Origin of the sequence: Pseudomonas sp. NPDC087639 (assembly GCF_044743385.1) — a bacterium.
Taxonomy (GTDB): Bacteria; Pseudomonadota; Gammaproteobacteria; order Pseudomonadales; family Pseudomonadaceae; genus Aquipseudomonas.
In genome coordinates this window covers 316-57,986 of record NZ_JBIUWI010000034.1, presented here as the reverse complement: position 1 = coordinate 57,986, position 57,671 = coordinate 316, and the positions used below count along the sequence as shown (strand labels likewise).

Genomic DNA, 57,671 nt, shown 5'->3' with positions numbered 1-57,671 from the left:
TGTCGCGGAGTTACCGTTGCAGTGGCCCAGGGAGATCTACCGGTTCCGCACCCGCTCCAGCAAAGCCTTGCAGGCGCGGGCCTACATCGTCGGCTCTTGCCGCTACTTGCGCATGACCGCAGGCATTGCTTCGCTGCCGCAACTGGGCGACCGGATCTTCGCCTCCATCAATCAATTGATTGAAGGTGCGCAACCGCCGATCAGCGCAACGTTAATGACCGGCGATCAAATCTATGCCGATGACATGAACCTGATTGCACCGGATCGCGAATATAAAGACATACTTGAAAAATACCGCGCAGCTTTCTCCCAGCCCAACATTAAACGACTGATGTCCGGCACCTCTACTTACATGATTCTTGATGATCATGAAATCGAAGATAACTGGCCTGCCAATGCCAGCAAGTCCGACGACAACCTATACCGCAATGCCATGGCCGCCTATGAGTTGTATCAAGCCAGTCACAGCCCGGTACATCCACTCACAACTAACGGTCAGATTAATCGCTCGGTACTTGAGCATTACTGGTATCAGTTCAGCGACGGCGATATCGAATGGTTCGTAACCGACAGTCGCACCCGCCGTAACTTGTCGGCCGATGATCGACGCATCCTCGATGAGGCTCAGGAACAAGCGCTGCTCAAATGGCTGATCAACAGCCCCGCGCGGGTCAAGTTCGTGGTCACCAGCGTGATGTTCTACCCGGATCGCAAACTGCATGGCGATGACGCCTGGAAAGCCTTCCCGGAACAACGACTGCGCCTGCTGGAAACCCTCCGCGCTCGGCAGATCAAGAATGTCGTGTTCATCTCCGGCGACGTGCACGGCTCGCTGACCGCGCGCCTGAGCCACAGCGAAGACCCGGACTTCGAAGTCCACACCATCGTTTCTTCGCCGCTGTGCAACAGCAAACTGTTGCCGTATGCCAAGGCCTCCACGTTCATTCTCGATCAGCCACTGGTGCACACGGCTGCGGGCGATTACCGACATGAGCTGACCAGCCAAGTGGTGAGTGAGGACAATTTTGCCCACGTGGTGGTCGAGGCTGATCAGATTTTGGTCAATTACCATGATCGCAATGGCAAAAAACTGCAGTCGATCGTCATAAAACTACGTTAAACCTTAAAAGATCGCAGCCTGCGGCAGCGCTTACACGGAACGCATTCCACTCCAGGCGCTGCCGCAGGCTGCGATCTTTTACTCTTTTCCATCAGGCGCTGGAGAAATACCCGGTGCAGCCGACACATTCTTATAGCACTTGGCCTTCATCACTCTTGTCAGTCAGTGCCGCAATGATGCAACCTTGCCGCAGGCAACAGTAAAGAGGGCGAGAGCCCGGCGCGTTCAGCATATTTCCAAGCGAGTTCCCTTCATGAAGAGCCAGCCCGATGCCGCCAGCCGTATGGTGGCCGAGGTAGTGACGCAGTTGCCTGTGCCCTCGCGGCTCGGCATGCTGCGTTTCGAGCGCTTGAATGAAGCCAGTTGGGCAATGCTGTTTCTTGATCCCAACTGCGAACGCCAGTTCGGCCAACCCGCCGTTGAGCTGTGTGCGCTGGTCGGCTCGCCCTACGCCAGCCTGATGGAGCCGGAAGCACGCTATCAGCAGCATGATGCGATCCAGCAGCAACTCGCTAAAAGTCCGCATTACCTGGTGCGCTACACCCTGCACACCGCTGCGGGTGCGCTGAGCATCCTTGAACTGGGCGAAGCCTATAAACAGCACAATCGTCATCTGCTGCGTGGTTATCTGCTGGCGGTCGATGACGTATTCGACGAAGCGCCGCTGCTGCCCTCCGTCGACCTCGAAACCCAGAACTCCCGCCTGCAAATCGCCCTTGAACTGAACCAGCGCGCCCAGCAGGAACAATTGCAGCACCTCGAGCGCGTGCGCGCCCAGCAAGATCTGATTCTGCTGCTCGCCCGCCAGCGCTACAGCACCCAAAACTCGTTGCAAGAAGCCGCCGAACTGATCACCCGCTGCGCCTGCGATATCTACGAAATCGACTGCGCCAGCCTGTGGAACCTTGAAGGTCAGCAACTGCTGCCAATCTCGGCTTACCACCGCGCCACTCAGGAATACATCCTGCCGGACGTGATCGACATCAGCAGCTTCCCCGATTACATGGAAGCCCTGCACAGCAGCCGCGCCATCGACGCGCACAACGCGATGCGTGACCCGCGCACCCGGGAGATGGCCGAAGCCCTGCGCCCGCGCGACGTCAATGCCATGCTCGACGCTAGCATCCGCGTCGATGGCCAAGTGGTCGGCGTGTTGTGCCTGGAACAGACCGGTGTGACCCGCGCCTGGCAGTCCGATGAAATCGCTTTTGCCGGTGAGCTGGCCGACCAGTTCGCCCAGGTCATCAACAACCACAACCGCCGCACCGCCACCAGCGCCCTGCACCTGTTCCAGCGGGCGGTCGAGCAAAGCGCCAACGCCTTTTTGCTGGTCAACTGCGATGGCGTGGTCGAATACGTCAACCCAAGCTTCACCGCGATTACCCAGTACACCACCGAGGAAGTCCACGGCCAGCGCCTGTCGGAACTGCCGGCCCTGGAAAACCTCAGCGAACTGCTGTTCGACGCGCCCTCGGCGCTGGCCAAGAGCAACAGTTGGCAGGGCGAATTCAAGAGCCGCCGCAAGAACCTCGAACCGTACTGGGGCCAGTTATCGATCTCCAAGGTTTACGGCGACAACCGCGAGCTGACGCATTACATCGGCATCTACGAAGACATCACCCAGACCAAACTGGCGCAGCAGCGCATCGAGCGCCTGGCCTACACCGACAACCTGACCAACCTCGGCAACCGCCCGGCGTTTATCCGCAATCTGGACGAACGCTTCGCCCGGGATAGCGATACGCCGATCAGCCTGTTGCTGGTCGACATCGACAATTTCAAGCGGATCAACGACAGCCTCGGCCACCAGACTGGCGACAAACTGCTGATCAGCCTCGCCCGGCGCTTGCGCAACAGCCTGAGCCCGAGCGGCAGCCTCGCCCGCTTCGCCAGTAACGAATTCGCCGTGTTGCTCGACAACACCGACCTTGAAGCCGGTCAGCAGATCGCCAGCCAATTGCTGATGACCCTCGACAAGCCGATGTTCGTCGACAACCAGTTGATCAGCGTCACCGGCTCCGTAGGCCTGGCCTGTGCGCCGCTGCACGGTCGCGATCCGCAGACCCTGATGCGTAACGCCGGCTTGGCGCTGCACAAGGCCAAAGCCAACGGCAAACATCAGGTGCAAGTCTTCACCGAGGCGCTGAACGCCGAGGCCAGTTACAAACTGTTCGTCGAGAACAACCTGCGCCGTGCCCTGACCCAGAACGAACTGGACGTGTTCTACCAGCCCAAGCTGTGCCTACGCAGCGGTCGTCTGCTGGGCATGGAAGCGCTGCTGCGCTGGAACCACCCGGAACGCGGCATGATCCGCCCGGATCAGTTCATCAGCGTCGCCGAAGAGACCGGCCTGATCATCCCGATCGGCAAGTGGATCGCGCGACAGGCTTGCCGCATGAGCAAGGCGTTGACCGCCGCCGGCCTGGGCAACCTGCAAGTGGCGATCAACCTCTCGCCGAAACAGTTTTCCGACCCGGATCTGGTCGCCTCCATCGCCAACATCCTCAAGGAAGAAGCGCTGCCGGCCAATCTGCTGGAGCTTGAGCTGACCGAAGGCCTGCTGCTGGAAGCCACCGAAGACACGCACTTGCAACTCGACCAGCTCAAGCGTCTGGGCCTGACCCTGGCCATGGATGACTTCGGCACCGGTTACTCGTCGCTCAGCTACCTGAAGAAATTCCCGATCGACATCATCAAGATCGATCGCAGCTTCATCCACGAAATCCCCGACAACCAGGACGACATGGAAATCACCTCCGCCGTGATCGCCATGGCCCACAACCTGAAACTCAAAGTTGTGGCAGAAGGCATCGAGACCGCCGAGCAACTGGCGTTCCTGCGTCGCCACCGCTGCGACGTCGGCCAGGGCTACCTGTTCGACCGGCCGATCCCGGGTGCCGAACTGATCCAGGCACTCAAGCGCTATCCGCGCGGCCCGCTCTGCCTGTAACCCCTCCCCCGTGAGAAACCCGCACATTTTGACTAGTGATTAACTGGGCATCATTGGGCACACTGGCGGTCTGACTTTTTACATCCCATCCTGACTGAGAGGAACGATCATGGTTCTGCGCTCGGAAATTCTGGTGAACAAAAACGTGCTCCCGACTAAAGAACAAGCTCTGCCCGGCCGCGAAACCGCGATGACCCTGCCTGAAAAGCACTTCGTCTTCGAAGAAACACCGCTGCTTGGCCCGTTTTTCCAGGACGTCGATTTTGCGATTTTCGGTCTGGGTTGCTTCTGGGGCGCAGAACGTCGCTTCTGGCAACGTGAAGGCGTGGTCAGCACCGTGGTCGGTTACGCCGGCGGCTTCACACCGAACCCGACTTACGAAGAAGTCTGCTCGGGCCTGACCGGTCACGCCGAAGTGGTGCTGGTGGTGTATGACAAGGACAAGGTCAGCTACGAAGAGCTGCTGGCGATGTTCTGGGAACTGCACAACCCGACGCAGGGCATGCGGCAGGGCAACGATATCGGCACGCAGTACCGCTCGGTGATCTATGCGACCAGCCCGGAACACCTGGACGCAGCGCTGAAGAGCAAGGCGACCTATCAGGCTGAACTGTCGAAGGCGGGCCTGGGTGAAATCAGCACCGAGATCGAACAGGCGCCAACCGTGTACTTCGCCGAGGCGTATCACCAGCAATACCTGGCGAAAAACCCTGAAGGCTACTGCGGGATCGGCGGCACCGGCGTGTGCATGCCACCGAGCCTGGCGGGTAATTAAACCCCTTTGCGGATCGTTCCCACGCGGAGCGTGGGAACGATCACTCAGTGATCAACTCTCGGCAATCAACCAATCCATCTGCCACCCACCCTGAGTCTGCCCAAGCTTCTTGGACAACCACGGCAGCAGCTCACGCAATTCTTCCTCCAGCCCCCACGGCGGATTGGCAATCGCCATCCCCGAACCGTTCAAGCTGTTCGGCGTATCCAGCGGATGCACCAGCAACTCCACGCGCAACAACTTCGGCGCACCAGTGCCGGCCAGATCCTGATAGAAACGACGCAGCGCACGCTGATCCTTCACCGGATACCAGATCGCCGCCACGGTTTGACGCATCCGGCCAATGGCCTCTTTCATCGACGCCGCACACCGCTGCATCTCATCGAGCTGTTCGAACGGCGGGTCAATCAACATCACCGCACGCTTCTCCTGCACCGGCAACATCGCCCGCGCCACATGCCAGCCCTCGCCCAGATGAACCTTCACCCGACGATCACCGGCCATGTTGTCCTTGAGCAGCACGCCGTCTTCCGGGTGCTTCTCATTGAGCATCACCCGATCCTGCGGCCGGGTCAGACGCCGCGCCAGCTCCGGCGACCCCGGGTAGTAGCGCAACTGGCCATCCGGATTCATCTCGTGCAGCACTTTCATGTAGTCGGCGGTCAGCGCCGGCAGGTCCGGCTGATCCCACAAACGCGCGATGCCTTCCAGGTACTCGCCGGTACGGTTGGCCTGATCGCCCTGCAAGTCATACAGACCGATGCCGGCGTGGCTGTCGAGATAGGCAAACGGCTGCTCCTTGCGCGACATCAGGGCGATGAGGCGGGTCAAGGTCAGGTGTTTGAACACATCGGCGTGATTGCCGGCATGGAAGGCGTGACGATAATTCATGATTGCTCCTGCGAAGGCCGCGAAGTTTACCTTTTACCGGGCGGCAAGTCAGGGGGTGGCGGCCGAGCGGGCTCTTACTCGTTAAGAATCTGGCCCAATACCCGTGGCGAGGGGATTTATCCCCGATGGGCTGCGCAGCAGCCCCCGATGCTGCCCACGCGGTGTGTCTGGTGCATCGCGATGACAGGTCTTAGGGCCGCTTCGCTGCCCATCGGGGATAAATCCCCTCGCCACAGGTCATTTATCTCGCTTAACTGACAGGTAATAGCCGACAGGAAGTCAAACCCATGCGTCGCCCACTTATTTTTTCTCTGTCCCTGATCTGCTCAATGCACGCCGTTTCGGGCGAAAGTCACAGAGCGCAGGCTCGCCAAATGCTCAAGAACTACGGCTTGAGTCACTGCATCCTGAAGCCATTCAATGAAAATTCAGCGCTGGAAAAAGACATCGGTCTGTCCGCTGGCGCCTACTCGTTCATGGGCAAAGGCATGCATACCGTCCTGCAAAATGAAGACACGCTGCAAGTGCTGCACGATCCATATAAAGAAACCAGAAACTATGTGTATGCGGCCTATGAGCAGACACCGTCGATCAGTAAACACTCGAACAGCCATGTCGTTTTCTATGGGTGCCTGGAGGTCTACAACTCAGAGGCTTTCGACAGTTTTATCAAGACTCAGGATCGGTACATTGCAGACTGACTGCCGCACCCTCAATGTCAAAAGATCGCAGCCTCCGGCAGGCTGCGATCTTTGATCTTGCTCCTGGAAACTCAGGAAGGCATCGCGCGCAACCGCTTGCCGATGACATCGAGTACATCACAGCCGTCGCGCAACGGGATCACGCAGAGCTGGGCGAAATCGCTGAGGATGACGGAGTCGCATTCGACCGAGCCGCGCATGCACATGTTTTCCAGCACTTGGATCACGGCGCGCAGACGGTGGTTGGCGGCGTCCATGAGGATGTCGAGGGGCACGTGGGTATCGATGAACAGGGTGGGCATGTCGCTGCAATTACCGGTGAGGGCCATGAAGCGATTGTCGGGATGGGGGATGATCTTTTCGTAGGGTGGATCGGGTGTTAGCGTTTTCATTTTTGAACCTCTGGTAGTGAAATGGGCTTCCACCATCTCCCTCCTACGGGTTTGGGTGGCAGCCATGCGCGGGGTAGGAGAACCGAGACCAGAGAACTCGGCCACGCCGAAGCGTGCCCGCGCATAACCGCCGCAAATGATCTTACGGACGCAAGTAGACTGCCGCAAACCGGGCAACGACGTTTATGCACTCTTCTAGTCTCAAGGCTCCTACACCCTGTCGCCGCATCTGCGGTGACCTTTTAAGACTATCCCTGCAACCCATCGCCCACCAGTTCATGAAAACCGCCGCAACTCGAAGGAAACGTCCGAGGCCTTCGCCCGGAAATGTCACTCCAACTCTGCCAGCAAATACGCCAACAACGCCGATTGCGACGATTCTTCCGACGTTGAACGCTGAAAAAACTGCCCGACCTTGCAGTGCAAAACCGCCTCGGGAAACGCCTCGAACAATGCCGGATGCTCCTCGCTCAGCCACTGCACAACGTTACCGACCCGAACGTCATCACCCGCCGAAGCCAACACCGAATCAGGCACCGCCCACCAAGGAAACACCCGCCCCGAAACCTGCGACCGTCCGCCAATTTCCAAGGCCTGACCATTGATCAGTGCGCGTGAAATCACCGGCAACAACTGCGCCGCATCCACTGCATCGGACTGCAAAATCGGCAACAAAAACCGCCCATCCCAAAACCGGAAAAACACCGCTTTCCCGTCCGGCATCAGCACCTGCGTCAGGCTGCGAAAGTGCTCGACCACCACTTCCAGGCTCGCCGAAGACACCGCCAACCATCCCCAGTCACGGGACGCAGTAGTCGCTACCCAATCCAGAAACTCACTGTCCGCCGCGACAATTCCCACATAGGGCATCACCGCGTCCCACTCGGCGTAAATCGTGTCTGCCCAGATCGGATTCGACGTCATCAGGGGCGGTTTGGCGTCGCTGGCGTTACTGAAGATCGCGAACAACTGCTCCGAAGGCTTCAACGGCTGACGCGCCAGCCATGCGCGGGGCCCAACAAAGTCAGGTTGCACAGACACCGTCCTTGCAACGCTCGCACTCTTCGCAGAATGGCGCATCGCCTTTAAAACTCATGATTTGCGCGGCCGTTAGCATCGCTGCGGGGGCAGCCGCCAATGTATCCGGCAACCCCGGCACACTCGGCGCGGCATTCATCGCCGCCATCGGCGCGCCACCCACAACAATCGGCACGCTGCTGAAAATCCCGCCGGGGCCGATGTTGATCCATTGCCCGCCGGCCTGAATCGTCGCGCTGGCGCCGCCATCGATCACCACTTGCTGGCCGGCGCTGACGTGGAATTGCGCACTGGCGCTGGTCGCCTGGTTGCTCACGCGGATATGCCGATCGCCCGCCACCGTCAAATGATCGTCCTGCTTGACTTCGGTCTGGCGCTGGCCGTGGGTGATGCGTTGTTCATCAGCCTTCAATTCATGCTTGGCCATGCCCGTGACGACGATGCTGCGCTGGTTATCGACCTGCACCTGTTGATCGTGCAGCACATGCTGGGTCCAGTTGCGTTGGGCGCGCAGGTAGATTTCCTCGGCGCCCTTTTTGTCCTCGATGCGCAGTTCGTTGTAGCCCCCGCCACCGGGGCTGCTCTGACTGCGGAAGATACTGCGGGTCTTGTCGGCGGGGAGATCCAGCGGCACCGGGGTGGCGGCATTGGGCAAGCAGCCCATGACCAGCGGTTTGTCGGCATCGGCATCGATGAAACCGACCAGCACTTCCATGCCGACCCTCGGAATCAGCACGCTGCCGTAACGGTCATGCGCCCAACCGGTGGCGACGCGCAGCCAGCAACTGGAATGCTCGTTGAGTTCGCCGTCGCGATCCCAGGCCAGTTGCACCTTGACCCGGCCAAACTCGTCGCAGTGGATTTCGCTGTCCTGCGGCCCGGTGACAACCGCCGGTTGATAGCCGAGCATGCGCGGCTTTTCCGGCCCCAGGGCTGGCCGGAAGAACACGTCCCACGGCGTCGCGAGAAAGGTATTACGGTAACCCTGGAATGCTTCCCCATCGCTGGTCACCGACTCTTCCAGCACTTGCGGCTGTCGACCACGGTGTTCGATGGCCGTCAGTAACCAGAGATCGTTCCAGTCGTTACGCGGATGCTCGGTCAGTTGCAGGAAATGTCCGCAAACCAGCGCGGATTCGTCGCTGATGCCCTCGGCCTGACGGTAATCGGCGACATGCCTTTCAAGCGCTCGTTGGGCCAGGTGTTTGCCGGTGTCACGATCATTGAATTGGCCGGGAAAGTGGTAGTCCTCCAGCACCGGGCGCAGCTCGCCATCGATGCGGCTTTCCAGTTGCAGGCGCGGCTTCTCAAAGTTGTAGTCGCGCCGGGTGACCACGCTGGTGCGGGTTTCCACGCGCACATTGAAGCGCTTGATTGCCGGCGCCCCGGCCGACATGCCGCTACCAGGCAGATAAAGCGTTGGCTCGGCCAATCGCGGGAACACGGTTTGATCGTCGCCAAACACCAACAGATGTCCGTCGGGGCTGTGCTGAAAGTGGTAGTGAATGCCGACTTCGGCACACAGGCGCTGGATAAACGCCAGATCGCTCTCGGCGTACTGCACGCAATACTCACGCTCCGGGTAGTCGCTGCCGAGGCGGAATTCGAAGGCGTCGCGCAGGATCGCGTGATCCTTGAGGATCTGCGCCACGATCTGCGGCACGCTTTGGTGCTGGAATATCCGCTGATTGATCCGGTGTCCGAGGTACGTCAGACGCGGGACAAGGCTGACGTGATAGCGCGTCAGACGTTTCCCGGAGTCGCCCTGCCCGACCTGATAAATCTGACCGTGAACACCGGAACCGTCAGCATCAAAACTCAGAAACGCCTGACAGTGCAGCAGGCTTTCGAGATCCAGATCCGGCCGTTCGCTGACCAGTTCCAGCTCGAAACGAAAGGGTTGGCTGATGGCTTCCTTGCCCGTGAACTCAAGGACTTTGAGGTCATGCTGGGCGCCTTCGAGGGTCAACGTGAAACGCGGTTGATTGGCAGGCGCGAACATCCGATGTCTCTCTGCAGAATGAGGGCGGGCGATTCTGCATGAGGGGCGAGGGGTGTTGAGCGGGTGACGGGAAAATCAGATTTGCCCTACTTTTACTGTCGAATAGTCCTCCGAAAATCGGCGCATCCGACTACAGACACAAGCCCTAAAAAACAACATCGCCCAACTGTGGGAGCGAGCCTGCTCGCGAAGGCGGCGTGTCAGTCGCCGAATTTATTGAATGATCAATTGCATTCGCGAGCAGGCTCGCTCCCACAGGGTGATCTGCGGTGAGTCAGACAAATATCACAGGCACAAAAAAACGGCCCGCCTCCTTGTAGGAGACGGGCCGTTTGTTTGTGAGCCTAAGCTCAACGCATCACTTGTTCAGGTGGAAATCTTTTTCCGCCGCTTCGAAGCGCTGCACCATGCCTTTGGATGGCTCGCCCATCTTACTGACGATGAAGATGGCCAAACTGGCGAAGATGAAGCCCGGGATGATTTCGTACAGACCCATCACTTCCCAGTGTTTCCACGCCACCACGGTGATCGCGCCGACCAGGATACCGGCCAGTGCGCCGTCGCGGGTCATGCCTTTCCAGATTACCGAGATCAGCACAACCGGGCCGAACGCAGCACCGAAACCGGCCCAGGCGTAAGACACCAGACCCAGCACACGGTTATCCGGGTTGGCAGCCATTGCGATGGCGATCAGTGCAACCAGCAACACCATGGCGCGGCCGACCCAGACCAGTTCGGTCTGCGAAGCGGATTTACGCAGGAAGGTCTTGTAGAAGTCTTCGGTCAGGGCGCTCGAGCACACCAGCAACTGGCAGCTCAGGGTGCTCATGACGGCAGCCAGAATGGCCGACAGCAGCACGCCGGCAATCCATGGGTTGAACAGCAGTTTGGCCAGTTCGATAAACACGCGCTCGTGGTTCTCGGTCACGGGACCGGCAACTTCCGGGTGGGCCGAGAAGTAAGCGATACCGAAGAAGCCCACGGCTACAGTGCCGCCCAGGCACAGGATCATCCAGGTCATGGAGATGCGACGGGCGTTGGCAATCGACTTCACCGAGTCAGCGGCCATGAAACGCGCAAGGATGTGCGGCTGACCGAAGTAGCCCAGACCCCAGCCCAGCAGCGAGATGATGCCGATGAAGGTGGTGCCCTTGAGCATGTCGAAGTTGCTTGGGTCGTTGGCTTCGATCGCCAGGAACGTGGTGTCGACGCCGCCGGTAGCCAGCAGGACGATGATCGGCGTCAGGATCAGCGCGAAGATCATCAGCGTGGCTTGTACGGTGTCAGTCCAGCTCACCGCGAGGAAACCGCCCACGAAGGTGTAGGCAATGGTCGCTGCAGCACCGGCCCACAACGCCGTCTCGTAGGACATGCCGAAGGTGCTTTCGAACAAGCGAGCACCAGCGACGATGCCGGAAGCGCAGTAGATGGTGAAGAACACCAGAATCACGATCGCCGAGATGATCCGCAGCAAGCCGCTTTTATCTTCGAAACGGCTGGCGAAGTAGTCTGGCAGAGTCAGTGCATCACCGTTGTGCTCGGTCTGCACACGCAGACGGCCGGCGACAAACAGCCAGTTCAGGTAGGCACCGACGATCAGGCCGATGGCGATCCAGCTTTCGGACAGACCGGACATGTAGATGGCGCCCGGCAGGCCCATCAGCAACCAGCCGCTCATGTCGGAAGCACCGGCAGACAAAGCCGTCACGACGCTGCCCAAGCTACGGCCGCCAAGAATATAGTCAGAAAGGTTGTTGGTGGAGCGATAGGCCATGAGGCCGATCAGCACCATTGCTGCGATGTAGATCACGAACGTGATCAGTGTTGGATTGCTTACGCTCATTGAGTTACGCCCTGGCTTTGTTTTTATGTAGCAGCGGTGGTGAATCGCGCACAAACGAGGATGTTTGGCAGACGATTCCGGATCCCGCGCATTTAGGACTGATGTTTCCCCAGGAAAGCCACCAGCCGGTACACCGGATTTCCCGGTTGCACCTTGGGCGCGAATGCTATGCAACAAATCAAATAAGGTGCAACCAGTTTCGAGCGAATAAGTTGCACCTAGTCGGATTTCCTCCTGAAAGCGTCGTTCTTGCTCCCTTTTAGCGCAGTCATGCCGGTTTCTCAGAAGCAAATGCACCTAGTAAGAGCAGCACTTTCGTACCAGAAAATAATTCCTGACGAGCTGCTTATTATTCCGACAAAAAAAGGGTTGCACCCGGTTGCACCTCTTTCAGCGCACGGCTAATCTTGCGGCCAGCTGATGCCACGCAACTGTGGCAACCATGAGGATAAAAATATGGCTACCACCACCCTTGGGGTCAAACTCGATGACCCGACCCGCGAGCGCCTTAAAGCTGCCGCGACCTCGATTGATCGCACACCGCACTGGCTGATCAAGCAGGCAATTTTCAATTACCTGGAAAAACTCGAGGGTGGTGCAACCCTGACCGAGCTGAACGGCTTGTCCGCCAAGGACGCCGACGACGCGGGCGAAGTCCACTCCGATCACGCTCACCAATGCTTCCTCGAATTCGCCGAAAGCATCCTGCCGCAGTCAGTACTGCGCGCTTCGATCACCGCCGCTTACCGTCGCCCTGAGCCGGAAGTCGTGCCGATGCTGATCGAGCAGGCTCGCCTGCCGGCACCGATGGCCGAAGCCACCAACAAACTCGCTGCCTCTATCGCAGAAAAACTGCGTAACCAGAAAAGTGCCGGCGGTCGTGCAGGCATTGTTCAGGGTCTGCTGCAGGAATTCTCCCTGTCGTCCCAGGAAGGCGTGGCGCTGATGTGCCTGGCCGAAGCGCTGCTGCGTATCCCGGACAAAGGCACTCGCGATGCGCTGATCCGCGACAAGATCAGCACCGGCAACTGGCATCCGCACTTGGGCAACAGCCCTTCGCTGTTCGTCAACGCCGCCACCTGGGGTCTGCTGCTGACCGGCAAACTGGTGTCGACTCACAATGAAGCTGGCCTGACCTCGTCGCTGAGCCGCATCATCGGCAAGAGCGGCGAGCCGATGATCCGCAAGGGCGTCGACATGGCCATGCGCTTGATGGGCGAGCAGTTCGTCACCGGCGAAACCATCGCTGAAGCACTGGCCAACGCGAGCAAGTTCGAAGCCAAGGGCTTCCGCTACTCCTACGACATGCTCGGCGAAGCGGCACTGACCGAACACGACGCGCAGAAGTACCTGGCCTCGTACGAACAAGCCATCCACTCGATCGGCAAAGCCTCCCACGGTCGTGGGATTTATGAAGGCCCGGGCATTTCCATCAAGCTCTCGGCACTGCACCCGCGTTACAGCCGTGCGCAGTACGAGCGTGTGATGGACGAGCTGTACCCGCGCCTGTTGTCGCTGACCCTGCTGGCCAAGCAATACGACATCGGCCTGAACATCGACGCCGAAGAAGCCGATCGCCTGGAGCTGTCGCTGGATCTGCTCGAGCGCCTGTGCTTTGAGCCGCAACTGACGGGCTGGAACGGCATCGGTTTCGTGATTCAGGCTTACCAGAAGCGTTGCCCGTACGTGATCGACTACGTGATCGATCTGGCACGCCGCAGCCGTCATCGTCTGATGATCCGCCTGGTGAAAGGCGCGTACTGGGACAGCGAAATCAAGCGCGCCCAGGTCGAAGGTCTGGAAGGCTATCCGGTCTACACCCGCAAGGTGTACACCGACGTTTCCTACATCGCTTGCGCACGCAAACTGCTGTCGGTGCCGGAAGTCATCTACCCGCAGTTCGCCACGCACAACGCCCATACCCTGTCGGCCATTTACCACATCGCCGGTCAGAACTATTACCCGGGCCAGTACGAATTCCAGTGCCTGCACGGCATGGGCGAACCGCTTTACGAGCAGGTTGTAGGCAAAGTTTCCGAAGGCAAGCTGAACCGTCCGTGCCGCGTGTACGCTCCGGTCGGTACTCACGAAACCCTGCTGGCCTATCTGGTTCGTCGCCTGCTGGAAAACGGCGCCAACACTTCGTTCGTCAACCGCATCGCCGACCAGTCGATTTCGATTCAAGAGCTGGTGGCCGATCCGGTTGCTCAGATCGAGCAGATGGCGACCGTGGAAGGTGGTTTCGGCCTGCCGCACCCGCGTATCCCGCTGCCGCGTGACCTGTATGGCTCCGAGCGCGCCAACTCCAGCGGTATCGACATGGCCAACGAACATCGTCTGGCGTCCTTGTCTTGCGCGTTGCTCGCCACCGCGCACAACAACTGGAAAGCCGCGCCGATGCTCGGTTGCGCTTCCAGCACTGAAACGCCGGCACCGGTGCTGAACCCGGCAGATCACCGCGATGTGGTCGGCCACGTTCAAGAAGCCACTGTCGAAGACGTCGACAACGCCATTCAATGCGCCCTGAATGCTGCGCCGATCTGGCAGGCCACCCCGCCCGCCGAACGCGCCGCGATTCTGGAGCGTGCCGCTGATTTGATGGAAGGCGAGATCCAGCCGCTGATGGGCCTGCTGGCCCGTGAAGCCGGCAAGACCTTCGCCAACGCCATCGCTGAAGTCCGCGAAGCCGTCGACTTCCTGCGTTATTACGCAGTGCAGGCGCGCAACGATTTCAGCAACGACGCCCACCGCCCACTGGGGCCGGTGGTGTGCATCAGCCCGTGGAACTTCCCGCTGGCGATTTTCAGCGGTCAAGTAGCTGCGGCACTGGCTGCCGGTAACCCGGTACTGGCCAAACCGGCTGAACAGACTCCGCTGGTCGCTGCACAAGCCGTGCGTTTGCTGCTCGAAGCCGGGATTCCGGAAGGCGTGCTGCAATTGCTGCCGGGTCGCGGTGAAACCGTCGGCGCTGGCCTAGTGGGTGATGAACGCGTCAAAGGCGTGATGTTCACCGGCTCCACCGAAGTCGCTCGTTTGCTGCAACGCAACATTGCCGGTCGCCTCGACAACCAGGGCCGTCCGATTCCGCTGATCGCCGAAACCGGTGGCCAGAACGCGATGATCGTCGACTCGTCGGCCCTCACCGAACAAGTCGTGATCGACGTGGTGTCCTCGGCGTTCGACAGCGCCGGTCAGCGTTGCTCGGCACTGCGCGTGCTGTGCTTGCAGGAAGATTCCGCAGATCGCGTCATCGAAATGCTCAAAGGTGCGATGGCTGAAAGCCGTCTCGGCAACCCTGAGCGCCTGTCCGTGGACATTGGCCCGGTGATCGACGCCGAAGCCAAGGCTGGCATCGACAAGCACATCCAGGGCATGCGCGATAAAGGTCGCAACGTGTACCAGGTGGCCATTGCCGACAGCGAAGAAGTCAAACGCGGCACCTTCGTCATGCCGACCCTGATCGAACTGGAAAGCTTCGACGAACTGCAACGCGAAATCTTCGGCCCGGTGCTGCACGTGGTGCGCTACAAGCGCAAAGAGATCGATCAGTTGATCGGTCAGATCAATGCGTCCGGTTACGGCCTGACCCTCGGCGTGCATACCCGTATCGACGAGACCATCGCCAAGGTGATCGACAACGTCAACGCCGGTAACGTCTACGTCAACCGCAACATCGTCGGTGCCGTGGTCGGCGTGCAGCCGTTCGGCGGCGAAGGCCTGTCCGGTACGGGTCCGAAGGCCGGTGGCCCTCTGTACCTGTACCGCTTGCTATCGACTCGTCCTACCGACGCTATCGAACAATCCTTCGCTCGCGGTGATGCTGCCGTGGCACCGGACGTTCGCCTGCGCGACGCCATGAGCAAGCCACTGAACGCCCTGAAAGCCTGGGCCGACAGCAACAAGTTCGCCGACCTGAGCACCCTGTGCGTGCAGTACGCCGCACAATCGCAGAGCGGCATCACTCGTGTGCTGGCCGGCCCGACCGGTGAGAAGAACAGCTATGCGATTCTGCCGCGCGAGCACGTGCTGTGCCTGGCGGACGTCGAAGGCGATCTGCTGACCCAACTGGCGGCGGTATTGGCGGTAGGCGGTTCGGCGGTATGGCCGGAGTCCGACATCAGCAAGGCATTGTTCGCACGCCTGCCGAAGGACATTCAGGCGCGGATCAAGCTGACTTCCGACTGGAACAAGGACGAAGTGGTGTTTGATGCGGTTCTGCATCACGGCCATTCCGACCAGTTGCGCGGGGTCTGCCAGCAGATCGCCAAGCGTGCCGGCGCAATTGTTGGCGTTCAGGGCTTGTCCCAGGGCGAGACCAACATTGCCCTGGAGCGTCTGGTGATCGAGCGGGCGTTGAGTGTTAACACCGCTGCGGCGGGTGGTAATGCGAGTTTGATGACCATCGGTTAACACCCGATAAACCGGGCCGCCGCAATGGCCGCCCGGTACGCAATACCCTGTGGGAGCGAGCCTGCTCGCGAAGACGGAGTGTCAGTCGACATCAATGTTGCCTGAACCACCGCTTTCGCGAGCAGGCTCGCTCCCACAGTTGTTTTGGGGTGTTTGTTAAGTCGGTGCTCGGCTCTAACATCACCACCATCAATCATCCTGTTCAGCCTTTATCCGCACGCCTAGACTCGGCCCAACCCCAATTTCAGGTAGGCCGCCATGTCCGAGACGCTGCTCAGTTCCCGCAATCTGGCTTTCGAGCTGTATGAAGTCCTTGATGCCGAGGGCCTGACCCGGCGTGAGCGCTTTGCCGAGCACAACCGAGAGACTTTCGACGCTGCCATCGGCACCGCCCGCAGCATCGCCGAGAAGTATTTCGCGCCGCACAACCGCAAGGGCGACGAGAACGAACCGCGCTACGAGGACGGCAAGGCGATTCTGATTCCCGAGGTGAAGCCGGCGGTGGATGCCTTCCTTGAGGCTGGTTTCCTCAACGCCGCGCGAAGTTTCGACGCCGGCGGCATGCAACTTCCTACACTGCTGTCGCAAGCCTGCTTCGCGCATTTCCAGTCGGCCAACGCCGCTTCGACTTCGTACCCGTTCCTGACCATGGGTGCGGCCAACCTGATCGAGAGCTTCGGCACTGACGAGCAAAAACAGCGTTTCCTGCAACCGATGATCGACGGGCGTTTCTTCGGCACCATGGCCCTGACCGAGCCGCACGCCGGCTCATCGCTGTCGGATATTCGTACCCGCGCCGAGCCTGCGTCCGACGGCACTTATCGCCTCAAGGGCAACAAAATCTTTATTTCCGGCGGCGACCACCCGCTCTCGGAAAACATCGTGCACATGGTCCTGGCCAAGCTGCCGGACGCTCCGCCGGGGGTGAAAGGCATTTCGCTGTTTATCGTGCCGAAGTTTCTGGTCAACGATGACGGCAGCCTCGGCGAGCGCAACGATGTGCTGCTGGCCGGGCTGTTCCACAAGATGGGCTGGCGCGGCACGACCTCCACTGCGCTGAACTTCGGCGATAACGGTCAGTGTGTCGGCTATCTGGTGGGCAAGCCGCACCATGGCTTGAGCTACATGTTCCAGATGATGAACGAGGCACGGATCGGCGTCGGCATGGGCGCGGTGATGCTCGGTTACGCCGGTTACCTGTATTCGCTGGAGTACGCCCGCGAACGTCCGCAAGGCCGGGTGCCGGACAGCAAGGACCCAAGCACCGCGCCGGTGGCGATCATTCAGCACGCCGATGTCAGACGCATGCTGCTGACGCAAAAGTCCTACGTCGAAGGGGCGTTTGACCTCGGCCTGTACGCCGCGCGGTTGTTCGATGACACCACCACGCTTGAGAGCGAAGCCGAGCGTAAGCAGGCGCATGAGCTGTTGGACTTGCTGACGCCGATCGTCAAATCCTGGCCGTCGGAGTTTTGCCTGAAGGCCAACGAACTGGCGATCCAGATCCTCGGCGGTCACGGTTACACCCGCGAGTATCCGGTGGAGCAGTATTACCGCGACAACCGCTTGAACCCGATCCACGAAGGCACCCACGGCATTCAGTCGCTGGACTTGCTCGGGCGCAAACTGGCGCAGAACGGCGGTGCCGGGCTCAAGCAATTGGTTCGCCTGATTGCCGACTCCGCCGAAAGCGCTACGGCGTACGAATCGCTGACTGCATTGCGCGAGCCGCTGGAGAAACTGGTGGCACGCCTGCAAGTCGTGACCCTCGGTTTGCTCACCGATCTGGCGCAAGGCAAAGTCAACAGCAGCCTGGCGAATTCGGCGCTGTACCTGAAAGTGTTCGGGCACACGGTGATTGGCTGGCGCTGGCTGGAGCAGGCGATTCGCGCCGAGGAAGGCTTGGCCAAAGGAAATGCGGCGGATGCTGACTTCTATAAGGGCAAGTTGCAGGCGGCGCGGTATTTCCTGACGTGGGAAGTGCCGGGTTGCCACCATGAGCTGGCATTGCTGGAGGCGCGGGATGATACGTGCCTCAACATGCGGGATGAGTGGTTCTGATCCGGGTTTTATTAAGCGGCTGAAATCCATTCGCGAGCAGGCTCGCTCCCACAGGGTTTTGTGTTGTTCACAGGGTTTGTGGACACACCGGACCCAATGTGGGAGCGAGCCTGCTCGCGAAGACGTCAGTTCAAACAACACATCTCTCAGGACAACTTGAACCCACCCATCTGCCGCGCCAGATCATCCGCCAACCGCTGCAACATCTGACAATCCTCGCGACACGCCCGAACCTCACCCGCCGTCGCCCGGGCCAGATCGGAAATCCCCTGCACGTTTCGGTTGATCTCCTCGGTCACGGCCGACTGCTCTTCCGTCGCCGTTGCCACCTGATGGTTCATGTCACTGATGCGCTCGACCTGCCCGGTAATCGCGGTCAACGACGCGCCGGTACGCTGGCTCGACTCAACCCCGGTGCCGGTTGCCGCCTGACCGCTGCGCATCGACGATACGGCGTTTTCCGCACCTTGCTTGAGGCTGCCGATCATCTGCTGAATCTCATCGGTAGACGCCTGAGTCCGTCGCGCCAAAGTACGCACTTCGTCCGCCACCACTGCAAAACCACGGCCCATGTCGCCGGCACGCGCCGCTTCGATGGCGGCGTTCAGCGCCAATAAGTTGGTCTGTTCAGAAACCCCACGAATCACCGCCAACACCGAATCGATGGACGCCACTTGATTGGCCAGTTCACCCACAGCACCGGCCGCCACGCCGATTTCGTCGGACATGCTTTCTATATGCCGGATCGAACCACCCACCACTTCCCGCGCCTGCATCGCTTCATCCCGAGCGGTTTGCGAGGCGAGCGCTGCGTTGCCGGCGTTCTGGGCGATTTCCTGCACGGTCAGGCCCATTTCGTGGACGGCGGTGGCAACCATGTCGGTCATTTCCTGTTGGCGGCCGGAACGCTCGGCGGTGTTTTCCACCACTTTCGCCACTTGGCTAACGGCCGTGCGCAGACGCTCGCTGGTGGTCAGCACTTCGCCGATCATCCCGCGCTGGCTGTCGAGGAAGCGATTGAAGCCACGGGCCAGATCGCCCAGCTCATCGGCACGGCTGGAATCTAACCGGTGGGTCAAATCTCCCCCACCGCTACCGATTGCTACCAGTGCCGCTGTTACCTGACGAATCGGCCGCACCAGCCCTTGGGCCAGCCAGACCACCAGCGCCAGACATACCAGCGCCACCGCCAGACCAATGCCGCCGCTCATCCACATCGCCTTGCGCGCTTCGGCATAGATCTGCGCCTGTGGCACTTCGGCCACCAGCGTCCAGCCGAGGTCGCGCAACGGCAGGCTGAAGGCGAGGAAGTCTTCGCCGTCGCGCTGGAAGCTGCTGCTCACCGCATTTTTTTGACCGAGGACTGATTGCGCCGCCGAAGCACCGATCTGCTCGCTCAGGGTGCGTTTGCCACTGAACTGCGCCTCAGGATGCACCTGAATCAAACCGTCGGAACGCACGAGATAGACCTTGCCGCGCTCGCCAAAGCTGAAGTTGTGGATCAGCTCCGACAGCTCTTTCATGCTCAGCCCCAGCCCTGCGACACCGACCACTTTGCCGGCCTGCTCGACCTTCAGATCGATGAACAGCGCCAATTCGCCGGTGGCGCCATCGTTGTCGATATTGAGGGTGCGCGGCTGATTGCTGTCGAGAAAGGAATAAAACCAGGCATCGGCCGGATTGGCCCGACTCAGGGTGCGATCCAGGCCTTTTTCGGTGATGTAGTGATTCGATTCGGTGCCGATGATCAAAGCCGTAAATGCTTTGTGTTCGGCGCGGATGCCTTCCAGATACTGCGCGAAGGCCGCCGTTTTGCTGCTGTCTTCACCCGCTGCCAACCAGTCGCGCACCATGGAGTTGCTGGCGATATCTTTCGCGGCGGTCAGGGGTTGGACGAGGATGCGTTCGATGTCGTTGCGCGTCGCTTCGATGCTCGACGGCAGCGCTTGTTCGACCAGATAGCTCTGGGCGAGGCGGTTGACCACCAGGGTATAAATGCCAACCACGATCAGGATGCTGACCAGCAGGGCGGTGCCCATGCTGAGAATCAGCTGCCATTGAATACTGCGTCGCCACAACTGCATGGAGCACCCCCAAAGAATAAGAGGCGGAAGCAATGCAACAGCCGTGCCGATTGTATACAACCCAATCGACAATCTATTCTTTGGTTGTGCGCAACCCCATCAACCCTGATTGATGGTCTTGGCGATGGTGTCGACCGTGGCGCTGACTTGCTCTTGGTAACGGTCGAGTTCTTCCTGATGCTGCTTCTTCATTTCAATCTGCTGCGAGCACAGATTCATCGCCGCCAGCACCAGCAGGCGGTCGCCGATCAGCGTCGGGTATTTGCGTTTGGTGTCATCCAGCGCGGCCTTGAGCATCATTGCCGCGTCCAGCAGGGTCTGTTCTTCCCCGGCCGGTGCCTTGATCGAATAGTCCTCCCCGAGAATGGAGACGACTTTTACCCCTGCTGTGTGGTGGTTCATGCGCTGACAGGACCTGCGTTGACGCGATCAACCAGGGCTTGAATGCGTGCGGCGGTGGCGCCGTGCTTTTCTTCCTGTTCCATCAGGTTCAGTTGCAGGCTTTCGTTCTCATCCTTGGCCTGGGCCAGTTCCGTAGACAAGGTCTGGTTGGTTTGCGCAAGGCTCTGGTTCTGTTGCACCAGGTCGCTGACGAGCTGTTCCAATTGGCTGAGGGATGCTTCCAACATTTTGATCTTCCAAGCGTTTTTCAAAGGGCGCGTACGATAAAGAAAAGTCACCACGGATGCCAGGGTTAAACCGGTGCAAAGCCTTGATTTTCCTGGCGGGAGACCGTTCTCGCGAGTTTAAAAGACTGTGATCTGCCGATCTGGTTCCTGCACTTCGTCGCTCAAACCCGGATGCGACAAATACGCACATGGACTAAAGAGTTCATTCGCCTGACCGATAAGTCACTCAACAGCAGTCTCAGCCCGCATGGATGCGGCCCTCCTCGGTATCCGCACATGTCCCTTCGTAATATGAATATCGCCCCCCGGGCGTTCACCGGTTTTGCCCTGATCGGCGGCCTGATGCTGATTCTCGGCGTGTTCGCCTTGAATCAAATGAGCAAAATCCGTGAGGCAGGCGAGGATATCGCAACCGCCAGCGTGCCCTCCATCAAGACCCTCGACGAGTTTACCCAACTGACTCTGCGCCTGCGGGTACTTTCCTATCGGTTGCTGATAAACCGTGAACCGGACGTGCAGCAGAAAACCTTTGAGCTGTTCGAGCTGCGTAACAAGCAGATTGCCGACGCCCAGCGCGCTTACGAACCGTTGATCGACGGCCCGCAGGAACGTGCGGCTTACGATCAGTACGTGCAGTTACTGGCTCAGTACCGTCAACTCGAAGACCGAATGAAAACCCTGTCGCGCAACAACCAGATCGATGAACTGCGGCAGATGCTCAACAGTGATCTGCTGAGCAATTCGGAAGCGGTGAATACGGCATTGGCGCGCTTGCTGGAGATCAACACCCAGCAAATCGCCGAAACGGATAAGGGTGCGGCTGATCAGTATTCAATGTCATTCAATCTGGTGATCACGCTGCTGATCATTGCCAGCGGTCTGACCCTGCTGTTCGCCTGGCTGCTGACCGCCAGCATCACCAAGCCGATTGCCAAGGCACTGGACGCAGCGGAAACCATCGCCGAAGGCAACCTGACCCAGCCAATCCATGTTGACGGTTCCGACGAAGCCGGGCGTCTGCTGGCGGCCATGGCCAAGATGCAATCGAAACTGCGCGACACCTTGCAGCGGATTTCCGGTTCGGCCACGCAGTTGGCCTCGGCCGCTGAAGAGCTGAACAGTGTCACCGACGAAAGCGCTCGCGGCCTGACTCAGCAGAACAACGAAATCGAACAGGCTGCTACCGCCGTCAACGAGATGACCAGTGCGGTAGAAGAAGTCGCGCGCAATGCGGTCAGCACCTCGGAAGCGTCGAAGAACGCCACCACCTCTGCCGGTGACGGCCGTGATCTGGTGCAGGAAACCGTCAGCGCCATCGAACGCATGAGCGCCGACGTGCAGAGTACGGCGAGCCTGATCGGTGATCTGGCCAATGAATCCCGCGACATCGGCAAGGTGCTGGACGTGATCCGTGGCTTGGCTGACCAGACCAACCTGCTGGCCCTGAACGCAGCGATTGAAGCGGCGCGCGCCGGTGAGGCCGGTCGTGGTTTTGCGGTGGTAGCTGATGAAGTTCGTGCCCTGGCGCATCGCACCCAGCAGTCGACCAGCGAAATCGAACGCATGATCGGCAGCATTCAGAGTGGCACCGAACACGCTGTGGATTCGATGCGTAACAGCACCGAGCGCGCCGAGTCGACGCTGAACATTGCCCGTGGTGCCGGGATGTCGCTGGACACCATCAACACCGCCATCGTCGAGATCAACGAGCGCAACCTGGTGATCGCCAGCGCCGCCGAAGAACAGGCGCAAGTGGCGCGGGAAGTGGATCGCAACCTGGTGAACATCCGTGATCTGTCGGTGCAATCGGCGACCGGCGCGAATCAGACCAGTGCGGCGAGCAATGAGCTGTCGCGCCTGGCGCTGGATCTGAACAATATGGTTGGGCGGTTCAGCCTCTAAGATCAAAAGCAGGATCAAAAGCTCCCCCCTCACCCCAGCCCTCTCCCCCAAGGGGGCGAGGGGAAAGGGAGCAGTTCTTCATACTTTTCAAAGTCTGAGTTCGACTAGGACTTTCAGGTCGGCGTACCACGCACAAACACCTCGATCAGTCCCCTCTCCCCCCGGGAGAGGGCTAGGGTGAGGGCAGCAATAGCCCGCCGAACACAAAACCTGATGCCACACTGAAAAAGCTTTTTGACAGCATCACATTTCAACAGGTTAGAATCGCTGGCACGCAGACTGCATGGTCAGTTTGTGCCCGTCTTTACGCTTGTGGAGTACTGCCTTTGAATGCGACGACCATCAACAGCCTGTTCTTGATCGGCGCGTTGCTGGTAGGCGCAAGCATTCTTGTCAGCTCTCTTTCTTCCCGTCTCGGCATTCCGATTCTGGTCATCATTCTCGCGGTCGGCATGGCGGCCGGGGTCGATGGCGGCGGCATCATTTTCGATAACTACCCCACGGCCTATCTGGTCGGCAACCTCGCACTGGCAGTGATCCTCCTCGACGGCGGCTTGCGCACGCGGGTTTCAAGTTTTCGCGTGGCGTTATGGCCGGCGCTGTCGCTGGCCACGGTCGGGGTGTTGATCACCACCGGGCTGACCGGCATGGCGGCTGCGTGGCTGTTCGATTTGAACATGATTCAGGGCCTCCTGATCGGCGCCATCGTCGGCTCGACCGACGCCGCAGCGGTGTTTTCGCTGCTCGGCGGCAAAGGTCTGAACGAACGGGTGACCGCCACCCTGGAAATCGAATCCGGCAGCAACGATCCGATGGCGGTGTTTCTCACCGTGACCCTGATCGATATGCTCGCCAGCGGCCAGACCGGGTTGCACTGGAGCCTGCTGACGCACCTGATCCGCGAGTTCGGCATCGGTGGCGTGATCGGTCTGGGCGGTGGCTGGCTGATGCTGCAACTGGTCAACCGGATCAACCTCGCCGCTGGTCTGTATCCGATTCTGATGATCGCCGGCGGTCTGGTGGTGTTCGCCCTGACCAACGCCTTGCATGGCAGTGGTTTCCTCGCGGTTTACCTGTGCGGCCTGGTGATCGGTAACCGTCCGGTGCGCAGTCGCCACGGCATTCTGCATATGCTCGACGGCATGGCGTGGCTGGCGCAGATCGGCATGTTCCTCGTGCTGGGCTTGCTGGTTACCCCGCATGATTTGCTGCCCATCGCCCTGCCCGCCCTCGGTCTGGCGCTGTGGATGATTCTGTTCGCGCGGCCGCTGTCGGTGGTGGTGGGCCTGCTGCCGTTCAAGGCGTTCCATGGCCGCGAAAAAGCCTTTATTTCCTGGGTCGGCTTGCGCGGCGCGGTACCGATCATTCTCGCGGTGTTCCCGCTGATGGCCGGGCTGCCGAATGCGCAGCTGTACTTCAACCTCGCGTTCTTTATCGTGCTGGTGTCGCTGTTGGTGCAGGGCACGAGCCTGCCGTGGGTGGCCAAACTACTGAAGGTGACGGTACCGCCCGAGCCCGCACCGATTTCCCGATCCGCACTGGAAGTGCACGTCACCAGCGAGTGGGAGCTGTTCGTTTATAAGCTCGGTGCCGAGAAATGGTGCATCGGTTCGCCCCTGCGTGAGCTGAAAATGCCCGAGGGAACACGTATTGCCGCGCTGTTTCGTGGCCAGCAACTGCTCCATCCGTCGGGTAGTACGGTGCTGGAAGTCGATGATTTGCTGTGTGTTATCGGCCACGAACACAACTTGCCAGCCCTCGGAAAACTGTTCAGCCAGGCGCCACAACGCGGCCTCGATCTGCGCTTCTTCGGTGATTTCGTGCTCGAAGGAGACGCCCAGCTTAAAGCCGTTGCAGCGCTTTATGGCTTGCCGGCCGAAGGCATCGACCCAGACATGACCCTCGGCACCTTCATTGCCCATAAAGTCGGCGGTGCTCCTATCGTCGGTGACCAGGTGGAGTGGAACAACACCCACTGGACCGTCGCGGTCATGGACGGGAACAAGATTGGCAAAGTGGGCGTCAGATTCCCCGAAGGAAGTCGCCCGGGCCCCGGGCTCTTCCTCTAAACTGCGTCCACTATCACTTGCTTGACCGGTCTCTATGCCTAACCTGCGCTCCTTTTTCGCCGCGGCCCTGCTGGGCCTGAGTCTTACTGTCGGCCCGCTTTATGCCGCCGAACCACCGTCCAGCGAAGCCGTGCAGGCCAGTCTGGACAAGCTCGCCGACAGCAAACTGCCGGAGGCCGATAAAAAGTCCCTGCAGTCCGTCCTGCAGAGCACGCTCAATCAGCTGAACAATCAGCGTGATTACGCACAGAAGCTGATCGACCTCAAGCAGCAGTTGGCCACGGCGCCGAAGCAGACGATCGAGAATGCCCGCGAACTGACGCGCCTCAAGGCCACTGCGGTGGTGCCGGTCGCACAGCGTTTTCCCAAGGAGTCGATCCCGCAGCTGGAGCAGATCCTCACCGACCGCTCGACTCAGCAAAGTGATCTGCAAAAGGCCTTGGCCGACGCCAACAGCCTGATCATCACAGCCCAGACCCGCCCCGAACGCGCCCAGGCAGAAATTTCCGCCAGCCAGACGCGCATCCAGCAGATAAACAACATCCTCAAGTCCGGCAAAGACGCCGGCAAGACTGTCAGCAACGAGCAACGCGACCAGTTGAACGCCGAGCTGGCGGCACTGAATGCGCTGATCCCGCTGCGCCGTCAGGAACTGGCCGGTAACAGCCAGTTGCAAGACCTGGGCAACGCTCAACATGACTTGCTCTCGGAGAAATCCGACCGCCTCGACCGCGAGATTCAGGAACTGCAAACCCTGATCAACCAGAAGCGTCTGGCGCAATCTCAGGAAACCGTCACCCAACAGTCAATCGAGGCGCAAAAGGCCGGCAGCAGCAGCCTGCTTGCCACAGAAAGCGCAGCCAACCTCAAGCTCTCGGACTACCTGCTCAAAAGCACCGACCGCCTCAACGAAGTCACCCAGCAAAACCTGCAAACCAAACAGCAACTCGACGCCCTGACCCAGAGCGATTCGGCCCTCGACGAGCAGATCAACGTGCTCAAGGGCAGCCTGTTGCTGTCGAAGATTCTCTACAAACAGAAGCAGGCCTTGCCACGGCTCAAGGTAGACCGTGATCTGGCCGATCAAATCGCCGACATTCGCCTGTATCAGTTTGATGTCAGCCAGCAGCGTGAACTGCTGAGCAATCCGGCGGCCTATGTCGACAATCTGCTGGCCACCCAGTCGCCAGAGCTCGTCACCCCGCAGTTGCGCAAAAGCCTGCTGGATCTGGCCAACACTCGCGTCGACCTGCTGGAGCGTCTGAACCGCGAACTGAGTGCGATGCTCAATGAATCGATCACTCTGCAACTCAACCAGAAGCAACTGCTGAGCACGGCCCAGAGCCTGCGCGCGACCCTCGATGAGCAAATGTTCTGGATTCCCAGCAACAAGCCGCTGGACCTGGAGTGGATGCGTGGCGTGCCGGAGCGGCTGAAACGTCAGGTCGACACGCTGCCATGGGCATCCAGCCTGAGCGAACTGACCGACGGTCTGACCCAGCGCCCCTTGCTGTTCCTGCCGCTGGCGTTGCTGATCGGCGCACTGCTGTGGCGCCGTAAAAGTCTCTACGGTCGGCTGAACAAGGTTCACCAGGACATCGGCCATTTCAAACGCGACAGTCAGTGGCACACCCCGCAGGCGATTCTGATCAACATTCTGTTGGCGATGCCGGTAGCGCTCGGTCTGGGCCTTTGTGGTCTGGCCTTGCAGATCGACGCACGCGGCCAGAACGCCAACATGGGCGCGGCGCTGCTGCAAATGGGCCAGGCGTGGCTGGTGTTCTACACCGCCTACCGGATTCTCGCGCCGGGTGGCGTGGCTGAGTTGCATTTCCGCTGGGAAAAACCCCAGGTCGAATTCCTTCAAGGCTGGGTACGCCGACTCGGGCTGGTGGTCATGGCGCTGGTCGCCGTGGTGGCCGTCGCCGAGTTGCAACCGGCGGCGCTCGCCGACGATGTGCTTGGCATGCCGGTGGTGCTGACCTGCTACGCGTTGATGGCGTGGTTGCTCAGTCGCTTGCTGATCAGCAGCCCGGCCCACGAAAACGCCTCGCTGTTCCGCAAGGCTGTCGGGGTGATGTTCACCCTGCTGCCAATCGCCCTGTTCGTCGCGGTGTGCTTCGGCTACTACTACACCGCGCTGAAACTCAGCGACCGCTTGATCAATACCCTCTATTTGCTGATGTTCTGGTTGGTGATCGAAGCCACTTTCGTCCGTGGTCTGAGTGTCGCGGCGCGACGTCTCGCCTATCAGCGCGCCTTGGCCAAACGCCAAGCGGCGAAAGAGGCCGGCGACGGCGAAGCGGTGATCGAAGAGCCGACCCTGGATATCGAAAAGGTCAACGAGCAGTCTCTACGCCTGATTCGTCTGGCCCTGCTCGGCGGCTTTATCGCGGCGCTGTACTGGGTCTGGTCGGACCTGATTTCGGTGTTCTCGTACCTCGACAACATCACCCTCTACGAATACACCAGCGGCACCGGCGCCAACATGAGCATGGTGCCGATCAGTATCGGCGACATGCTGGGTGCGCTGATCATCATCGGCATCACCTTCGCTCTGGCGCGCAACTTGCCGGGCCTGCTTGAAGTGTTCGTGCTGTCAAAACTCAATCTGGCCCAAGGCAGTGCCTACGCGACGACGACGCTGCTGTCGTATGTGATCGCCGGCGTCGGTTTTGTCTCGACCCTGTCGACCCTCGGCGTGAGTTGGGACAAGTTGCAATGGCTGGTGGCGGCGCTGTCGGTCGGCCTCGGTTTCGGCATGCAGGAGATTTTTGCGAACTTCATCTCCGGCATCATGATCCTGTTCGAACGTCCGGTGCGGATCGGTGACACCATCACCATCGGCAACCTGTCGGGCACGGTGAGCAAGATCCGTATTCGTGCCACGACCATCACCGACTTCGACCGCAAGGACATCATTGTCCCGAACAAGACGTTCATCACCGGGCAACTGATCAACTGGTCGCTGACCGACACCATCACTCGAGTGACGCTGAAACTGGGTGTCGACTACGGTTCGGATCTGGATCTGGTCAAGGAACTGCTGCTCAAGGCTGCCCGGGAAAACCCGCGCGTGCTCAAGGAACCCGAGCCGCACGTGTACTTCCTCAACTTCGGCGAAAGCACCCTCGACCACGAACTGCGCATGCACGTGCGTGACCTGGGTGACCGCAACCCGGTACTCGATGAGGTCAACCGCTTCATCAACCGCGAGTTCAAGAAACAGCAAATCAACATCTCGTTCCGGCAGATGGAGGTTTATCTGAAGAACCTGCACGGTCAGGAATACAAGATGGTGCCAATCGAGCCGGAAACCAAAACCATCGTCGCGGTGCCCGACGAGCAGAAACCACTGCAAGAGCCGCCGCCGGCCAAACTCGACTAACCGGTCTAATCCCAGCAGAATGCTCGGACACTCTGCTGGAGCCGGCCCTTGAAAGCCCTCGACGAACTGACCTTCGACAATCGCTTCGCCCGCCTGGGCGACGCGTTCTCCGCCCACGTGCTGCCCGAGCCGATCGACAACCCGCGTCTGGTGGTGTCGAGCCCTGCGGCCATGGCCTTACTCGACCTCGACCCGACGACAGCTGAAACCCTGGAATTTGCTGAATTGTTCGGCGGCCACAAACTGTGGGCCGATGCCGAGCCACGGGCGATGGTCTATTCCGGGCATCAGTTCGGCGGCTACACCCCGCAACTGGGCGATGGTCGCGGTTTGCTGTTGGGCGAGGTCTACAACGAAGCCGGCGAACACTGGGATCTGCACCTCAAGGGCGCCGGGCAAACACCCTTTTCGCGTATGGGCGATGGCCGCGCGGTGCTGCGTTCGTCGATACGTGAATTCCTGGCTTCCGAAGCCCTGAATGCGCTGAACATTCCGTCCTCACGCGCAGCCTGTGTGATCGGCTCCGACACCCCGGTCTGGCGCGAAAAGCAGGAACGCGCGGCGATGGTTCTGCGTCTGGCGCCGAGCCATATCCGCTTCGGCCACTTCGAATATTTCTACTACACCAAGCGTCCCGAGCAGCAGAAGCAGCTCGGCGAACACGTGCTGGCGATGCACTTCCCGGAATGCCTGGAACAGCCTGAGCCGTATCTGGCGATGTTCCGCGAGATCGTCGAACGCAACGCCGAACTAATCGCCAAATGGCAGGCCTACGGCTTCTGCCACGGCGTGATGAACACCGACAACATGTCGATCCTGGGCATCACCTTCGACTTCGGCCCGTTCGCCTTCCTTGACGACTTCGACGCCAACTTCATCTGCAACCACTCCGATGATCAGGGCCGCTACTCGTTCAGCAATCAGGTACCCATCGGCCAATGGAACCTCAGCGCACTTGCCCAAGCGTTGACGCCGTTCATCAGCGTCGAAGCGTTGCGCGAAACGCTGGGTCTGTATTTGCCGCTGTTTCAGGCGCATTACCTCGACCTGATGCGCCGCCGCTTCGGTTTCACCACGGCTGAAGATGACGATCAATTGCTGCTGGAAAACCTGCTGCAACTGATGCAGAACAGCGGCGTTGATTACACGCTGTTCTTCCGCCGGCTCGGTGATCAATCCGCAGAACTGGCCGGTGCTCAATTGCGTGACGACTTCGTCGATATCAAAGGCTTCGATGCCTGGGGCGAACGTTACGTCGCCCGTGTTACGCGCGATGGCGCGCTCGATCAGGAACAGCGCCGCGCGCGGATGCACGCGGTGAATCCGCTGTACATCCTGCGTAATTATCTGGCGCAGAAAGCGATCGATGCCGCCGAACAAGGGGATTACTCAGAGGTGCGCCGGCTGCATGCGGTGCTGAGCAAGCCGTTCGAGGAGCAGCCGGGGATGGAGAGCTACGCCGAGCGTCCGCCGGAGTGGGGCAAGCATCTGGAAATCAGTTGTTCGTCTTGAGTAGGCTTAGATAAATACATCTACGGGCAGCTTGAAATACTCGGACAACCAGCGGACCTGTCTCAAGTTCAGTTGCCTCTTGCCGCTCAGGATTTCCGACACGACCGACTGAGTACCGACACCGGGCAAATCGCTCTGGGTCAAACCATGTTCACGCATCAGATATCCCAAGACCTCAAAACCGGGCGGTTTTGGCGCTGGGTGATGCGTGCGATCCCATTCTTCGATCCAGTCGCCGATTATGTCCACCAAACTCATCAACGGATTGGACTCGTCATCACCAGTCATCTCGAGCAACTCGTCAAGCGCCTGTACCAGCATGTCGTAATCGTCTTCGCTTTTCGGCTTGCGCAGTAATGGCGACACGAATTCCCAGTGCTCGGCGGCTTTTTTGATCAGAACACTCATGCCCTTCCCTCCTTCCATTTGCCGCGGTCGTACTCGCGGTGATCCAACACGTGCTTGATGTAAAGTTTTTGAGGTCGATATCTGACGTAGGCAATCAGCCTCAGCTTATTCCCACCAATATCGAAAACATGAAATTCACCCACCTTATCGATGGCGGGAAACAGCGCCTTCATGGCGGCAAAGTCCGTAGGTTTGCCCCCTTTGGCCACTTCAAGCCAATGATCCAGCGCATTGGCCGCATTAGGCCATTTTTCCTTTGCTTCTCGTATTCGTTTGTCAGTGATGACATGCATGCAACATCCTTATCGCATTCTGCTATGGGGAGTTAATCACAAACCAGAAATATCGCAAGTTGCGATACTGGAAGGCAGACCAACGGACTCGCCTGCTTCGTCCTCAGCCTAGGCATAACGCGAAGAGGTGCACGATTGAAAATATGAGCAAACGTCTCCAACTAGCTGTTATCAGCTCTCCCTTGGATCTCGCTTATGACCAACCCACTGCTAATCCCCTGCCCATCCTGCAACGGACTCAACCGCATCCCCGCCGAGCGCCTCGCCGACCAGCCGAAGTGCGGGCGCTGCAAATCTGCGGTTCTGTCAAGCAAACCGTTCGAACTCAAGCAAAGTGATTACGCCAGCCAGATCAAGGGCGATCTGCCGCTATTGGTGGACGTGTGGGCGGACTGGTGCGGGCCGTGCAAGTCGTTTGCACCGGTGTTTGAGCAGGCGGCGGCACAATTGGCGGGCAAGTGCCGGTTGGCCAAGCTCGATAGCGAAGCCAATCAGCAGTTGTCGGCGCAGTTGGGGATTCGCTCGATTCCGAGTTTGATTCTGTTCAAGAACGGCCGGGAAGTGGCACGGCAGAGTGGCGCGTTTCCGTTGCCGCAGTTGATGAGCTGGCTGCGTAGCCAGGGGATCTGATACCCCGCGCATCCCCTGTGGGAGCTAGCCTGCTAGCTCCCACATTGGTTTTCAGGCATCTTCGAGCAGATTGTGCAGTTCGACAAACTGCTGGGTCAGTTTGTGTCGCGGATCGAGGTGGATCAGCGGCGTATTGGCCTGATGCGACTCGCGCATCCGCACTGAACTGGTCAGATACACCGGCAACACCGGCAGACCTTCGGCGATCAACTCATCGAGAATCTGCTGCGGCAGGCTTGCCCGGGCCTGGAACTGGTTCACCACGATGCCTTCGACTTCCAGCCCTTCGTTGTGGTCTTCCTTCAATTCTTCGATTTCCGCCAGCAGGCCATACAAGGCTTGGCGCGAGAAACTGTCGCAATCGAAGGGAATCAGTACACGATCAGCCGCAATCAACGCCGATACCGCGTAGAAATTCAGCGCTGGAGGCGTATCGAGGTAGATCCGGTCGTAATCTTCCGATAGCTCATCTAGCAACTTACGCAGCTTGTTGATCTTGTGCTTGGCCTCAAGCTTGGGCTGCAGGTCGGCCAGCTCGGCCGTGGCGGTGATGATGTGCAGGTTGTCGAACGGGGTTTCGTAAATATCGGCCTGGTTCTTTTTCGAAAAAGGTCCGGAAGACAGGGTCTGCTTGAAGAAGTCGGCAATGCCCATCGGGATGTCGTCGCCGGTAAGCCCGGTCAGATACTGAGTGGAGTTGGCCTGGGCATCGAGATCCACTAACAGCGTGCGATACCCCTCGCTCGCGCTGACCGCCGCCAGATTGCAGGCAATGCTGGATTTGCCCACGCCACCTTTCTGATTGAACACCACGCGCCGCATGACCAAACCTCCGTGTATCAAAGAATGACCGAGTGTAGATGCGCGCGGCCTCGCTTCGCTACCTTCACAGCAGTGGACTACAAGGTCAGGTGCAAATATCCGCATGCAGACCGACTAAAAACCGCCATCAATTGCCGAGATGCCCGACAGACAAGCCTCTGCCAATCTGGATAATGGCCAATTGACAGTTTTTCAGCGAACCATTCGGTACATTTCGTTGCGCAAAATGTAACCAGCATTTGCTACACACTCGTCGCACCGGGATAATGCGCGCCACCCGGTGCCTAGCGCCACGTCAAGCCTGCTGCGGCTTTGGCGACTCAACGCGTCAACAAATGCCCGCAGGGGCGGGATGAATGTCCGTGATCAACTTCAACATCGCCCAATGGCGCGCATGGGCCCCGGGGCTCGACAGCGTGGACGCCTGGCAGGCCTGGAGCCGACAACCGGTCGTGCTCCAGAGCAGCGATGCCGCGCCCGATGTGTCGTTTTTGCCGGCCATGCAGCGCCGCCGTCTCAGTCGGTTGGCGCGAATGGCCTTCAGTGTTGGCTGGCCGTTGGCCGACGGACGGGACAACCTGCCATTGGTGTTTGTCTCGCGACACGGCGAAACTCCGCGTACTTACGAGATTCTCAGTGATCTGGCCAAGGACGAACCGCTGTCGCCGACCCAGTTCAGCCTGTCGGTGCACAACGCGATCATCGGTCTGTGGTCGATCATGCGTGGCGAAACCAGCGAAATGACCGCCCTCGCCGCCGCGGGTGACGGTCTCGAACACGGCATGCTCGAAGCCGCGGCCCTGCTCAATGAGGGCGCGCCGGCCGTGCTGTTGGTGATCACCGAAGAACAACCGCCGGAAGCCTATTCGCGGTGGATCGACGACGTGCCGTTTCCTTACGCGGTAGGCCTTTTGCTCACCCCGGGTACCGACTGGCGGCTGACCCTGAACAGCACCTCAGAAGCACTGTCCAAGGCGCACTGGCCACACGCGTTGAATCTGCTGCGTACCCTGCTCGGCCAGCAAACCCTTTGCCAACATGCCTGGAAAAATCGTGTATGGACCTGGCAACGCAAACCGTGACCGAAAAGCACCGCGACGCCTATTACTGGCGCCTGCTGGCCACCGCCGCAAGCTTCGCTCTATTCGGGCTGGGCGGGCTGTGCCTGCGGATACTGGTGTTTCCGCTGCTCGGTTGCCTGCCGGGCGATGCCCTGAAACACCGCCAACGCGCGCGGCAGACCGTCAGTCGACTGTTCTGGTTTTTTGTCCGGTTCATGGCCCGCACCGGCGTGCTCACTTACGACATTCAAGGCGCTGAACGTCTCGGCCGTCCCGGGCAGATGATCATCGCCAATCACCCGTCGCTGATCGATGTGGTGTTCCTGATCGGCCTGGTACGTCAGGCCAATTGCGTGGTGAAGAAAAGCCTGTGGGAAAACCCTTTCACCCGTGGCCCGCTGCGCAGCACCGAATACATCAGCAATGACGGCAGCATGGACATGCTCGATGCCGCCGCCGAGTCCCTGCAAAACGGTCAGACCCTGATCATTTTCCCCGAAGGCACCCGCACTCAACCGGGGCAGGCACCGTCCTTTCATCGGGGCGCGGCGGCGATTGCCCTGCGCGGTGCGAAAATTCTTACCCCGGTGATCATCAAGGTCAGCCCGACCACGCTGACCAAAGCCGAGCCCTGGTATCGGATCCCCAGCCGCCGCGTGCATTTCAGTTTTCGCGTCGGGGCCGATATAGATCCACAGACATTCGCAGCGCTTGGCCCGGCACCGCAGGCTTCGCGCAAGCTCAACGATTATTTGCACTCTTACTTCATCAAGGAGCTCGCCGAAGATGAGCGATCTGCACCGTGACATCAAACTGCTGATCATCGACGCCTTAGGTCTCGAAGACATCAGCGTCGACGACATCGGCGACGACCAGACGCTGTTTGGCGAAGGCCTGGGCCTGGATTCGGTCGACGCGCTTGAACTGGGTCTGGCGATCCAGAAAAAGTACGGCATCAAGATCGACGCCGACGCCAAAGACACCCGTAACCACTTCACCAACGTGGCGAGCCTTGCGGCCTTCGTCACGGCAAAACAGGCAGCTTGAGACCGGACCATGCAAACTCGTGACGACATTTTCAACACCCTGCGCGATGCCCTGGTCGAGCTGTTCGAACTGGATCCGGCCCGTGTGAGCCTGGAATCCAACCTGTATCAGGATCTGGAAATCGACAGCATCGACGCGGTCGATCTGATCGATCACATCAAGCGTCAGACCGGCAAGAAAATCGCCGCCGAAGAATTCAAATCGGTGCGTACCGTGCGTGACGTGGTCGAGGCGGTGTACCGCTTGGTTCAACCGGCCGCATGAGCCGATTGATCGGCCTCGGCCTGCTGCTGGCCGGCCTGCTGTACCCCTTTGCGGTGTATTTCGGCATGGAGCACTTCGCCCCGTGGCAGTTCGGTCTGCTGCTGGGCAGCCTGTGGCTGGCGCGCGCGCTGACCGGCGAGCGCAAACCCGGCAGCCTGTGGATGGCCGGCGTTGCGATCGGGTTCTGCCTGCTGCTGGCAGTGTTCGACAGCCCTTTGCTGCTGCGCTGGTATCCGGTGCTGATCAGCGGCTTCATGCTGGTGCTGTTCAGCCTGAGCCTGAAATTCGGCCCGCCGATGGTCGAGCGTCTGGCGCGGCTACGTGAACCGCAACTGCCGTCCGAGGCGATCCGCTACACCCGTCAGGTCACGGTGGCCTGGAGCGTGTTTTTCTTCTGCAACGGTTTGTGCGCCGCCCTGCTCACCCTGTGGGCGCCGCTGAATTGGTGGATGTTGTACACCGGCCTGATCTCCTACGGATTGATCGGCCTGATGTTTGCCATTGAATGGCTGATACGACAACGGGTAAGAGGCCGTACATGAACTGGATAAAACTTGAGCAGCTGTTGCTCAAGGCCCTGCCGGCGCGGGCGATCAGCCACGCACCGGCACTCGATCACGCGCAACTGTGCGAACAAGCGTTGCGCCTTGCCGCCGGCCTGCAAGCCAAAGGCGTGCAGCGTCTGGCCGTGCATTTGGAAGATGCCGCCGAACTGGCCATCGCCCTGCTTGGCGCGTGGCGTGCTGGCGTCAGTGTCTTGCTGCCCGCGGATCTGCAAGCGCAGACCCGTCAGCGCTGGTCGGGTGAAGTCGATCTGTGGCTGACCGATCAAACCGGTGACAGTCGCTTGGCTGACTTGCATGAGCCTGCAATGCCAGGCGCTGAACTGGATCTCGATGAGTGCCGCTTGAGCCTGTGTACTTCCGGCTCCAGCGGTGAACCCAAGCGCATCGACAAGACCCTGCGTCAATTGGCCAATGAGGTCGAAGCGCTGGAACAGCTGTGGGGCGCGGATCTCGGCGAAGCCTGCATTATCGGCAGCGTTGCCACCCAACACATCTACGGTTTGCTGTTCCGCGTGCTATGGCCGCTGTGCGCCGGGCGGACGTTTGTGCGCAAGCAACTGGCCTTCCCCGAGGATTTGCAGCGCGCCAGTCGCGAGCATTCGGCTTTCGCCTGGGTCGCCAGTCCGGCGCTGCTCAAGCGCATGGGCGATAACCTCGACTGGCCGGCGCTGAGCGCGGTGCGTCAGGTGTTTTCCTCCGGCGGTGCGTTACCGGCCGAAGCGGCGCAGAGCCTGCATCAGCGTCTGCAGCAATGGCCGACGGAAATCCTCGGCAGCTCGGAAACCGGCGGTATCGCCTGGCGCCAGGGCGAAACCCTGTGGCAGCCGTTCGCCGCTGTCGAACTGAGTCAGGACGCCGACGGCGCCCTGCTGATCGCCTCACCGTATCTACCTGCCGGGCATGTTGAACACACCGCCGATGCCGCGCGCATTGCAGCCGACGGTCGTTTCCAATTGCTGGGGCGACTGGACCGGATCGTCAAACTCGAAGAAAAACGCATTTCCCTGCCGATGCTGGAGCAAGCGCTGGTCGCCCACGACTGGGTCGCCGAAGCGCGGCTGGGTGTGGTGCAGGAAAATCGTGCCGTCCTCGGCGCGTTGCTGGTGCTCAGTGAAGACGGTTTGTTTGCGTTACGCGAACATGGCCGCCGCAGCCTGACCGAAACCCTGCGCAAGCACCTGAGCCAGCATTGCGAAGCCCTGGCCCTGCCGCGTCGCTGGCGTCTGGTGCGGCAACTGCCGCTGAACAGCCAAGGCAAACTGCCGCAAGCCGATGTCGAAGCGCTGCTGCTGGCGTCTCGACCGAAAGCCCCCGAAGTGCTGGAGCAAGTCGAAACCGACGGCGAATGGAGCCTGCAACTCAGTGTGCCGCCGGATCTGGCCTACTTCAGCGGCCACTTCCCCAAAGCCCCGGTGCTGCCCGGTGTGGTGCAGGTGGAATGGGCGCTGAACCTCGGTCGCCAACTGCTGAACCTGTCCGGCACGTTCGCCGGCATGGAAGTGCTGAAATTCCAGCAACTGGTGCGCCCCGGCGATGAAATCCAGCTGCACCTGCGCTTCGATCCCGAGCGCGGCAAACTGTATTTCGCCTACCGCAACGACAGCGCCACCTGCTCCAGCGGGCGGATTTTGCTGGAGGCCGATCATGCATAACCCCTGCGCCGTCATCCCGGTCTACAACCACGAAACCGCAATCGGTACCGTGGTCGACGCCCTGCTCGCCCAAGGCCTGCCGTGCATTCTGGTGGACGACGCCAGCACACAATCCTGCGCACGCGTACTCGATGCTCTGGCCGAGCGCGACAACGTGTTTCTGGTGCGGCTGACCGCCAATCAGGGCAAGGGCGGCGCGGTGATGACCGGTCTGCGTGAAGCGTCGCGACTGGGCTTCAGCCATGCCTTGCAGGTCGACGCCGACGGCCAGCACGACCTGCACGATGTCGCCCGTTTCGTCGAGGAATCCCGCGCCTGTCCTGAAGCAATGATCTGCGGTTTTCCGCTGTTCGATAAGAGCGTGCCCAAGGGCCGTTTGTACGCGCGCTACCTGACCCACGTGATGGTGTGGATCAATACGCTGTCGCTGCAAATCCGCGATTCGATGTGTGGCTTCCGCGTTTATCCGCTGGCGCCGACGCTGGCCGTGATCGACTCGGCCAAAGTCGGCAAACGCATGGATTTCGATTCGGACATTCTGGTGCGCCTGTCGTGGCGCAATCAGCCGATGCGCTGGCTGCAAACCAGCGTGCATTACCCGCTCGATGGCGTGTCGCACTTCCGGCTGTTCCACGACAACGCGCTGATTTCCAGCATGCACACGCGGCTGTTCTTCGGCATGTTGCTGCGCCTGCCCGTCATCCTCTGGCGACGGTGGCGCACATGAGCGTCGAGACCGACAAGAAGCACTGGGCCGACCGCGAAGAGCGCGGCAGTTTTCTGCTGATGAAATTCACCGCGTTCGCCGCCAAAGTCCTTGGCCGGCGGCTGCTGAGCCCATTGCTGTACGGCATCGTTCTGTACTTCTTCCTGTTTGGCCGCACCGCGCGACGCAGTGCCTGGCAGTATCAGCAGCGACTGGCCGAATGGAGCCAACGCGAAGACTTGCGTCCGGGCCATTGGCGGGTGTTCGGCCAGTTCATGGCGTTCGCCGATTCGATGCTCGACAAGCTTGATGTGTGGAACGGCAAGCTGCGTATCGAGCAGATCGAAATCATCGACCCGGCGCTGTTGCGCAATCAGTTGCGCGGCAGTCGCGGGCAACTGCTGGTCGGCGCGCACCTGGGCAATCTTGAAGTGTGCCGGGCGCTGGCCGAGATCGGCGAAAAGGTCACGATGAATGTGCTGGTGCACACCAAGCATGCCGAGCAATTCAACCGCCTGCTCGGCGAGGCCGGGGCGACCAATCTGCGCCTGATTCAGGTTAGCGAACTCGATCCGGTGATCATGCTGCAACTGCACGAACGCCTGGAGCGCGGCGAATGGCTGGCGATTGCCGGCGACCGTGTACCGCTGCACGGCGGGCGCAGCGTCAGCGTGGACTTTCTCGGCCACCCGGCGCCCTTTCCGCAAGGCCCGTGGTTGCTGGCCGGCCTGCTGAAGTGCCCGGTCAATCTGCTGATGTGCCTCAAGCAACCCGACGGCCACTATCGCCTGACCCTCGAACCCTTCGCCGATGCTGTGGTGTGGACACGCCGCGAGCGCGATCAGGTCATTCATCAGTGGGCCACTCGCTATGCGCAGCGCCTGAGTCACTATTGCCTCGAAGCGCCGCAGCAATGGTTCAACTTTTACCCTTTCTGGAAGACCGATGACGACGCCAACCCATGAGCCGGTAACCTTCGGCGAACGCCCTTTGCGCATCGAAGACGTGCTGGCCCTGGCCAACCGTCAGGCGCCCGTGCAGTTGCAGAGCGACGCGGCTTACCGCGAGCGCATCGCCAAGGGCGCGCGGTTCCTTGATTCGTTGCTGGACAAGGAAGGCGTGATCTACGGCGTGACCACTGGTTACGGCGATTCCTGCGTGGTCGCGGTGCCGCTGCATCACGTCGAAGCGCTGCCGTGTCATCTCTACACTTTTCACGGTTGCGGGCTGGGCAAACTGCTCGACGCGCAAGCCACCCGCGCCGTGCTGGCGGCGCGTTTGCAGTCGCTGTGCCACGGCGTGTCCGGGGTGCGTGTGGAACTGCTGGAGCGACTGCACGCCTTCCTCGAACACGACATCCTGCCGCTGATCCCGGAAGAAGGTTCGGTCGGCGCCAGCGGCGATCTGACGCCGCTGTCCTACGTTGCCGCGACACTGTCCGGCGAGCGCGAAGTGATGTTCCGTGGCGAGCGCCGTCAGGCTGCCGATGTGCATCGCGAATTGGGCTGGACACCATTGGTGCTGCGCCCGAAAGAAGCGCTGGCCTTGATGAACGGCACCGCCGTGATGACCGGCCTCGCCTGCCTCGCTTACGCCCGCGCCGATTACCTGCTGCAACTGGCCACGCGCATCACCGCGCTCAACGTGGTGGCGCTGCAAGGCAACCCGGAACACTTCGATGAACGCCTGTTCGCCGCCAAGCCGCATCCTGGGCAGATGCAAGTCGCCGCGTGGCTGCGCAAGGATCTGGCGATCGACGCGCCGACCGCGCCGCTGCATCGCTTGCAGGATCGCTACTCGCTACGCTGCGCCCCGCACGTGCTTGGTGTGTTGGCCGACAGCCTGAACTGGCTGCGTTCGTTCATCGAGATCGAACTCAACAGCGCCAACGACAACCCGATCATCGACGCCGAAGCCGAGCGCGTTTTGCACGGTGGGCACTTCTACGGCGGGCACATCGCGTTTGCCATGGACAGCCTGAAAAACCTCGTGGCCAACGTCGCCGACCTGCTCGACCGCCAACTCGCGTTGCTCGTGGACGAACGCTACAACCACGGTTTGCCGAGCAACCTGTCCGGCGCCAGCGCAGATCGAGCGATGCTCAACCACGGCTTCAAGGCTGTACAGATCGGCACCAGCGCGTGGACCGCCGAGGCGCTGAAAAACACCATGCCGGCCAGCGTGTTCTCGCGCTCCACCGAGTGCCACAACCAGGACAAGGTGAGCATGGGCACCATCGCTGCCCGCGATGCGATCCGCGTGCTGGAGCTGACCGAACAAGTCGCCGCGGCCACGCTGCTCGCTGCTAACCAAGGGGTGTGGCTGCGGGGTCAGGCCGAAGACGCCCGACCACTGCCGCCAGCGTTGGCCGCCATGCACGAGGAGCTGGCCAAGGACTTCCCGCCGGTCATCGAAGACCGTGCACTGGAGGGCGAGCTGCGCCTGTGCCTGCAACGCATCGCCGCACAACACTGGAGGCTGCATGCGTAGTGCCGGAGTGCTTCACGCCGATACGGAAATCCTCGTGCCGTTCTTTGACGTCGACACGATGCACGTGGTCTGGCACGGCCATTACGTCAAATACCTGGAAGTGGCGCGTTGCGCGCTGCTCGACAAGATCGGCCACAACTACACGCACATGGTCGAGTCCGGTTACGCCTGGCCGATCATCGACCTGCAATTGCGCTACGTGCGTGGCGCGGTGTTCGGCCAGAAGCTGAACGTGCGCGCCAGTCTGGTGGAGTGGGAAAACCGCCTGAAGATCAATTATCTGATCACCGACCTGCAAAGCGGCGAACGCCTGACCCGCGCCAGCTCGGTGCAAGTGGCGGTCGAAGTGAGCAGCCGCGAGATGCAACTGGCTTCGCCAAAAGTCTTCACCAATGCCGTGGAAAGGATGCTGCGATGAATGTTTTTGTTAAAGGCTTGAGCGTACTGGCGCTGCTGGCGGTGTCGTCTCTGGCTAACGCCTTCGATCTGCAACAGCTCAGTGAACAACTGGCGAAACCGGACGTGATCCACGGCCAGTTCATCCAGGAAAAACACCTGCGCGCCCTGCCCCAGCCGCTGATCAGCAAGGGCAGTTTCGTTCTCGCGAAAAATCACGGTCTGCTCTGGCTGCTGAAAACCCCGCTGCAACAGGATTACCGCATCAGCGCCAAAGGCATTGCCCGGCGTGACGGCAACGGCTGGCAATTGCTGCCGAACAAGAGCGCTGGCGCCGAGCAGAACCGCTTGTTCCTCGCCGTGTTGCAGGGCGACAGCAGTGGCCTGCAACGGGATTTCGAACTGGCCCTGAGCGGCGATGCGCAGAAATGGAAACTGACTCTGACCCCGCGCTCGATGCTGCTCAAGCAAGTGTTTAACCAGATCAACATCGACGGCGGCGAGTTGGTGCAAACCATCGAACTGCTGGAAACCCAGGGCGACAGTACCGTGCTGCGCATGCAGGACAGCACGGCCGGCCAACCGTTGAGCGACGCGGAGCAACATGACTTTGCCGAGTGAACGCAAGCTACCCTGGCTGTTCCTGATTCTGCTGCTGGCAGTTGTCGCCCTGGCCGGTTGGCAGTGGCGCGACGGTGCGCCGCTGTCGGCCAACCTGATGGAGTTGGTGCCGGGCACAAGTCCTGACGCTCTCGAACTGCGCGCCGAACAACGCATGCAGGAACCGCTCAACCGCGAAATGCTGGTGCTGGTCGGCCACACCGATCGCCAGCAAGCGGTGGCCATGGCGCAGACGCTGGGCGAGCAATGGCAGGCCAGCGGCTTGTTCGAAAAAGTGCAGTGGAACCTGCAAGCCGACCTGCCGGCCCTGCGCACGCAATTGCTGCAAGGGCGGCTGGCGATGCTCTCGGCGGATGATCGGCAACTGCTGATCGAACATCCCGACGCCTTTATTCAGCAACGGGTGCAGGCGCTGTTCGACCCCTTCACCGGCTTCAGTCTGGTGCCGAACCAGAATGACTGGCTGGGCCTCACCGGGCGCATCCAGAACAGCCAGCCGCAACACGGCGCGGTGCAACTGGACATCGGCAGCGGTGCATTGGTCGCCGACGCCGACGGCAAGAGCTGGGTGCTGCTGCGTGCGCGCACCACCGGCAACGCTTTCGATATGAACCTGCCGCTGCAAGTGGCGGATCTGCTCCAGCACAGTCGCGAGCAGGCGGCGAAATCCGATGTGCAATTACTGGCCGCCAGCGGATTGCTCTACGCCGCAAACGGTCAGCAGCAAGCCACTCGCGAGATGACTTGGGTCGGTGGTGGTGCCACCCTCGGCATCCTGCTGCTTTTGCTATTGGCGTTCCGCCGCTGGCGGGTGTTGCTGGCGTTTGTACCGGTGCTGGTCGGCATGCTGTTCGGGGCGGTAGCGTGTGTAGCGCTGTTCGGCCGTATGCATGTGATGACCCTGGTACTGGGTTCCAGCCTGATCGGCGTGGCAGTGGATTACCCGCTGCACTATCTGTCGAAGAGCTGGAGCCTCAAGCCTTGGCGCAGCTGGCCGGCCCTGCGCCTGACCCTGTCCGGGCTGACGTTGAGTCTGATCACCAGCGCCATCGGTTATCTGGCGCTGGCGTGGACACCGTTCCCGGCGCTGACACAAATTGCCGTGTTCTCCGCCGCCGGGTTGCTCGGCGCCTATCTGTCGGCGGTGTGCCTGCTGCCGGCGCTGCTGAACAATGTCGAACTGCGCCCGGCGCAATGGCCGCTGCATCTGGCCGAACGCCTGATTAATCTGCGGGAAAAATTGCTCGAGCGTGTCCATACACCGGTGCTGCTCGCACTGCTGATCGCCTTCTGCATCGGCGGTCTGTTGCAACTGCAAAGCAGAAACGACATCCGCCAATGGGTCGGCGCACCGCAACGGCTGACCGATGAAGCGCAGACCATTGCGCGCATCACTGGCTATCAGCCGACCAGTCAATTCTTCCTCGTTCGCGCGGCCAACCAGCAAGAATTGCTCGAACGTCAGGCCGCGCTGAGCGATCGGCTGCAGCAACTGGTCAACCTCGACAAACTGCAAGGCTATCTGGCGCTGGATCAACTGGTCAGCCCGCCGAGTCAGCAACAGCAAGTGCGCGACGCGCTGAACAAACTGCCACAGGTCTGGCAGCCATTGCTTGATCTCGGCGTCCCCCTCGCCGCCCTGCAAACCGAGCTGCAACAGTTGCAGACGCTACCGCTTGAAGACATCGACGCCGCGCTGGCTGGCCCGCTCGGCGAGCCCTATCGCACGCTGTGGCTCGGCCCCACCGAAGACGGTGTGGCGGCGATGACCAGCCTGCAAGGCCTGAACAACCCTTCGCTGCTGCGGGTGCAGGCGCTGGATCTGCCGGGCGTGGTGCTGGTGGATCGCCTCGGTGAGCTGAACAACGTTTTCGCGGCCACGCAGATCAGCGCCGCCGAACTGAAACTCGCTTCCTGCGTGTTGATCGTGCTGGTATTGATCCTGCCATTCGGTTTCGGCGGCGCGTTGCGCATCGTCGCCCTGCCGTTGCTGGCGGCGCTGTGCAGTCTGGCCAGCCTTGGCTGGCTCGGCCAGCCGCTGACCCTGTTCAGCCTGTTCGGCCTGTTGCTGGTGACAGCGATCAGCGTCGACTACGCGATTCTCATGCGTGAGCAGGTGGGCGGTGCGGCGGTAAGCCTGCTCGGCACCTTGCTGGCGGCCGTGACCACATGGCTGTCGTTTGGCTTGCTGGCGGTTTCCAGCACACCGGCAGTGAGCAATTTCGGCCTGTCGGTGAGTCTCGGTCTGGCGTTCAGTTTCATGCTCGCGCCGTGGGCCGGGCGTCATGAACACACGGCCACCGTTACGGAGCATGCCGCATGATGGTCATCGGTTTCTGGTTGCTGGCCCTGGCGTTGTTCGCCGTGGCCACGCGCATCGGTCGCCACTTCGGCCTGATCCCGATTGTCAGCCAGTTACTGCTGGCGAGTTTCGGCTTGCCGCTGCTGATGTATTTCTGGATCGAACCGGGCTGGCAGCTCAGCGGCGCTGAACTGATCGCGCCGGTGTGGCTGAAAAACCTCTACAGCCTGAGTTTCGCGCTGTTGCTCGGGCATATCCTCAGCGATGTGATCGACCTGCGCCTGGATCGCCAGAGCGTGAAAATCGCCGTGCCGAGTTTCGCCGTGCCGTTCGCCTGTGGTCTGGCGGCCGCGTATTGGCTGTTGCCGGTGCAACCGTGGCTGAACTCGCTGGCCATCGGACTGGTGTTCGCGATTACCGCGATCCCGGTGCTGTACCTGTATCTGCGTCACATCGATTACCCGCCCGCTGCCACCCGGCGTCTGGTGCAAACCGCGATCCTGATCGACCTGACCTGCTGGACGTTGTTCGGTCTCGCTCAGGGCAGTCTGCATTTGAGCAGTCTGTTGCTGCCGCTAGGGCTGGCTTGCGTGCCCTTGCTGCTGCGTCTGTTCGGTGTTCGTCGGCCGCTGACCTACAGCCTCGGTTTCTTTGCGCTGCTGGTCATGGCCGAGCACTACAAACTCAACGCGCTGATCTTCGGCATCGGTTATCTGCTGTGCATGGCGGCGCTGAAAGTGCCGCTGGTTTTGCCGCTGCCGGCGCGCTGGATGAGCCGTTTGCAAACGTGGATCGCGATCCCGCTGATCCTCACGTTCGGCATCGTCCAGATCGACGTACACGCCGCCCTCGCCAGCCTCGGCGCCGTGCAATGGGCGGCACTGCTGCTGTTGCCGATTGCCAGTAAACTGCTCGGCAACTGGCTCGGTCTCGGCTGGGCCGGTGCCTCGTTTGAAGGCGCCAGCCGCTGGCGCGAAAGCGTGCTGCTGAATATTCGCGGCCTGAGCGAAATCGTCTTTCTCAACTTGCTGTTGCAACAACAACTCATCACCCCCGCGCTGTACTTCGCGCTGATGGTGATGGGCCTGATCGCGACGCTGTTGCCGGCCCTGATCGGCCTGCACCGCACGCCCCTCAAACACACTGCCATCGCGCCCGGGAGTTCACGTGCCAACCGTTGAAATGCAACGTCGTCAGGTAGTGATCATTGGCGCCGGCCCGTCCGGCGCCATCGCCGCCGCGCTGCTCAAGCGCAAGGGCCACGACGTGCTGGTGATCGAGCGCCAACACTTCCCACGGTTTTCCATCGGCGAAAGCCTGCTCAGCCACTGCCTGGACTTCGTCGAAGAAGCGGGCATGCTCGACGCCGTCAACGCCGCCGGATTCCAGCGCAAGACCGGCGCCGCGTTTGCCTGGGGCGAGCGCTACAGCGCGTTCGATTTCGGCGACACCTTCACCAACGGCAAGCCGACCACGTTCCAAGTGCAGCGCGCCGATTTCGACAAGCTGTTGGCCGATCAAGCGGCGCTGCAAGGTGCCGAGATCCGCTATGGCGATGCCATCGTCAGCGTCGATTTCGAGCGGGCAAAACCACAACTTGATGTGCGACGCGAAGACGGCAGCGAATACCGCGTCGAGGCCGATTTCGTCCTCGATGCCAGCGGTTACGGTCGCGTGCTCTCGCGCTTGCTGGATCTGGAAGCGCCGTCGAATTTCCCGGTGCGTCAGGCCGTGTTCACCCACGTCGAAGATCACATCGACAACCCGGCCTTCGACCGCGAAAAAATCCTCGTCACCACCCACCCGCAGCATCGCGATATCTGGTTCTGGACGATCCCGTTCAGCAACGGTCGCTGCTCGGTGGGCGTGGTCGCCGCCGCTGAACATTTCCACGGTCGCGACGCTGACCTTGATGCCTGCCTGCGCGGTTTCATTGCCGAGACGCCAAGCCTCGCCGGCGTGCTGAACAACGCCGTGTGGGACACCCCGGCACGCACCCTCGGTGGCTACGCGGCCAACGTCAAAACCCTGCACGGGCCGGGCTTCGCGCTGCTGGGCAATGCGGCGGAATTCCTCGACCCGGTGTTCTCCTCCGGCGTAACCATCGCCATGCGTTCGGCGAGCATGGCGGCCGCGGTGCTGCATCGTCAGTTGCAGGGCGAAACCGTCGACTGGCAAAGCGAATTTGCCGAGCCGCTGAAGCGCGGCGTCGACACCTTCCGCTGCTACGTCGAGGGCTGGTACGCCGGCACCTTTCAGGACGTGATTTTTTATGAGGACAGCCAGGCGGAAATTCGCCGGATGATCTGCTCGATCCTCGCCGGTTACGCCTGGGACGAACGCAACCCGTTCGTCAGCGAAGCGCGTCGCCGGTTGAAGATGATTTCCGAACTTTGTGCAAAGGACGCCCCATGAGTTACCTGAGCGACAGCTACGTCGAGGAAACCCGCTTCGGTTTCTGGTTCCTGCGCAGCCATACCTGGCAGCACCATGTGTTGCGCGTGGCGATCAACGATCTGCGCGGTCTGTTCAGCGAGTCGCTGCCGGCGAACCCGGTACTGCTGGATGCCGGTTGCGGTCAGGGCAAGTCGTTCCGCCACCTGCGCCAGACCTTCGCGCCACATCGTTTGATCGGCGTTGACGCCGATCCGCACAGCCTTGAGTTGAGCGGCGAAGAAGCGGCGCGCCAGGGCCTGGACGTCGAGTTGATCGGCAGCGATTGCGCGACCCTCAACGTGCCGGACGCCAGTGTCGACCTGCTGTTCTGTCATCAGACCTTTCATCATCTGGTCGAGCAGGAAAAAGCCCTCGCCGAGTTTTACCGGGTACTCAAGCCCGGCGGTTATCTGCTGTTCGCCGAGTCCACCGAGGCTTACATTGATACCTGGGTGATCCGCTGGCTGTTCCGCCATCCGATGCATGTGCAGAAGAGTGCGGCGCAGTATCTGCAGATGATTCGCGAGCAGGGTTTCGAGTTTGGTGAGCGCAATGTCTCGTACCCGTATCTGTGGTGGAGCCGTTCGAAAGATTTCGGTTTGCTGGAGCGCTCCGGGTTGCGCAAACCGAAGCCGTTTGGGCAGCGGGAAGAGACGTTGGTGAATGTCGTCGCCCGCAAGCCATTGCAAGGTGATATCTGATGCACCACATAACCTGTGGGAGCGAGCCTGCTCGCGAAAGCGGTGGGTCAGCCAGCCTCTATGTTGAATGTGCTGGCGTCTTCGCGAGCAGGCTCGCTCCCACAGGGTATGTGGTGTGGCTGATGTTAGTGCTATTTGCTTCGCTAAGTGGTTGCGCCAGCCAGCCGCCGCTGCCAACCCGCAACCCGACGTTGCCGCTGCCCTTGCAACTGCACATCGAGCGCCAACAAGCCGATCAGCGTCAGGACTGGCTGCTCGTCATCCAGCGCGAAGGCGCGGGCATCCGCTGGTCGATGATGGACCCGCTGGGCATTCCCCAGGCGCGTCAGCAACTGATCGACGGCCACTGGCAGGCTGACGGCCTGCTGCCGCCCAACCCGGAAGCCCGGGAGCTCTTCGCCGCGCTGCTGTTCGCCCTGACACCACCGGGCGAACTGCTGCGCAATTACCCCACCGCGCAGCAACAGGACGGGCAACGTTCGCTGCCGACGCGCTGGGACATCCGTTTTGCACAACCGTTGAGCTTCGAATTGAACCTGCCCAAAGGCCCGCACTATCGCGTCTCCCCACTCGGTGAAACGACGCCATGACTGCCTACCTGAATGCCCTCGGCGTGATCTGCGCCCTGGGCCGCGACAAGCAAGAAATCGCGCGCAATCTGTTCGCCGGCGACTGCTCGGGCATGCGCCCCGAGGCGGGCTGGGTGGCGGAGCGTGAGTTGCCGGTGGCCGCCGTACACGGTGAACTGGCGCCAATCCCGGCAGCGCTGGCCGACCAGAGCAGTCGCAACAATCAGTTGCTGCTGGAAGCCGCGCTGCAGATTCGCGCCGACATTGATCAGGCGATCCAAACCTACGGCCGCGACCGCATCGGCGTAGTGCTCGGCACCAGCACCTCGGGTATCGACGAAGCCAGCCGTGGCCTGGCGCATTTCCTCCGTGAGCAGCATTTCCCGGCGGGATACGACTACGGACAACAGGAACTCGGCGCCCCGGCGAATTTCCTCGCCGACTGGCTGCAACTAAGCGGCCCGGCCTATGTGATTTCCACCGCGTGCACCTCCAGCGCCCGCGCACTGATGAGCGCGCAACGCCTGCTCGATCTCGGTCTGTGCGACGCGGTGTTGTGCGGTGGCGTCGACAGTCTGTGCAAGCTGACCCTTAACGGATTTTCATCGCTGGAAGCGGTGTCCGACGAGCGCTGCAATCCGTTCTCGGCCAACCGCAACGGCATCAACATCGGCGAAGCGGCGGTGCTGTTCGTGATGAGCAAGCAGCGTGGCGACGGCCCGGCCATCGCCTTGCTCGGTGCCGGTGCCAGCTCCGACGCGCACCATATCTCCGCGCCTGAGCCGAGCGGACGCGGCGCCTTGCAAGCGATGCAGAAAGCCTTGAGCCGCGCCCACCTGCAAGCCGCGCAGATCAACTATCTGAACCTGCACGGCACCGCGACCCAACACAACGACGCCATGGAAAGTCTGGCAGTCGCCTCGCTATTCCCCGAGGGCGTTGCCTGCTCTTCGACCAAACCGATGACCGGCCACACTCTCGGCGCAGCCGGCGCACTGGAAGCGGCGTTCTGCTGGCTGAGCCTCAGCGCCGATAACCCGCAACACGCGCTGCCGCCGCACGTCTGGGATGGCCAGGCCGATCCCGAGCTGCCGCCGCTGAAGTGGGTGACCGCCAGCGAACGCCTGTCGTCCACTGCACCCCGCCACCTGATGAGCAATTCGTTTGCCTTCGGCGGCAATAACGTCAGCCTCATTATCGGAGACGCCCCATGACCGACTGGCCGCTCGCCGAACTGTTGCCCCACGCTGGCGACATGATCCTGATCGACAAGATCCTCAGCTTCGATGATGAGCAGATCTACACCCGCCTCACGGTCAAGTCCGAGGGTTTGTTCAACCTGCCCGACGGCAGCCTGCCGGCGTGGGTCGGCATCGAATTGATGGCGCAAAGCGTCGCCGCGTTCGCCGGATGCCACGCGCGACAGAAAGGCAATCCGGTGGAGCTGGGCTTTCTGCTCGGCACGCGCAAGTTCGAGTGCAACGTCGAGGCGTTTCCTGCGGGCAGCGAGTTGACCATCCATGGCATCCGCTCGCTGGAAGACGACAATGGCATGGGCGTGTTCGAGTGCCATATCAACGCGCCCGGCATCGAGGTCAGTGCTCGACTGAATGTGTTCCGCCCGCCACAGCCAACCCAATATCTGCAACAAGCACAGGAGTCGAACGATGACTGAATCCGTACTGGTCACCGGCTCCAGCCGTGGCATCGGCCGCGCCATTGCCTTGCGTCTGGCGCAGGCCGGGAATGACATCGTCCTGCATTGCCGTAGCGGCGTTGCCGACGCACAAGCCGTGCAGGTCGAAATCGAAGCGCTGGGCCGCACCGCGCGCATCCTGCAATTCGACGTCGCCGACCGCGAAGCCTGCAAAAGCATTCTTGAAGCCGACGTCGAAACCCATGGTGCCTATTACGGCGTGGTGCTCAACGCTGGTCTGACCCGCGACGGCGCTTTCCCGGCCCTGAGCGATGATGATTGGGACGTAGTCCTGCGCACCAACCTCGACGGTTTCTACAACGTCCTGCACCCGGTAATGATGCCGATGATCCGCCGCCGTGCCGCTGGTCGCATTGTTTGCATCACCTCGGTATCGGGATTGATCGGCAACCGTGGCCAGGTCAACTACAGCGCCTCCAAGGCCGGCGTGATCGGCGCGGCTAAGGCATTGGCGATCGAACTGGGCAAGCGCAAAATCACCGTTAACTGCGTCGCGCCGGGCCTGATCGACACGGCGATGCTCGACGAAAACGTGCCGGTGGAAGAACTGATGAAAATGATCCCCGCGCAACGCATGGGCACCCCGGAAGAGGTGGCCAGTGCGGTGAATTTCCTGATGTCGGCGGAAGCCTCGTACATCACCCGCCAAGTGCTGGCGGTCAACGGAGGCCTGTGCTGATGAAGCGCGTCGTCGTCACCGGCATGGCCGGCATCACCTCGCTGGGCAGCGACTGGGAGACCATCGCCGGCAACTTCGCGGCCAACCGCAGCGGCATCCGCCGGATGGACGAGTGGGATCGCTTCAGCGAACTCAACACGCGCCTGGCCGGCCCTATCGATGATTTTGTGGTGCCCGCACACTGGACCCGCAAGCAATTGCGAAGCATGGGCCGGGTGTCGCGGCTGGCAGTCGGTGCGGCGGAACAAGCCTTGGCCGATGCCGGTTTGCTCGGCGACGAATCGATCAAGGACGGGCGCATGGGCGTGGCCTGTGGTTCGTCCACCGGCAGCACCGACGAGATCAAAGCGTTCGGCAACATGCTGCTCAACTCGGTGGCCGAAGGCCTGAACGCCAACTCCTACGTGCGGATGATGCCGCACACCACCGCCGCGAATATCAGCATCTTCTTCGGCCTCACCGGACGCCTGATCCCGACGTCCAGCGCCTGCACCAGCGGCAGCCAGGGCATCGGCTATGCGTATGAAGCGATCAAGTTCGGTCGGCTGCCGTTGATGCTCGCGGGCGGCGCCGAAGAACTCTGCCCGACCGAAGCTATGGTCTTCGACGCGCTCTACGCCACCAGCCTGAAAAACGATGCGCCACAAAGCAGCCCGCGCCCGTACGACAAGGGCCGCGACGGCCTGGTGATCGGCGAAGGTGGCGGCATGTTGGTGCTTGAGGAGCTGGAGCACGCCCTCGCTCGCGGCGCACACATCCACGCGGAGATCGTCGGTTTCGGCAGCAACGCCGACGGCCAGCACACCACCCGCCCGGAACAAACCACCATGCGCCGTGCGATGGAACTGGCGCTGGAAGACGCCGGCCTCACGCCCGATGCCATCGGTTACGTAAATGGTCACGGCACGGCTACAGAACAGGGCGACATTGCCGAAACACTGGCAACCAGCAGTTTGTTCGGCGAGCGCATGCCGATCAGTTCGCAGAAGAGTTTCCTCGGCCACACGCTCGGAGCCTGCGGGGCGCTGGAGTCGTGGTTCAGCATCGAAATGCTCAACCGCGACCTGTACGTGCACACGTTCAACCTCGACGAGGTCGATCCGCATTGCGGCAAGCTCGATTACCTGCGCGGCGAATTCCGCCAGATGCATCACGAGTACGTGATGAACAACAATTTCGCTTTTGGTGGCGTCAACACCTCGTTGATTTTCCGCCGCTGGCACTGATCGCAACACGTTTGGAGTGAAGGGAATGACTCAGTTTCACCGCATCGCCGCCCTGTTGGCCCTGGCCTTTGTACTCGGCGGTTGCACCAGCAAACCGGTGTACAACGCCAAGGAAGAGTTCTCGCCGAACCTGGGCTTTACCCAGTCACAAATGAGCCGCGCCATCGTCACTGCGCTCAACGACCGTCAATGGGTCGTGCAATCGGTACGCCCGGGCATGATCAAAGCTGCGATCACCGTACGCGGTCGCCATCATGCCGAAGTCGACATCCCGTTCACCCCGACCTCGTTCGAAATCGACTACCGCAGCAGCTACGGCCTCGACGCCAAGGACGGCAAGATCCACGGCAACTACAACCGTTGGGTCAACCGCCTGCGCGACAACGTGCTCAAAGAGCTGTCGATCAACCCGGACATCGAAGCCGTCAACAGTCTTGGCATCATCAAACAAGGCGCCGACGAGCCGACCTACCTGAGCTTTCGCGAAGGCGTCAAACGCGCCACCGACGCCGGCCTGCTCGACGGCAGCGTGAAGTTCTACCTGGCCGGCGAAACCCTGCCCAAACAAGTGCGCAAACTCGACACCGTGAGCAGCAGCCGCAAAACCAACGGCTCGAACAAATCCGACGAAGACGCCTGCTTCTGGGCCCTGCAGTCGGCCCTCGCGACCCTGCAAAACGCCGCGAAAAAAGCCGACGCCAACGCCGTGATCAACATCGCCAGCGTCGACCAGCGCGACCTCTACAAAGACACCGAGAAATTCCAGTGCCGCGCGGGGATGGTGGTGTCGAGCGTGGCGTTGCGTGGAGATTTGGCGCACGTGGATTGATGGAACTGTAGAAACGACAAAGGGCGCCTTTCGGCGCCCTCTGTCATTCAGGAAGTTTCATTCTTTATTATTTAATGAATAACGATTATCGTAAAATCGTCTAAAAAACTGTTACTTCTTACAGTGTCGCAATGCGCTTGGCTGTCACAGGATGCTCACGTAGCTTATCCCAAACGACCAAGGTGATCAAAATGCCAACCCTATCCGACAAAGAACTTCTCAATCTAAATCAGGAGCAAATTAAAGATCTTGACGCAGAGAACGCCGCTCGGCGAGCAGAGTTATTAAAACAAAAACAACAACAAGAACAAATACAGAGTTCGATGCAAGGCAATGGGCATTGAAGCTAGCCCAGCAAGTTAAATTAACTGACATAGATTAATACGCAGCGTTACCCAACGGCCAGCCCCGACCGCTACGACCTGTAAAAAATGGTGTCGAGCGTAGCGTTGCGTGGGGATTTTTCACAAACAGATTGGTTGAGTTGTAGGAACGACAAAGGGCGCCATTCGGCGCCCTTTTTCATTCTGGAAGTTTATTTGCTAAAAAGTTCAGTGTAGCCATTGTGTTTTTCGTCTAAAAGCGGCTCCCAACTGGAGCATAGGAATGCGTTTGACTGCCACAGAACAGACAAAATTGTTATTAAACACCTAGATGCCTTTAGCTCAAAAAGCATCAAGCGCCATAAAACAAAAACATTTAAAAAAATACGAAAATATAGCGAATCAGTCTCTGCGCCTGTCATTAGTGACAGGTGTAGAGACTGCAGAGATCAACTAAATTACTCCAGTGACATAAACGCAATGGAGAATGGATTAACACACCATTCCTTCACAAATTTATTTATCAAAAGGGAATACCCATGAACGATATAGTCGGCGCACAAAAACTTGAAAAAACAATTCAGCAACTGATGATAGATGTCACAGCGGATGACAAGAACACCATTCGAACAAAGGAAGGAGATTTTATTTACACTGAATCAAACAAACGTATTTTCAAGCCTATCAACCTTTTGGTTGAGGCGCATGGATCTGAAACTCAATTATCCATCCAGGATTTCGTATCCAGGATTAACGAGTATCTGAATCCCGCCTACGATTTTTTAAACTCGAACGAGCAAGACATTGAAAACATAAGGCGCTTCACTCAAGGATATGCGCCCTACAGACAAGAGATCAGAGACACACACAACAGCAAAACCATGTTTTGCGTGGTCACGATCAACATTATTCGTTGATTGTTAAGTACCGCTCGATGCATTGAACCCTTCGGGTTGAGGCGCATGGACCTGAAACAAAACTATCTATCCAAGACTTCATTTCGATAGCTGACGACGAGTAGGCACACATTGATACATCAAGTTATGAGTGTCGGCTTAATTTCCATCGGCTACTCTTAATTGTTTTAAGGGTATCCGGTGTACTTCCGTCCGAGCCCTCTTCATTTACACGACCTACACTCATTCAAGCAGACCATCACACAACGCCTGCCAGAACAGCGAGCCCCAATCCGCCGAGTACTCGCGGTTCACTTTCACCGTCAAGGAGATGACCATGCAAGTGAAAGCCCTGATCGCCGCCACGCTCTTCGGACTGCTCCCCAGTGCCAGCCATGCCACCAATCTGATGTACATGCCCTTCGAGACGGTGTTGTCGGACGCGCTCCGTGCCGGGCGGCTGGATGGCAGTGTGAAGTTTTATCTGGCCGGGAATGGGCCTCAGGGCACTCAGCGGTTGTTGCAGCGCGATGTCATCAGTGATCTGAAGACCAATGGCTTCAACAAGAGCGATCACGATTCCTGCGAGTGGGTGTTGCAGTCGAACCTGATCAAGTTGCAGGCCGAGGCCAAGCGGGTCGGGGCGAATGCGGTGGTCAATATCGTCAGTTATTACGACCAGCATGTGCGCAAGGATCTGAATACCTATGAGTGCCGGGCGGGGATTTTTGTCACGCGGGTGGCGTTGAAGGGGGATTTGGTGCGGTTGCCTTAACGGCAAGATCAAAAGATCGCAGCCTTCGGCGGTTAATCAATCACCTTCAACCTTGCGCGTGAGCAATTCGACAAAGGCCTTGGCCATCGGTGACTTCTGATCCTTGCGCTGCACCAGCCACACCGCTGAAATCGCTTCAGGATCCAGCAGCGGCCGGTAGATCACGCCGTCGATGCGCATCCGCTGATAGGACGCAGGCAATACCGACACACCCAACCCCGCCGCCACCAGCCCGATGATGGTCATCGCCTCCCCGGCCTCTTGGGCAAAATGCGGACTGAATCCGGCATCGCGAGCCAGACTGAGCAGTTGTGCGTAAAGACCGCTACCGTAACTGCGCGGGAAAAACACGAACGGCTCCAGCGCCAGCGCCGAGAGAAACAGACCTTCTTCGCTGCCTTGGGCCAACGGATGCTTGGCACTGAGCACCGCCACCAAAGGCTCGCGCATCAGCTCCACCACGCTCAACGAATCGGGCAGACCCAGCGGGCGCATGATGCCAACTTCAATCGACTCGTCCACCAAGGCGTCGGCAACCATGGTGCTGCTCATCTCCCGCAGGTTCAGGTGCACAGCCGGAAAACGCTGACGAAACGAGAAAATCGCCTGGGGAATGGTCGAGTTGAACGGCGCCGACGAGGTAAAACCGATCTTCAATTCACCGAGTTCGCCGAGTTGCGCACGCCGGGCGACATCCGCCGCTTTGTCGACCTGCGCCAGCACCAGCCGCGCTTCCTCGAGAAATAATCTGCCGGCTTCGCTCAGCTCGACCCGACGATTGGTGCGTTCAAACAACCGCGCACCGACCTCTTGCTCCAGCGCCTGAATCTGCTGGCTCAGCGGCGGCTGGGAAATGCCCAGCACTTGTGCAGCACGGCCGAAATGCAGTTCTTCGGCGACGGCGATGAAGTAGCGCAGGTGACGCAATTCCATGAAAACCCCATTAGGTCGTTAAAGCTATCAAACAGGTCGAACAATATATTGGATAGAAACATTAGCCAGCTATATGATTTTTTCCATTGCCTGCCTGGCCGTGCTCTCCGAGGTCTGATGTGAAAACCGCCGCTGCCCCTCTTGCCCATGAAGTCCCGCCCGCTGCGGCCGACGATGTCGTCGCCGAGCTGCAAGAGATCTACATCGAAAAAGGCACGCCGATGTTCATGCGCACGGTGCTGGCGTTGTTCAGCGGCGGGTTTGCGACGTTTGCCCTGCTGTATTGCGTGCAGCCGATGATGCCGCTGCTATCTCACGAATATTCGATCAACGCGGCGCAGAGCAGCCTGATCCTCTCGGTCGCCACCGGCATGCTCGCCATTGGCCTGCTGATTACCGGGCCGATTTCCGATCGGGTCGGACGCAAACCGGTGATGGTCACTGCACTGTTTGCGGCGGCGCTGTGCACCATCGCCAGTTCGATGATGCCGAGCTGGCAAGGCGTGCTGATCATGCGCGCGCTGATCGGGCTGTCGTTGAGCGGGCTGGCGGCGGTGGCAATGACTTACTTGAGCGAAGAGATTCACCCGCAACACATCGGCCTGGCGATGGGTCTGTACATCGGCGGCAACGCGATTGGCGGGATGAGCGGACGCTTGATCACCGGGGTGCTGATCGACTTCGTCAGTTGGCACACGGCGATGCTGGTGATCGGCGGTCTGGCGCTGATTGCGGCGGCAGTGTTCTGGAAGATTCTTCCGGAGTCACGCAATTTCCGCTCGCGTTCGTTGCATCCGCGCAGTCTGCTCGACGGTTTCACCATGCACTTTCGCGATGCCGGTTTGCCGCTGCTGTTTCTCGAAGCGTTCGTGTTGATGGGCGCGTTTGTCACGTTGTTCAACTACATCGGTTATCGCTTGCTGGCTCAGCCATACAACCTCGATCAGGTGTTTGTCGGCTTGCTCTCGGTGGTGTACCTGTCGGGTATCTACAGCTCGGCGAAGATCGGTTCGCTGGCGGACAAGCTGGGACGGCGCAAAGTGTTGTGGGCGACGATTGCCCTGATGTTCGTCGGCCTCGCCCTGACGATGTTCACGCCGTTGCCGCTGGTAATCATCGGCATGCTGATCTTCACCTTCGGCTTCTTCGCCGCTCACTCGGTAGCGAGCAGCTGGATCGGCCGGCGCGCAATCAAGGCCAGGGGCCAGGCGTCGTCGTTGTATCTGTTCAGCTATTACGCAGGCTCGAGCATTGCCGGGACGGCAGGCGGGGTGTTCTGGCACTTGGGCGGATGGAACGGGATTGGCTTGTTCATCGGCGCGTTGTTGCTGGTGGCGCTGTTGGTGGCGTTGAAGCTGGCGAAATTACCGCCGCTCGGCGGAGTCAAAGCCTGACGCAAAACCCATTGCAAAACAAAAACGCCCGGCATAAGCCGGGCGTTTTTGTTTTCCAGAATTTAGAGCTGGGCGTCGATCACTCGTGATACTGCGCCGACAGCTCATGCACTGCGCGCAGGAAGGCGCCGGCGTGTTCCGGATCAACCTCAGGGGTGATGCCGTGACCGAGGTTGAACACATGGCCGCTGCCCTTGCCGTAGCTGGCGAGGATGCGCCCGACTTCGGTGCGGATGGCTTCCGGCTTCGCGTAAAGCACGGTCGGGTCCATGTTGCCTTGCAGCGACACCTTGTCGCCGACGCGGGCGCGGGCGTTGCCAATGTCGCAGGTCCAGTCCAGACCCAGTGCGTCGGCGCCGGCGTCAGCGATGCTTTCAAGCCACAGGCCACCGTTTTTGGTGAACAGGATCACCGGAACCTTGCGACCGTCGTGCTCGCGGATCAGGCCGCTGACGATTTTCTTCATGTAGGCCAGCGAGAACTCCTGGTACGCCGCTGCCGACAGGTTGCCGCCCCAGGTGTCGAAGATCTGCACCGCTTGCGCACCGGCCATGATCTGGCCGTTGAGGTACGAAGTCACCGACTGCGCGAGTTTATCCAACAGCAGGTGCATGGCTTGCGGGTTGTCGTAGAGCATCGCCTTGGTCTTGCGGAAGTCTTTCGACGAACCGCCTTCGACCATGTAGGTGGCCAGCGTCCAAGGGCTGCCGGAGAAACCGATCAGCGGCACACGGCCGTTGAGTTCGCGGCGGATGGTGCTGACCGCGTCCATCACGTAGCCGAGGTCTTTGTGCGGATCAGGGATCGGCAGGGCTTCGATGTCGGCCAGGGTGCTGACGACTTTCTTGAAGCGCGGGCCTTCACCGGTCTCGAAGTACAGGCCCTGGCCCATGGCATCGGGAATGGTGAGGATGTCGGAAAACAGGATCGCCGCGTCCAGTTGTGGATAACGGTCGAGCGGTTGCATCGTGACTTCGCAAGCGAATTCCGGATTCATGCACAGGCTCATGAAGTCACCGGCGTGGGCACGGCTGGCGCGGTATTCCGGCAGGTAGCGACCGGCCTGACGCATCATCCACACGGGGGTGACGTCTACGGGTTGCTTGAGCAGGGCGCGGAGGAAACGGTCGTTCTTCAGGGCAGTCATGTCGGCATCCGGAAAAAAAGTGCGGGCATTTTCTCAGAGCGCGACGCAAAAGGCACGGATGCAGGTCAGCCTTTTGTCTATCGGGTCAATTAATTGCGCTGGAATGCGCTACTAGCAACACTGAGAAACAACTGTGGGAGCGAGCCTGCTCGCGAAGAGGCCGGTACATCCAACATTGAAGTTGGCTGACAGACCGCTTTCGCGAGCAGGCTCGCTCCCACAGGGTTATTGCATTTGGCTCAGGGCCCGGGGTTAGACGCCCAGGTAATCCAGAATCCCTTCAGCCGCATTACGGCCTTCGAAGATTGCCGTCACCACAAGATCCGAACCGCGCACCATGTCGCCACCGGCGAAGATTTTCGGGTTGCTGGTCTGGTGCTTGTACTGACCTTGCTCCGGGGCCACCACGCGGCCCTGGCTGTCGGTCTGGATCTCGAACTGTTCGAACCACGGCGCCGGGCTCGGGCGGAAACCGAAGGCGATGACCACGGCGTCGGCCGGGATGATCTCTTCGGAGCCCGGAATCGGCTCAGGGCTGCGGCGGCCACGGGCGTCCGGTTCACCGAGACGGGTCTCGACCACTTTGACGCCTTCGACCTTGTCTTCACCGACGATGGCGATCGGCTGGCGGTTGTAGAGGAATTTCACACCTTCTTCCTTGGCGTTCTTCACCTCTTTGCGCGAGCCGGGCATGTTCGCTTCGTCACGACGATAGGCACAGGTCACCGACTTGGCGCCCTGACGAATCGACGTACGGTTGCAGTCCATCGCCGTGTCGCCGCCGCCGAGTACCACGACCTTCTTGCCCTTCATGTCGACGAAATCTTCCGGCGACTTTTCAAAGCCCAGGTTGCGATTGACGTTGGCAATCAGGAAGTCCAGCGCGTCATAAACGCCCGGCAGATCCTCACCGGCACAACCGCCCTTCATGGAGGACAACCACCCCAACCCCAAAAACACACCAACCAAAACCACAACCACAACCACCAACCACAACACCAACACAACAACCCACAAAAAT

At 60.2% G+C, this 57,671-nt stretch carries 50 protein-coding genes and 2 pseudogenes (1 of these 52 running past the window's edge); 37 read left to right on the top strand and 15 right to left on the bottom strand.

All coding sequences use genetic code 11. The annotated features are described in order from the left end of the window. From ACIOVB_RS15860 to msrA, 3 genes are all read left to right on the top strand, one after another. Positions 1-1,120, top strand: the 3' portion of a protein-coding gene (locus ACIOVB_RS15860; RefSeq protein ID WP_401269163.1) for an alkaline phosphatase D family protein. 278 nt of this gene lie to the left of the window's left edge; only the last 1,120 of its 1,398 coding nucleotides appear in the window; its start codon lies beyond the left edge, outside the window; the stop codon is at positions 1,118-1,120. Positions 1,121-1,373: 253 nt separating this feature from the next. After that, positions 1,374-4,070, top strand: coding sequence for a GGDEF and EAL domain-containing protein (locus ACIOVB_RS15855; RefSeq protein WP_187677942.1), 2,697 nt, complete (start codon positions 1,374-1,376; stop codon positions 4,068-4,070). Between the two features lie 109 nt (positions 4,071-4,179). After that, positions 4,180-4,845: a peptide-methionine (S)-S-oxide reductase MsrA gene (gene msrA / locus ACIOVB_RS15850; protein ID WP_095187387.1), complete on the top strand. Its 666-nt coding sequence runs from the start codon at positions 4,180-4,182 to the stop codon at positions 4,843-4,845. A 51-nt stretch (positions 4,846-4,896) separates the two neighbouring features. On the opposite strand, the gene ACIOVB_RS15845 is transcribed toward msrA, so the two are convergent. Continuing rightward, the gene (locus ACIOVB_RS15845; protein ID WP_150593982.1) at positions 4,897-5,736 is read right to left on the bottom strand and encodes a 23S rRNA (adenine(2030)-N(6))-methyltransferase RlmJ; all 840 of its coding nucleotides are present in this window, start codon (positions 5,734-5,736) and stop codon (positions 4,897-4,899) included. A 374-nt stretch (positions 5,737-6,110) separates the two neighbouring features. Here ACIOVB_RS15845 and ACIOVB_RS15840 point away from each other — a divergent pair, with 374 nt between their 5' ends. Beyond that, entirely contained in the window at positions 6,111-6,437 is a 327-nt protein-coding gene (locus ACIOVB_RS15840; RefSeq protein WP_401269160.1) for a hypothetical protein, read from the top strand. A gap of 71 nt (positions 6,438-6,508) precedes the next feature. Here ACIOVB_RS15840 and ACIOVB_RS15835 read toward each other — a convergent pair whose 3' ends face one another. The 4 genes from ACIOVB_RS15835 to putP form a co-directional block, all read right to left on the bottom strand. Then, positions 6,509-6,829 (bottom strand): hypothetical protein, encoded by a 321-nt coding sequence (locus ACIOVB_RS15835; RefSeq protein WP_401269158.1) that lies wholly within the window; start codon positions 6,827-6,829, stop codon positions 6,509-6,511. A gap of 330 nt (positions 6,830-7,159) precedes the next feature. Next, positions 7,160-7,864, bottom strand: coding sequence for a DUF4123 domain-containing protein (locus ACIOVB_RS15830; RefSeq protein ID WP_401269155.1), 705 nt, complete (start codon positions 7,862-7,864; stop codon positions 7,160-7,162). Beyond that, positions 7,854-9,869, bottom strand: a complete 2,016-nt coding sequence (locus tag ACIOVB_RS15825; RefSeq protein ID WP_401269152.1) for a type VI secretion system tip protein VgrG — start codon at positions 9,867-9,869, stop codon at positions 7,854-7,856. The genes ACIOVB_RS15830 and ACIOVB_RS15825 overlap by 11 nt, the downstream gene beginning before the upstream one ends. Positions 9,870-10,227: 358 nt before the next feature. Beyond that, entirely contained in the window at positions 10,228-11,712 is a 1,485-nt protein-coding gene (gene putP, locus ACIOVB_RS15820) for a sodium/proline symporter PutP (RefSeq protein WP_187679643.1), read from the bottom strand. A gap of 456 nt (positions 11,713-12,168) precedes the next feature. Here putP and putA point away from each other — a divergent pair, with 456 nt between their 5' ends. Together putA and ACIOVB_RS15810 are read left to right on the top strand one after the other, a co-directional pair. Beyond that, positions 12,169-16,122, top strand: a complete 3,954-nt coding sequence (gene putA, locus ACIOVB_RS15815) for a trifunctional transcriptional regulator/proline dehydrogenase/L-glutamate gamma-semialdehyde dehydrogenase (protein WP_401269150.1) — start codon at positions 12,169-12,171, stop codon at positions 16,120-16,122. Between the two features lie 258 nt (positions 16,123-16,380). Next, positions 16,381-18,183 carry an acyl-CoA dehydrogenase gene (locus tag ACIOVB_RS15810; protein ID WP_401269148.1) on the top strand — a complete coding sequence of 601 codons (1,803 nt, stop codon included), beginning with the start codon at positions 16,381-16,383 and terminating at the stop codon, positions 18,181-18,183. Between the two features lie 146 nt (positions 18,184-18,329). Here the strand turns inward: ACIOVB_RS15810 and ACIOVB_RS15805 are convergent, their stop codons facing one another. The 4 genes and pseudogenes from ACIOVB_RS15805 to ACIOVB_RS15790 form a co-directional block, all read right to left on the bottom strand. Further along, positions 18,330-19,061 carry a methyl-accepting chemotaxis protein gene (locus tag ACIOVB_RS15805; RefSeq protein WP_401269166.1) on the bottom strand — a complete coding sequence of 244 codons (732 nt, stop codon included), beginning with the start codon at positions 19,059-19,061 and terminating at the stop codon, positions 18,330-18,332. 135 nt (positions 19,062-19,196) lie between these two features. Further along, a pseudogene (locus ACIOVB_RS15800) lies at positions 19,197-20,222 on the bottom strand (cache domain-containing protein); the annotation flags it as partial. A 144-nt stretch (positions 20,223-20,366) separates the two neighbouring features. Continuing rightward, positions 20,367-20,669, bottom strand: coding sequence for a cell division protein ZapA (locus ACIOVB_RS15795; RefSeq protein ID WP_016987569.1), 303 nt, complete (start codon positions 20,667-20,669; stop codon positions 20,367-20,369). Further along, complete coding sequence (locus ACIOVB_RS15790) at positions 20,666-20,896, bottom strand: hypothetical protein (protein ID WP_016987570.1); 231 nt, start codon at positions 20,894-20,896, stop codon at positions 20,666-20,668. The genes ACIOVB_RS15795 and ACIOVB_RS15790 overlap by 4 nt, the downstream gene beginning before the upstream one ends. 171 nt (positions 20,897-21,067) lie before the next feature. On the opposite strand from ACIOVB_RS15790, the pseudogene ACIOVB_RS15785 reads away from it, so the two are divergent. The 5 genes and pseudogenes from ACIOVB_RS15785 to selO all read left to right on the top strand — a co-directional run. After that, positions 21,068-21,895, top strand: a pseudogene (locus ACIOVB_RS15785) (MCP four helix bundle domain-containing protein); the annotation flags it as partial. 30 nt (positions 21,896-21,925) lie between these two features. Beyond that, entirely contained in the window at positions 21,926-22,798 is an 873-nt protein-coding gene (locus tag ACIOVB_RS15780; RefSeq protein ID WP_371042268.1) for a methyl-accepting chemotaxis protein, read from the top strand. 326 nt (positions 22,799-23,124) lie between these two features. Beyond that, the gene (locus ACIOVB_RS15775; RefSeq protein ID WP_187679638.1) at positions 23,125-24,867 is read left to right on the top strand and encodes a potassium/proton antiporter; all 1,743 of its coding nucleotides are present in this window, start codon (positions 23,125-23,127) and stop codon (positions 24,865-24,867) included. A gap of 34 nt (positions 24,868-24,901) precedes the next feature. After that, complete coding sequence (gene mscK, locus ACIOVB_RS15770; protein ID WP_187679637.1) at positions 24,902-28,255, top strand: mechanosensitive channel MscK; 3,354 nt, start codon at positions 24,902-24,904, stop codon at positions 28,253-28,255. 48 nt (positions 28,256-28,303) lie between these two features. Next, complete coding sequence (gene selO, locus ACIOVB_RS15765; RefSeq protein WP_401269145.1) at positions 28,304-29,767, top strand: protein adenylyltransferase SelO; 1,464 nt, start codon at positions 28,304-28,306, stop codon at positions 29,765-29,767. 6 nt (positions 29,768-29,773) lie between these two features. On the opposite strand, the gene ACIOVB_RS15760 is transcribed toward selO, so the two are convergent. Further along, a complete protein-coding gene (locus ACIOVB_RS15760) occupies positions 29,774-30,175 on the bottom strand; it encodes a type II toxin-antitoxin system HigA family antitoxin (protein WP_187679635.1) in 402 nt (133 codons plus the stop codon). Further along, positions 30,172-30,468, bottom strand: coding sequence for a type II toxin-antitoxin system HigB family toxin (locus tag ACIOVB_RS15755; protein WP_401269143.1), 297 nt, complete (start codon positions 30,466-30,468; stop codon positions 30,172-30,174). The genes ACIOVB_RS15760 and ACIOVB_RS15755 overlap by 4 nt, the downstream gene beginning before the upstream one ends. Before the next feature lie 195 nt (positions 30,469-30,663). Between ACIOVB_RS15755 and trxC the strand changes: the two genes are divergently transcribed. After that, positions 30,664-31,098 carry a thioredoxin TrxC gene (trxC, locus tag ACIOVB_RS15750; protein ID WP_401269141.1) on the top strand — a complete coding sequence of 145 codons (435 nt, stop codon included), beginning with the start codon at positions 30,664-30,666 and terminating at the stop codon, positions 31,096-31,098. Between the two features lie 51 nt (positions 31,099-31,149). Here trxC and ACIOVB_RS15745 read toward each other — a convergent pair whose 3' ends face one another. Beyond that, complete coding sequence (locus ACIOVB_RS15745) at positions 31,150-31,920, bottom strand: ParA family protein (RefSeq protein WP_102355587.1); 771 nt, start codon at positions 31,918-31,920, stop codon at positions 31,150-31,152. Between the two features lie 356 nt (positions 31,921-32,276). On the opposite strand from ACIOVB_RS15745, the gene ACIOVB_RS15740 reads away from it, so the two are divergent. From ACIOVB_RS15740 to ACIOVB_RS15625, 24 genes are all read left to right on the top strand, one after another. After that, positions 32,277-33,002 carry a beta-ketoacyl synthase chain length factor gene (locus tag ACIOVB_RS15740; protein ID WP_401269139.1) on the top strand — a complete coding sequence of 242 codons (726 nt, stop codon included), beginning with the start codon at positions 32,277-32,279 and terminating at the stop codon, positions 33,000-33,002. Further along, positions 32,978-33,787: a 1-acyl-sn-glycerol-3-phosphate acyltransferase gene (locus tag ACIOVB_RS15735; protein ID WP_187679631.1), complete on the top strand. Its 810-nt coding sequence runs from the start codon at positions 32,978-32,980 to the stop codon at positions 33,785-33,787. The genes ACIOVB_RS15740 and ACIOVB_RS15735 overlap by 25 nt, the downstream gene beginning before the upstream one ends. Then, complete coding sequence (locus ACIOVB_RS15730) at positions 33,768-34,028, top strand: phosphopantetheine-binding protein (protein WP_201235862.1); 261 nt, start codon at positions 33,768-33,770, stop codon at positions 34,026-34,028. Before ACIOVB_RS15735 ends, ACIOVB_RS15730 begins: the two co-directional genes overlap by 20 nt. Before the next feature lie 9 nt (positions 34,029-34,037). Further along, positions 34,038-34,292: an acyl carrier protein gene (locus ACIOVB_RS15725; protein ID WP_401269136.1), complete on the top strand. Its 255-nt coding sequence runs from the start codon at positions 34,038-34,040 to the stop codon at positions 34,290-34,292. After that, positions 34,289-34,834, top strand: a complete 546-nt coding sequence (locus ACIOVB_RS15720) for a hypothetical protein (protein WP_401269134.1) — start codon at positions 34,289-34,291, stop codon at positions 34,832-34,834. Before ACIOVB_RS15725 ends, ACIOVB_RS15720 begins: the two co-directional genes overlap by 4 nt. After that, a complete protein-coding gene (locus ACIOVB_RS15715; RefSeq protein WP_401269131.1) occupies positions 34,831-36,510 on the top strand; it encodes an AMP-binding protein in 1,680 nt (559 codons plus the stop codon). The genes ACIOVB_RS15720 and ACIOVB_RS15715 overlap by 4 nt, the downstream gene beginning before the upstream one ends. After that, a complete protein-coding gene (locus tag ACIOVB_RS15710) occupies positions 36,503-37,237 on the top strand; it encodes a glycosyltransferase family 2 protein (RefSeq protein ID WP_401269129.1) in 735 nt (244 codons plus the stop codon). Before ACIOVB_RS15715 ends, ACIOVB_RS15710 begins: the two co-directional genes overlap by 8 nt. Next, the gene (locus tag ACIOVB_RS15705; protein WP_401269127.1) at positions 37,234-38,181 is read left to right on the top strand and encodes a glycosyl transferase; all 948 of its coding nucleotides are present in this window, start codon (positions 37,234-37,236) and stop codon (positions 38,179-38,181) included. The genes ACIOVB_RS15710 and ACIOVB_RS15705 overlap by 4 nt, the downstream gene beginning before the upstream one ends. Then, positions 38,162-39,706 carry a histidine ammonia-lyase gene (gene hutH / locus ACIOVB_RS15700; protein ID WP_401269124.1) on the top strand — a complete coding sequence of 515 codons (1,545 nt, stop codon included), beginning with the start codon at positions 38,162-38,164 and terminating at the stop codon, positions 39,704-39,706. Before ACIOVB_RS15705 ends, hutH begins: the two co-directional genes overlap by 20 nt. Next, a complete protein-coding gene (locus ACIOVB_RS15695) occupies positions 39,699-40,124 on the top strand; it encodes an acyl-CoA thioesterase (RefSeq protein WP_401269121.1) in 426 nt (141 codons plus the stop codon). Before hutH ends, ACIOVB_RS15695 begins: the two co-directional genes overlap by 8 nt. After that, a complete protein-coding gene (locus tag ACIOVB_RS15690) occupies positions 40,121-40,723 on the top strand; it encodes an outer membrane lipoprotein carrier protein LolA (protein WP_401269119.1) in 603 nt (200 codons plus the stop codon). Before ACIOVB_RS15695 ends, ACIOVB_RS15690 begins: the two co-directional genes overlap by 4 nt. Further along, a complete protein-coding gene (locus tag ACIOVB_RS15685; protein WP_401269116.1) occupies positions 40,707-43,046 on the top strand; it encodes an MMPL family transporter in 2,340 nt (779 codons plus the stop codon). Before ACIOVB_RS15690 ends, ACIOVB_RS15685 begins: the two co-directional genes overlap by 17 nt. After that, the gene (locus ACIOVB_RS15680) at positions 43,043-44,206 is read left to right on the top strand and encodes a sodium:proton antiporter (RefSeq protein WP_401269113.1); all 1,164 of its coding nucleotides are present in this window, start codon (positions 43,043-43,045) and stop codon (positions 44,204-44,206) included. The genes ACIOVB_RS15685 and ACIOVB_RS15680 overlap by 4 nt, the downstream gene beginning before the upstream one ends. Beyond that, positions 44,193-45,440, top strand: a complete 1,248-nt coding sequence (locus ACIOVB_RS15675) for an NAD(P)/FAD-dependent oxidoreductase (RefSeq protein ID WP_401269111.1) — start codon at positions 44,193-44,195, stop codon at positions 45,438-45,440. Before ACIOVB_RS15680 ends, ACIOVB_RS15675 begins: the two co-directional genes overlap by 14 nt. Next, positions 45,437-46,162, top strand: coding sequence for a class I SAM-dependent methyltransferase (locus ACIOVB_RS15670; protein WP_401269108.1), 726 nt, complete (start codon positions 45,437-45,439; stop codon positions 46,160-46,162). The genes ACIOVB_RS15675 and ACIOVB_RS15670 overlap by 4 nt, the downstream gene beginning before the upstream one ends. Next, positions 46,162-46,752 (top strand): hypothetical protein, encoded by a 591-nt coding sequence (locus ACIOVB_RS15665; protein WP_401269107.1) that lies wholly within the window; start codon positions 46,162-46,164, stop codon positions 46,750-46,752. The genes ACIOVB_RS15670 and ACIOVB_RS15665 overlap by 1 nt, the downstream gene beginning before the upstream one ends. After that, positions 46,749-47,945 (top strand): beta-ketoacyl-[acyl-carrier-protein] synthase family protein, encoded by a 1,197-nt coding sequence (locus ACIOVB_RS15660; protein WP_401269106.1) that lies wholly within the window; start codon positions 46,749-46,751, stop codon positions 47,943-47,945. The genes ACIOVB_RS15665 and ACIOVB_RS15660 overlap by 4 nt, the downstream gene beginning before the upstream one ends. Then, entirely contained in the window at positions 47,942-48,406 is a 465-nt protein-coding gene (locus ACIOVB_RS15655) for a hotdog family protein (protein ID WP_401269104.1), read from the top strand. The genes ACIOVB_RS15660 and ACIOVB_RS15655 overlap by 4 nt, the downstream gene beginning before the upstream one ends. After that, positions 48,399-49,127: a 3-oxoacyl-ACP reductase FabG gene (fabG, locus tag ACIOVB_RS15650; protein ID WP_401269102.1), complete on the top strand. Its 729-nt coding sequence runs from the start codon at positions 48,399-48,401 to the stop codon at positions 49,125-49,127. Before ACIOVB_RS15655 ends, fabG begins: the two co-directional genes overlap by 8 nt. Next, the gene (locus tag ACIOVB_RS15645) at positions 49,127-50,353 is read left to right on the top strand and encodes a beta-ketoacyl-ACP synthase (protein ID WP_401269099.1); all 1,227 of its coding nucleotides are present in this window, start codon (positions 49,127-49,129) and stop codon (positions 50,351-50,353) included. The genes fabG and ACIOVB_RS15645 overlap by 1 nt, the downstream gene beginning before the upstream one ends. 25 nt (positions 50,354-50,378) lie before the next feature. Then, entirely contained in the window at positions 50,379-51,182 is an 804-nt protein-coding gene (locus ACIOVB_RS15640) for a hypothetical protein (RefSeq protein WP_401269097.1), read from the top strand. Positions 51,183-51,373: 191 nt separating this feature from the next. Then, a complete protein-coding gene (locus ACIOVB_RS15635) occupies positions 51,374-51,526 on the top strand; it encodes a hypothetical protein (protein WP_401269095.1) in 153 nt (50 codons plus the stop codon). 518 nt (positions 51,527-52,044) lie between these two features. Then, positions 52,045-52,422 (top strand): hypothetical protein, encoded by a 378-nt coding sequence (locus tag ACIOVB_RS15630; RefSeq protein ID WP_401269093.1) that lies wholly within the window; start codon positions 52,045-52,047, stop codon positions 52,420-52,422. Positions 52,423-52,738: 316 nt separating this feature from the next. Next, positions 52,739-53,176: an excinuclease gene (locus tag ACIOVB_RS15625; RefSeq protein ID WP_401269091.1), complete on the top strand. Its 438-nt coding sequence runs from the start codon at positions 52,739-52,741 to the stop codon at positions 53,174-53,176. A 36-nt stretch (positions 53,177-53,212) separates the two neighbouring features. Here the strand turns inward: ACIOVB_RS15625 and ACIOVB_RS15620 are convergent, their stop codons facing one another. Continuing rightward, entirely contained in the window at positions 53,213-54,109 is an 897-nt protein-coding gene (locus tag ACIOVB_RS15620) for a LysR substrate-binding domain-containing protein (protein ID WP_401269089.1), read from the bottom strand. A gap of 119 nt (positions 54,110-54,228) precedes the next feature. Between ACIOVB_RS15620 and ACIOVB_RS15615 the strand changes: the two genes are divergently transcribed. After that, on the top strand, positions 54,229-55,503 hold the full coding sequence (locus tag ACIOVB_RS15615; RefSeq protein ID WP_401269087.1) for an MFS transporter: 1,275 nt from the start codon (positions 54,229-54,231) through the stop codon (positions 55,501-55,503). A gap of 79 nt (positions 55,504-55,582) precedes the next feature. On the opposite strand, the gene hemE is transcribed toward ACIOVB_RS15615, so the two are convergent. Next, entirely contained in the window at positions 55,583-56,650 is a 1,068-nt protein-coding gene (hemE, locus tag ACIOVB_RS15610) for a uroporphyrinogen decarboxylase (RefSeq protein ID WP_110719510.1), read from the bottom strand. A 252-nt stretch (positions 56,651-56,902) separates the two neighbouring features. Next, positions 56,903-57,671: FAD-dependent oxidoreductase (locus ACIOVB_RS15605; RefSeq protein ID WP_401269084.1), on the bottom strand; the 769-nt coding region annotated here is incomplete at its 5' end.

What these genes read in the sequence shown, in the direction of transcription:
- trxC (WP_401269141.1), top strand. Translation starts at nt 30,664, where the DNA reads ATGACCAACCCACTGCTAATCCCCTGCCCATCCTGCAACGGACTCAAC.
- hutH (WP_401269124.1), top strand. Translation starts at nt 38,162, where the DNA reads ATGACGACGCCAACCCATGAGCCGGTAACCTTCGGCGAACGCCCTTTG.
- ACIOVB_RS15740 (WP_401269139.1), top strand. Translation starts at nt 32,277, where the DNA reads ATGTCCGTGATCAACTTCAACATCGCCCAATGGCGCGCATGGGCCCCG.
- ACIOVB_RS15855 (WP_187677942.1), top strand. Translation starts at nt 1,374, where the DNA reads ATGAAGAGCCAGCCCGATGCCGCCAGCCGTATGGTGGCCGAGGTAGTG.
- ACIOVB_RS15825 (WP_401269152.1), bottom strand. Translation starts at nt 9,869, where the DNA reads ATGTTCGCGCCTGCCAATCAACCGCGTTTCACGTTGACCCTCGAAGGC.
- ACIOVB_RS15755 (WP_401269143.1), bottom strand. Translation starts at nt 30,468, where the DNA reads ATGCATGTCATCACTGACAAACGAATACGAGAAGCAAAGGAAAAATGG.
- hemE (WP_110719510.1), bottom strand. Translation starts at nt 56,650, where the DNA reads ATGACTGCCCTGAAGAACGACCGTTTCCTCCGCGCCCTGCTCAAGCAA.
- ACIOVB_RS15725 (WP_401269136.1), top strand. Translation starts at nt 34,038, where the DNA reads ATGCAAACTCGTGACGACATTTTCAACACCCTGCGCGATGCCCTGGTC.
- ACIOVB_RS15715 (WP_401269131.1), top strand. Translation starts at nt 34,831, where the DNA reads ATGAACTGGATAAAACTTGAGCAGCTGTTGCTCAAGGCCCTGCCGGCG.
- ACIOVB_RS15645 (WP_401269099.1), top strand. Translation starts at nt 49,127, where the DNA reads ATGAAGCGCGTCGTCGTCACCGGCATGGCCGGCATCACCTCGCTGGGC.
- ACIOVB_RS15840 (WP_401269160.1), top strand. Translation starts at nt 6,111, where the DNA reads ATGCTCAAGAACTACGGCTTGAGTCACTGCATCCTGAAGCCATTCAAT.
- ACIOVB_RS15710 (WP_401269129.1), top strand. Translation starts at nt 36,503, where the DNA reads ATGCATAACCCCTGCGCCGTCATCCCGGTCTACAACCACGAAACCGCA.
- ACIOVB_RS15795 (WP_016987569.1), bottom strand. Translation starts at nt 20,669, where the DNA reads ATGAACCACCACACAGCAGGGGTAAAAGTCGTCTCCATTCTCGGGGAG.
- ACIOVB_RS15705 (WP_401269127.1), top strand. Translation starts at nt 37,234, where the DNA reads ATGAGCGTCGAGACCGACAAGAAGCACTGGGCCGACCGCGAAGAGCGC.
- fabG (WP_401269102.1), top strand. Translation starts at nt 48,399, where the DNA reads ATGACTGAATCCGTACTGGTCACCGGCTCCAGCCGTGGCATCGGCCGC.
- ACIOVB_RS15630 (WP_401269093.1), top strand. Translation starts at nt 52,045, where the DNA reads ATGAACGATATAGTCGGCGCACAAAAACTTGAAAAAACAATTCAGCAA.
- ACIOVB_RS15670 (WP_401269108.1), top strand. Translation starts at nt 45,437, where the DNA reads ATGAGTTACCTGAGCGACAGCTACGTCGAGGAAACCCGCTTCGGTTTC.
- ACIOVB_RS15805 (WP_401269166.1), bottom strand. Translation starts at nt 19,061, where the DNA reads ATGGTTGCCACCGCCGTCCACGAAATGGGCCTGACCGTGCAGGAAATC.
- ACIOVB_RS15760 (WP_187679635.1), bottom strand. Translation starts at nt 30,175, where the DNA reads ATGAGTGTTCTGATCAAAAAAGCCGCCGAGCACTGGGAATTCGTGTCG.
- ACIOVB_RS15720 (WP_401269134.1), top strand. Translation starts at nt 34,289, where the DNA reads ATGAGCCGATTGATCGGCCTCGGCCTGCTGCTGGCCGGCCTGCTGTAC.
- ACIOVB_RS15640 (WP_401269097.1), top strand. Translation starts at nt 50,379, where the DNA reads ATGACTCAGTTTCACCGCATCGCCGCCCTGTTGGCCCTGGCCTTTGTA.
- ACIOVB_RS15625 (WP_401269091.1), top strand. Translation starts at nt 52,739, where the DNA reads ATGCAAGTGAAAGCCCTGATCGCCGCCACGCTCTTCGGACTGCTCCCC.
- ACIOVB_RS15810 (WP_401269148.1), top strand. Translation starts at nt 16,381, where the DNA reads ATGTCCGAGACGCTGCTCAGTTCCCGCAATCTGGCTTTCGAGCTGTAT.
- ACIOVB_RS15745 (WP_102355587.1), bottom strand. Translation starts at nt 31,920, where the DNA reads ATGCGGCGCGTGGTGTTCAATCAGAAAGGTGGCGTGGGCAAATCCAGC.
- ACIOVB_RS15680 (WP_401269113.1), top strand. Translation starts at nt 43,043, where the DNA reads ATGATGGTCATCGGTTTCTGGTTGCTGGCCCTGGCGTTGTTCGCCGTG.
- ACIOVB_RS15835 (WP_401269158.1), bottom strand. Translation starts at nt 6,829, where the DNA reads ATGAAAACGCTAACACCCGATCCACCCTACGAAAAGATCATCCCCCAT.
- ACIOVB_RS15635 (WP_401269095.1), top strand. Translation starts at nt 51,374, where the DNA reads ATGCCAACCCTATCCGACAAAGAACTTCTCAATCTAAATCAGGAGCAA.
- putP (WP_187679643.1), bottom strand. Translation starts at nt 11,712, where the DNA reads ATGAGCGTAAGCAATCCAACACTGATCACGTTCGTGATCTACATCGCA.
- ACIOVB_RS15685 (WP_401269116.1), top strand. Translation starts at nt 40,707, where the DNA reads ATGACTTTGCCGAGTGAACGCAAGCTACCCTGGCTGTTCCTGATTCTG.
- ACIOVB_RS15790 (WP_016987570.1), bottom strand. Translation starts at nt 20,896, where the DNA reads ATGTTGGAAGCATCCCTCAGCCAATTGGAACAGCTCGTCAGCGACCTG.
- ACIOVB_RS15665 (WP_401269107.1), top strand. Translation starts at nt 46,162, where the DNA reads ATGCACCACATAACCTGTGGGAGCGAGCCTGCTCGCGAAAGCGGTGGG.
- putA (WP_401269150.1), top strand. Translation starts at nt 12,169, where the DNA reads ATGGCTACCACCACCCTTGGGGTCAAACTCGATGACCCGACCCGCGAG.
- ACIOVB_RS15780 (WP_371042268.1), top strand. Translation starts at nt 21,926, where the DNA reads ATGGCCAAGATGCAATCGAAACTGCGCGACACCTTGCAGCGGATTTCC.
- ACIOVB_RS15660 (WP_401269106.1), top strand. Translation starts at nt 46,749, where the DNA reads ATGACTGCCTACCTGAATGCCCTCGGCGTGATCTGCGCCCTGGGCCGC.
- ACIOVB_RS15730 (WP_201235862.1), top strand. Translation starts at nt 33,768, where the DNA reads ATGAGCGATCTGCACCGTGACATCAAACTGCTGATCATCGACGCCTTA.
- ACIOVB_RS15695 (WP_401269121.1), top strand. Translation starts at nt 39,699, where the DNA reads ATGCGTAGTGCCGGAGTGCTTCACGCCGATACGGAAATCCTCGTGCCG.
- msrA (WP_095187387.1), top strand. Translation starts at nt 4,180, where the DNA reads ATGGTTCTGCGCTCGGAAATTCTGGTGAACAAAAACGTGCTCCCGACT.
- ACIOVB_RS15620 (WP_401269089.1), bottom strand. Translation starts at nt 54,109, where the DNA reads ATGGAATTGCGTCACCTGCGCTACTTCATCGCCGTCGCCGAAGAACTG.
- ACIOVB_RS15845 (WP_150593982.1), bottom strand. Translation starts at nt 5,736, where the DNA reads ATGAATTATCGTCACGCCTTCCATGCCGGCAATCACGCCGATGTGTTC.
- mscK (WP_187679637.1), top strand. Translation starts at nt 24,902, where the DNA reads ATGCCTAACCTGCGCTCCTTTTTCGCCGCGGCCCTGCTGGGCCTGAGT.
- ACIOVB_RS15735 (WP_187679631.1), top strand. Translation starts at nt 32,978, where the DNA reads ATGGACCTGGCAACGCAAACCGTGACCGAAAAGCACCGCGACGCCTAT.
- ACIOVB_RS15690 (WP_401269119.1), top strand. Translation starts at nt 40,121, where the DNA reads ATGAATGTTTTTGTTAAAGGCTTGAGCGTACTGGCGCTGCTGGCGGTG.
- ACIOVB_RS15655 (WP_401269104.1), top strand. Translation starts at nt 47,942, where the DNA reads ATGACCGACTGGCCGCTCGCCGAACTGTTGCCCCACGCTGGCGACATG.